Source organism: Pseudomonas putida S13.1.2, from assembly GCF_000498395.2.
Classification (GTDB): domain Bacteria; phylum Pseudomonadota; class Gammaproteobacteria; order Pseudomonadales; family Pseudomonadaceae; genus Aquipseudomonas; species Aquipseudomonas putida_Q.
On record NZ_CP010979.1, the window covers coordinates 3942906 to 3999222 of the forward strand.

General features: G+C 62.8%; 58 protein-coding genes (1 of these 58 running past the window's edge). 25 read left to right on the forward strand and 33 right to left on the reverse strand.

The genetic code is table 11. The features are described from left to right. Positions 1-327: the end of a valine--tRNA ligase gene (locus tag N805_RS17425; RefSeq protein ID WP_028614168.1), read on the forward strand. 2520 nt of this gene lie to the left of the window's left edge; only the last 327 of its 2847 coding nucleotides appear in the window; its start codon lies beyond the left edge, outside the window; its stop codon occupies positions 325-327. Between the two features lie 163 nt (positions 328-490). Then, positions 491-1441 carry a 23S rRNA (adenine(1618)-N(6))-methyltransferase RlmF gene (gene rlmF, locus N805_RS17430; protein WP_019471350.1) on the forward strand — a complete coding sequence of 317 codons (951 nt, stop codon included), beginning with the start codon at positions 491-493 and terminating at the stop codon, positions 1439-1441. 52 nt (positions 1442-1493) lie between these two features. On the opposite strand, the gene N805_RS17435 is transcribed toward rlmF, so the two are convergent. Then, positions 1494-1775 carry an HU family DNA-binding protein gene (locus N805_RS17435; protein WP_003255106.1) on the reverse strand — a complete coding sequence of 94 codons (282 nt, stop codon included), beginning with the start codon at positions 1773-1775 and terminating at the stop codon, positions 1494-1496. Positions 1776-2145: 370 nt separating this feature from the next. On the opposite strand from N805_RS17435, the gene yejK reads away from it, so the two are divergent. Further along, entirely contained in the window at positions 2146-3153 is a 1008-nt protein-coding gene (gene yejK / locus N805_RS17440; RefSeq protein ID WP_019471351.1) for a nucleoid-associated protein YejK, read from the forward strand. A gap of 79 nt (positions 3154-3232) precedes the next feature. Here the strand turns inward: yejK and N805_RS17445 are convergent, their stop codons facing one another. From N805_RS17445 to N805_RS17460, 4 genes are all read right to left on the reverse strand, one after another. Further along, positions 3233-3523 (reverse strand): GIY-YIG nuclease family protein, encoded by a 291-nt coding sequence (locus N805_RS17445; protein ID WP_019471352.1) that lies wholly within the window; start codon positions 3521-3523, stop codon positions 3233-3235. Then, entirely contained in the window at positions 3516-3992 is a 477-nt protein-coding gene (locus N805_RS17450; protein ID WP_019471353.1) for a nuclear transport factor 2 family protein, read from the reverse strand. The genes N805_RS17445 and N805_RS17450 overlap by 8 nt, the downstream gene beginning before the upstream one ends. A 66-nt stretch (positions 3993-4058) precedes the next feature. Continuing rightward, positions 4059-5339 carry a CynX/NimT family MFS transporter gene (locus N805_RS17455; protein WP_019471354.1) on the reverse strand — a complete coding sequence of 427 codons (1281 nt, stop codon included), beginning with the start codon at positions 5337-5339 and terminating at the stop codon, positions 4059-4061. 13 nt (positions 5340-5352) lie between these two features. After that, positions 5353-6003 (reverse strand): FadR/GntR family transcriptional regulator, encoded by a 651-nt coding sequence (locus N805_RS17460; protein WP_019471355.1) that lies wholly within the window; start codon positions 6001-6003, stop codon positions 5353-5355. A gap of 139 nt (positions 6004-6142) precedes the next feature. Here N805_RS17460 and N805_RS17465 point away from each other — a divergent pair, with 139 nt between their 5' ends. Beyond that, entirely contained in the window at positions 6143-7327 is a 1185-nt protein-coding gene (locus N805_RS17465; RefSeq protein WP_019471356.1) for an alkaline phosphatase family protein, read from the forward strand. Positions 7328-7479: 152 nt separating this feature from the next. On the opposite strand, the gene hisC is transcribed toward N805_RS17465, so the two are convergent. The 10 genes from hisC to N805_RS17515 all read right to left on the reverse strand — a co-directional run bounded on the left by hisC (position 7480) and on the right by N805_RS17515 (position 15402). Next, positions 7480-8526: a histidinol-phosphate transaminase gene (hisC, locus tag N805_RS17470; RefSeq protein ID WP_019471357.1), complete on the reverse strand. Its 1047-nt coding sequence runs from the start codon at positions 8524-8526 to the stop codon at positions 7480-7482. Between the two features lie 2 nt (positions 8527-8528). Then, complete coding sequence (gene hisD, locus N805_RS17475; protein ID WP_019471358.1) at positions 8529-9854, reverse strand: histidinol dehydrogenase; 1326 nt, start codon at positions 9852-9854, stop codon at positions 8529-8531. A 127-nt stretch (positions 9855-9981) separates the two neighbouring features. Continuing rightward, positions 9982-10617: an ATP phosphoribosyltransferase gene (gene hisG, locus N805_RS17480; RefSeq protein ID WP_019471359.1), complete on the reverse strand. Its 636-nt coding sequence runs from the start codon at positions 10615-10617 to the stop codon at positions 9982-9984. Between the two features lie 91 nt (positions 10618-10708). Beyond that, complete coding sequence (murA, locus tag N805_RS17485; protein ID WP_019471360.1) at positions 10709-11974, reverse strand: UDP-N-acetylglucosamine 1-carboxyvinyltransferase; 1266 nt, start codon at positions 11972-11974, stop codon at positions 10709-10711. A 23-nt stretch (positions 11975-11997) separates the two neighbouring features. Continuing rightward, on the reverse strand, positions 11998-12237 hold the full coding sequence (locus tag N805_RS17490) for a BolA family protein (protein WP_019471361.1): 240 nt from the start codon (positions 12235-12237) through the stop codon (positions 11998-12000). Between the two features lie 117 nt (positions 12238-12354). Then, positions 12355-12657 carry an STAS domain-containing protein gene (locus tag N805_RS17495; protein ID WP_019471362.1) on the reverse strand — a complete coding sequence of 101 codons (303 nt, stop codon included), beginning with the start codon at positions 12655-12657 and terminating at the stop codon, positions 12355-12357. Further along, positions 12654-13301 carry an MlaC/ttg2D family ABC transporter substrate-binding protein gene (locus N805_RS17500; protein ID WP_019471363.1) on the reverse strand — a complete coding sequence of 216 codons (648 nt, stop codon included), beginning with the start codon at positions 13299-13301 and terminating at the stop codon, positions 12654-12656. Before N805_RS17500 ends, N805_RS17495 begins: the two co-directional genes overlap by 4 nt. A 9-nt stretch (positions 13302-13310) precedes the next feature. Continuing rightward, positions 13311-13796 carry an outer membrane lipid asymmetry maintenance protein MlaD gene (gene mlaD, locus N805_RS17505; protein WP_010952152.1) on the reverse strand — a complete coding sequence of 162 codons (486 nt, stop codon included), beginning with the start codon at positions 13794-13796 and terminating at the stop codon, positions 13311-13313. Then, complete coding sequence (gene mlaE / locus N805_RS17510) at positions 13796-14593, reverse strand: lipid asymmetry maintenance ABC transporter permease subunit MlaE (protein ID WP_012270663.1); 798 nt, start codon at positions 14591-14593, stop codon at positions 13796-13798. The genes mlaD and mlaE overlap by 1 nt, the downstream gene beginning before the upstream one ends. Continuing rightward, positions 14593-15402 carry an ATP-binding cassette domain-containing protein gene (locus tag N805_RS17515; protein WP_019471364.1) on the reverse strand — a complete coding sequence of 270 codons (810 nt, stop codon included), beginning with the start codon at positions 15400-15402 and terminating at the stop codon, positions 14593-14595. Before N805_RS17515 ends, mlaE begins: the two co-directional genes overlap by 1 nt. A gap of 247 nt (positions 15403-15649) precedes the next feature. On the opposite strand from N805_RS17515, the gene N805_RS17520 reads away from it, so the two are divergent. The 10 genes from N805_RS17520 to N805_RS17565 all read left to right on the forward strand — a co-directional run bounded on the left by N805_RS17520 (position 15650) and on the right by N805_RS17565 (position 22662). Next, positions 15650-16624, forward strand: a complete 975-nt coding sequence (locus N805_RS17520; protein WP_019471365.1) for a KpsF/GutQ family sugar-phosphate isomerase — start codon at positions 15650-15652, stop codon at positions 16622-16624. Positions 16625-16635: 11 nt separating this feature from the next. Then, entirely contained in the window at positions 16636-17160 is a 525-nt protein-coding gene (locus N805_RS17525; protein ID WP_019471366.1) for a KdsC family phosphatase, read from the forward strand. Positions 17161-17168: 8 nt separating this feature from the next. Then, a complete protein-coding gene (gene lptC / locus N805_RS17530) occupies positions 17169-17741 on the forward strand; it encodes an LPS export ABC transporter periplasmic protein LptC (protein WP_019471367.1) in 573 nt (190 codons plus the stop codon). Next, positions 17728-18252 carry a lipopolysaccharide transport periplasmic protein LptA gene (gene lptA, locus N805_RS17535; protein WP_019471368.1) on the forward strand — a complete coding sequence of 175 codons (525 nt, stop codon included), beginning with the start codon at positions 17728-17730 and terminating at the stop codon, positions 18250-18252. Before lptC ends, lptA begins: the two co-directional genes overlap by 14 nt. Further along, entirely contained in the window at positions 18253-18978 is a 726-nt protein-coding gene (gene lptB, locus N805_RS17540; protein ID WP_003255132.1) for an LPS export ABC transporter ATP-binding protein, read from the forward strand. It begins immediately after the preceding gene. Between the two features lie 176 nt (positions 18979-19154). After that, positions 19155-20648 carry an RNA polymerase factor sigma-54 gene (locus N805_RS17545; RefSeq protein ID WP_024717623.1) on the forward strand — a complete coding sequence of 498 codons (1494 nt, stop codon included), beginning with the start codon at positions 19155-19157 and terminating at the stop codon, positions 20646-20648. 79 nt (positions 20649-20727) lie between these two features. Further along, a complete protein-coding gene (gene hpf / locus N805_RS17550) occupies positions 20728-21036 on the forward strand; it encodes a ribosome hibernation-promoting factor, HPF/YfiA family (protein WP_016485037.1) in 309 nt (102 codons plus the stop codon). A 12-nt stretch (positions 21037-21048) separates the two neighbouring features. After that, positions 21049-21513, forward strand: coding sequence for a PTS IIA-like nitrogen regulatory protein PtsN (gene ptsN, locus N805_RS17555; RefSeq protein ID WP_019471369.1), 465 nt, complete (start codon positions 21049-21051; stop codon positions 21511-21513). Between the two features lie 2 nt (positions 21514-21515). Beyond that, positions 21516-22370 carry an RNase adapter RapZ gene (gene rapZ / locus N805_RS17560; protein ID WP_019471370.1) on the forward strand — a complete coding sequence of 285 codons (855 nt, stop codon included), beginning with the start codon at positions 21516-21518 and terminating at the stop codon, positions 22368-22370. Positions 22371-22389: 19 nt separating this feature from the next. Then, a complete protein-coding gene (locus tag N805_RS17565; RefSeq protein ID WP_003255140.1) occupies positions 22390-22662 on the forward strand; it encodes an HPr family phosphocarrier protein in 273 nt (90 codons plus the stop codon). 158 nt (positions 22663-22820) lie between these two features. On the opposite strand, the gene N805_RS17570 is transcribed toward N805_RS17565, so the two are convergent. The 6 genes from N805_RS17570 to pmbA all read right to left on the reverse strand — a co-directional run bounded on the left by N805_RS17570 (position 22821) and on the right by pmbA (position 28185). Further along, positions 22821-23714 (reverse strand): ZIP family metal transporter, encoded by an 894-nt coding sequence (locus tag N805_RS17570; RefSeq protein WP_019471371.1) that lies wholly within the window; start codon positions 23712-23714, stop codon positions 22821-22823. Positions 23715-23725: 11 nt separating this feature from the next. Beyond that, on the reverse strand, positions 23726-24337 hold the full coding sequence (locus N805_RS17575; protein ID WP_019471372.1) for a superoxide dismutase: 612 nt from the start codon (positions 24335-24337) through the stop codon (positions 23726-23728). A 1-nt stretch (position 24338) separates the two neighbouring features. Then, positions 24339-24800 (reverse strand): DUF2753 family protein, encoded by a 462-nt coding sequence (locus N805_RS17580; protein WP_019471373.1) that lies wholly within the window; start codon positions 24798-24800, stop codon positions 24339-24341. A 27-nt stretch (positions 24801-24827) separates the two neighbouring features. Further along, the gene (locus N805_RS17585; RefSeq protein WP_026034444.1) at positions 24828-26204 is read right to left on the reverse strand and encodes a class II fumarate hydratase; all 1377 of its coding nucleotides are present in this window, start codon (positions 26202-26204) and stop codon (positions 24828-24830) included. Next, the gene (locus tag N805_RS17590; protein ID WP_019471375.1) at positions 26197-26598 is read right to left on the reverse strand and encodes a hypothetical protein; all 402 of its coding nucleotides are present in this window, start codon (positions 26596-26598) and stop codon (positions 26197-26199) included. The genes N805_RS17585 and N805_RS17590 overlap by 8 nt, the downstream gene beginning before the upstream one ends. Positions 26599-26838: 240 nt before the next feature. Further along, positions 26839-28185, reverse strand: a complete 1347-nt coding sequence (gene pmbA, locus N805_RS17595; RefSeq protein WP_019471376.1) for a metalloprotease PmbA — start codon at positions 28183-28185, stop codon at positions 26839-26841. A 109-nt stretch (positions 28186-28294) separates the two neighbouring features. Between pmbA and yjgA the strand changes: the two genes are divergently transcribed. After that, positions 28295-28816 (forward strand): ribosome biogenesis factor YjgA, encoded by a 522-nt coding sequence (gene yjgA / locus N805_RS17600; RefSeq protein WP_016485027.1) that lies wholly within the window; start codon positions 28295-28297, stop codon positions 28814-28816. A gap of 124 nt (positions 28817-28940) precedes the next feature. Here yjgA and tldD read toward each other — a convergent pair whose 3' ends face one another. From tldD to mreB, 8 genes are all read right to left on the reverse strand, one after another. Continuing rightward, positions 28941-30380, reverse strand: a complete 1440-nt coding sequence (tldD, locus tag N805_RS17605; protein ID WP_019473697.1) for a metalloprotease TldD — start codon at positions 30378-30380, stop codon at positions 28941-28943. A 2-nt stretch (positions 30381-30382) separates the two neighbouring features. Continuing rightward, positions 30383-31234 (reverse strand): carbon-nitrogen hydrolase family protein, encoded by an 852-nt coding sequence (locus N805_RS17610; RefSeq protein WP_019473696.1) that lies wholly within the window; start codon positions 31232-31234, stop codon positions 30383-30385. A gap of 8 nt (positions 31235-31242) precedes the next feature. Continuing rightward, positions 31243-35064, reverse strand: a complete 3822-nt coding sequence (locus tag N805_RS17615) for a YhdP family protein (protein ID WP_019473695.1) — start codon at positions 35062-35064, stop codon at positions 31243-31245. A gap of 82 nt (positions 35065-35146) precedes the next feature. After that, the gene (gene rng / locus N805_RS17620; protein WP_016485023.1) at positions 35147-36604 is read right to left on the reverse strand and encodes a ribonuclease G; all 1458 of its coding nucleotides are present in this window, start codon (positions 36602-36604) and stop codon (positions 35147-35149) included. Between the two features lie 54 nt (positions 36605-36658). Further along, positions 36659-37270 carry a Maf family protein gene (locus tag N805_RS17625; RefSeq protein ID WP_019473694.1) on the reverse strand — a complete coding sequence of 204 codons (612 nt, stop codon included), beginning with the start codon at positions 37268-37270 and terminating at the stop codon, positions 36659-36661. Between the two features lie 33 nt (positions 37271-37303). Beyond that, on the reverse strand, positions 37304-37792 hold the full coding sequence (gene mreD / locus N805_RS17630) for a rod shape-determining protein MreD (protein WP_019473693.1): 489 nt from the start codon (positions 37790-37792) through the stop codon (positions 37304-37306). Then, a complete protein-coding gene (gene mreC, locus N805_RS17635; RefSeq protein WP_019473692.1) occupies positions 37792-38775 on the reverse strand; it encodes a rod shape-determining protein MreC in 984 nt (327 codons plus the stop codon). The genes mreD and mreC overlap by 1 nt, the downstream gene beginning before the upstream one ends. Before the next feature lie 226 nt (positions 38776-39001). Further along, positions 39002-40039: a rod shape-determining protein MreB gene (gene mreB, locus N805_RS17640; protein WP_003255163.1), complete on the reverse strand. Its 1038-nt coding sequence runs from the start codon at positions 40037-40039 to the stop codon at positions 39002-39004. A 205-nt stretch (positions 40040-40244) separates the two neighbouring features. Here mreB and gatC point away from each other — a divergent pair, with 205 nt between their 5' ends. The 6 genes from gatC (at position 40245) to N805_RS17670 (ending at position 45467) form a co-directional block, all read left to right on the forward strand. Beyond that, the gene (gene gatC / locus N805_RS17645; protein ID WP_019473691.1) at positions 40245-40532 is read left to right on the forward strand and encodes an Asp-tRNA(Asn)/Glu-tRNA(Gln) amidotransferase subunit GatC; all 288 of its coding nucleotides are present in this window, start codon (positions 40245-40247) and stop codon (positions 40530-40532) included. Between the two features lie 15 nt (positions 40533-40547). Further along, positions 40548-41999 carry an Asp-tRNA(Asn)/Glu-tRNA(Gln) amidotransferase subunit GatA gene (gene gatA / locus N805_RS17650; protein ID WP_019473690.1) on the forward strand — a complete coding sequence of 484 codons (1452 nt, stop codon included), beginning with the start codon at positions 40548-40550 and terminating at the stop codon, positions 41997-41999. 11 nt (positions 42000-42010) lie between these two features. Beyond that, positions 42011-43456 carry an Asp-tRNA(Asn)/Glu-tRNA(Gln) amidotransferase subunit GatB gene (gatB, locus tag N805_RS17655; protein ID WP_019473689.1) on the forward strand — a complete coding sequence of 482 codons (1446 nt, stop codon included), beginning with the start codon at positions 42011-42013 and terminating at the stop codon, positions 43454-43456. Between the two features lie 150 nt (positions 43457-43606). Then, on the forward strand, positions 43607-43981 hold the full coding sequence (locus tag N805_RS17660; RefSeq protein ID WP_019473688.1) for a septal ring lytic transglycosylase RlpA family protein: 375 nt from the start codon (positions 43607-43609) through the stop codon (positions 43979-43981). 60 nt (positions 43982-44041) lie between these two features. Next, a complete protein-coding gene (locus tag N805_RS17665; RefSeq protein WP_019473687.1) occupies positions 44042-45085 on the forward strand; it encodes a calcium/sodium antiporter in 1044 nt (347 codons plus the stop codon). A 10-nt stretch (positions 45086-45095) separates the two neighbouring features. Beyond that, positions 45096-45467 carry a carboxymuconolactone decarboxylase family protein gene (locus N805_RS17670; protein WP_016713161.1) on the forward strand — a complete coding sequence of 124 codons (372 nt, stop codon included), beginning with the start codon at positions 45096-45098 and terminating at the stop codon, positions 45465-45467. A gap of 119 nt (positions 45468-45586) precedes the next feature. On the opposite strand, the gene N805_RS17675 is transcribed toward N805_RS17670, so the two are convergent. From N805_RS17675 to N805_RS17690, 4 genes are all read right to left on the reverse strand, one after another. Then, positions 45587-46945, reverse strand: a complete 1359-nt coding sequence (locus N805_RS17675; RefSeq protein WP_028614167.1) for an amino acid permease — start codon at positions 46943-46945, stop codon at positions 45587-45589. Positions 46946-46999: 54 nt separating this feature from the next. Continuing rightward, positions 47000-47941 carry an AEC family transporter gene (locus N805_RS17680; protein WP_019473925.1) on the reverse strand — a complete coding sequence of 314 codons (942 nt, stop codon included), beginning with the start codon at positions 47939-47941 and terminating at the stop codon, positions 47000-47002. Positions 47942-48155: 214 nt separating this feature from the next. Beyond that, on the reverse strand, positions 48156-48716 hold the full coding sequence (locus N805_RS17685; RefSeq protein WP_003255244.1) for a response regulator transcription factor: 561 nt from the start codon (positions 48714-48716) through the stop codon (positions 48156-48158). Beyond that, positions 48716-49972, reverse strand: coding sequence for an ATP-binding protein (locus N805_RS17690; RefSeq protein ID WP_028614166.1), 1257 nt, complete (start codon positions 49970-49972; stop codon positions 48716-48718). The genes N805_RS17685 and N805_RS17690 overlap by 1 nt, the downstream gene beginning before the upstream one ends. A 201-nt stretch (positions 49973-50173) precedes the next feature. Between N805_RS17690 and N805_RS17695 the strand changes: the two genes are divergently transcribed. From N805_RS17695 to N805_RS17710, 4 genes are all read left to right on the forward strand, one after another. Next, positions 50174-50890 (forward strand): SIMPL domain-containing protein, encoded by a 717-nt coding sequence (locus N805_RS17695; RefSeq protein WP_028614165.1) that lies wholly within the window; start codon positions 50174-50176, stop codon positions 50888-50890. A 402-nt stretch (positions 50891-51292) separates the two neighbouring features. After that, on the forward strand, positions 51293-52918 hold the full coding sequence (locus N805_RS17700; protein ID WP_028614164.1) for an ABC transporter substrate-binding protein: 1626 nt from the start codon (positions 51293-51295) through the stop codon (positions 52916-52918). 147 nt (positions 52919-53065) lie between these two features. After that, positions 53066-54658, forward strand: coding sequence for an ABC transporter substrate-binding protein (locus N805_RS17705; RefSeq protein WP_028614163.1), 1593 nt, complete (start codon positions 53066-53068; stop codon positions 54656-54658). Between the two features lie 226 nt (positions 54659-54884). Further along, on the forward strand, positions 54885-56264 hold the full coding sequence (locus N805_RS17710; RefSeq protein WP_019473976.1) for an OprD family porin: 1380 nt from the start codon (positions 54885-54887) through the stop codon (positions 56262-56264). The last annotated feature ends 53 nt before the right edge of the window (positions 56265-56317 follow it).

The following is a 56317-nucleotide window of genomic DNA, read 5'->3' on the forward strand; positions in this document are numbered from 1 at the left end:
CTGAAGAAGCTGGCCAAGGTCGAGTCGTTCACCGTCCTCGGCGATGCCGACGAAGCGCCGCTGTCGGCCACTGCCCTGGTCGGTGACCTGCAAGTGCTGGTGCCAATGGCCGGCCTGATCGACAAGGATGCCGAGCTGGCGCGCCTGAACAAGGAAATCCAGCGCCTGCAAGGCGAAGTGCAACGTGTTGGCGGCAAGCTGTCCAACGCCGCCTTCGTCGACAAGGCACCGCCTGCGGTGATCGAGAAGGAACGGGCCAAGCTGGCCGAGTCCGAACAGGCCCTGGCCAACTTCACCGAGCAGCATGCGCGGATTGCAGCGCTGTAACAATCTGATAGACCGCTGGGGCCGCTTTGCGGCCCTCTCGCGACACAAGGCCGCTCCTACAGGGACGGCGCCGGTTTGGAGGGCGCCGCTATCCTGTAGGAGCGGCCTTGTGTCGCGAAAGGGCTGCAAAGCAGCCCCACGGCCTGCAACACCGGATCCGACCATGACTGAAAAACCCACCCTGCACCCGCGCAACCGCCACCAGGGCCGTTACGACTTCCCCAGCCTGATCAAGGCCCACCCTGACCTGGCCCGCTTCACCATCACCAACCCCCATGGCAAACCCAGCATCGACTTCGCCAACCCCGAAGCCGTGCGGGTGTTCAACCGTGCCCTGCTCAAGGCCCAGTACGGCATCCAGCACTGGGACATTCCCGCCGACTACCTGTGCCCGCCCATTCCCGGCCGCGCCGACTACATCCACGTGGCCGCCGACTTGTTGGCCGACGACAATGCGGGTGAGATCCCCAAGGGCGCCCAGGTGCGTGCGCTGGACATCGGCGTTGGCGCCAACTGCATTTACCCGCTGTTGGGGTACAGCGACTACCGCTGGCGCTTCCTCGGTTCGGACATTGACCCGGTGGCCCTGGCCTCGGCCAAGGCCATCGTCCAGGCCAATGGCCTGGGCAAGGCCATCGCCCTGCGCCAGCAGGCCAACCGCACGCATATCCTCAGCGGGTTGCTGCAGGACGACGACCGCTTCGACCTGACCCTGTGCAACCCGCCCTTCCATGCCTCGCGCGAGGAAGCCACCCGAGGCAGCCAGCGCAAGTGGAAGAACCTTGGCAAGCAGGACCCCAAGCGCAAGTTGCCGGTGCTGAACTTCGGCGGCCAGAACAATGAACTGTGGTGTGAAGGCGGTGAAATCCGCTTTGTCACCCAACTGGTTGGCGAAAGCGTGCAATACGCCGAGCAGGTCTTGTGGTTCACCAGCCTGGTATCCAAGGCCAGCAACCTCCCAGGCATCGAGGCTGCGCTGCGCAAAGCAGGCGCGAAGGCGGTGCGCATCAATGAAATGGGCCAGGGCCAGAAGCAGAGCCGCATGGTCGCCTGGAGTTTCCAGGACCAGGCCGCGCGGCAGGCCTGGCATGCCCGGCGTAAAACCCAGGCATGAAAAAACCGCGCCTGGGCAAGCCAGGCGCGGTTTTTTGTCAACGCTTCAACAATTACTTGTTGATGGCGTCGGTCAGCACTTTGGCTGGAACGAACTTGACGACTTTCTTGGCAGCGATTTCGATGGCAGCGCCAGTCGAAGGGTTGCGGCCGGTACGGGCAGGACGCTCGGAGACTTTCAGCTTGCCGATGCCTGGCAGAGTGATTTCAGCGCCGTTTTCCAGCTGGTCGGCAACGATCTGGCCCAGTTGCTCCAGAGCGTTTTTAGCGGTGGCTTTTGGCGCGGCGATCGATTCGGCGATGTCGGCAATCAGTTGGTCTTTGGTCAATGCCATGGTGATGTTCCTTCCCTATCAAATTCGATGGTTATGCAGCGAACTACGACGTTATCGGGCCAGCCCCTTACAGTGGAGGGCCGCGCCAATCGCGTATGTAGATACGTAAATCGGCGTTTGGTTCGACACGACGACAGCACGCTGCCAGCACTGCGCCACACGAGGGGCGCAAGACCGCGCAAAACTACCACAGGAATGGATAAATATCCGCTGCGCACTTCGATTTAATGCAGGTTTTTCGGGGGTTTTAGCCTAAAACGCACAAAACTGAACAAAAAACGAACAACCGACATATCTGCCAACATACGGCCACTGCATCACCTTGTGTCTAGGGTAAACTTGACGCCTTTTGCAGCTCGCCGAGAATCCCATGCCAATCCGTCATTGCATCGTTCACCTGATCGACAAAAAGCCCGATGGCAGCCCCGCTGTATTGCATGCCCGCGACGCCGAGCTGGCGGCTTCCGACGCCATCGAAAACCTGCTGGCTGACCTCAACGACAGTTACAACGCCAAGCAGGGCAAGGCCTGGGGGTTCTTCCACGGTGAGTCGGGGGCCTATCCGCTGAGTGGCTGGCTGAAGCAGTACCTCGACGAGGAAAAGGACTTCACCGCCTTCAGCCGTGTGGCCGTGGAGCACCTGCAAAAGCTGATGGAAGAGTCCAACCTGTCCACCGGCGGCCACACCCTGTTTGCCCACTACCAGCAAGGCATGACCGAGTATCTGGCGATTGCCCTGCTGCACCACAGCGAAGGCGTGGCAGTGAACGCCGAGCTTGATGTGACGCCTTCGCGCCACCTCGACCTTGGCCAGCTGCACCTGGCAGCGCGCATCAACCTGTCGGAATGGAAGAACAACAAAAGCTCCAAGCAGTACATTTCGTTCATCAAGGGCAAGAACGGCAAAAAGGTCTCGGACTATTTCCGCGACTTCATCGGCTGCCAGGAAGGTGTCGACGGCCCAGGCGAAACCCGCACCCTGCTCAAGGCCTTCAGTGACTTCGTCGAGAGCGAAGACCTGCCGGAAGAGTCCGCCCGCGAAAAGACCCAGACCCTGGTCGAGTACGCTACCACCCAGACCAAGCTGGGCGAGCCGGTGACGCTGGAAGAGCTGTCCAGCCTGATCGACGAAGACCGGCCCAAGGCGTTCTACGACCATATCCGCAACAAGGATTACGGTCTGTCTCCGGAAATCCCGGCAGACAAACGCACCCTCAACCAGTTCCGCCGCTTCACCGGGCGTGCCGAGGGGCTGTCGATCAGCTTCGAGGCGCACTTGCTGGGCGACAAGGTGGAGTATGACGAGGCGGCAGGCACACTGATCATCAAGGGCCTGCCTACAACGCTGGTGGACCAGCTGAAGCGGCGCAAGGATTGAGGGGCCTTGGGGCTGCTTTGCAGCCCATCGCGACACAAGGCCGCTCCTACAAGAACCGCAATCGCCTGTAGGAGCGGCCTTAATGGGCAGCCGTGCGATAGGAAGCCACCAATGCCTCCTTGGCCGACTTGCGCAGCCGCTTCACCAACCGCTCCTGGCGCAAGGCCTCGCCTTTGTCGGGCCATTGCTCCACATACACCAACGCCTGCGCCGGGCTGGTCTTGAAATAGCGCGCGCCCTGCCCTTTCTGATGCGCGGCAAACCGACGCTGCGGGTCATCACTGATGCCACAGTACAACGAGCCGTTGGCAGCCCTTACCAGGTAGACATACCAGGGTTTGCCAACCACCGTTTCGACGACATCACTCACCCTGGGCCTGCTGGAATGCGCGCAACCCCTTGAATGCCTGCAAGCGCACCTTGTTCTGCACCAATGGCGACCAGCCCAGCAACATACCCGGCACACCCAGAGCCTGGCGCGACCAGCGCCACAGGTCGAAGGTGTCGTCATGCTGGCAGATCAACCCATCGCGAATGACAAACCGTGCCTGGATGTCGTTGACCACAACGCGGCCGGTCTGGCTGAACAGGTAGGTCGCCACCCAGTGCGCGCCGCCACTGCGCTCGTCGGCGCGCACACTGTCGAATGCCAGGGTGAAGTCTTTGGCGCGGGCGGTGAGCATGCGCCACATGTCCCCTGCATCCTTGCCGCGCAGGGTGCCGAAAACCGGGTCGCTGAAAACGATATCGTCGCTGTAGCAGGCCACCATAGCCTCGGCGTCCAGGCGCTGGAAGGCCTGGTAGAAACGGGTGATCAGGTCGCGGTTGGCGTCACTCATGGGGCAGGTCCGTCCTGGGCTGGAAAGCAGCACGATAATCTGCCCCGACGGCTTACGCCAGTAGACTCAGACCTTCTCGCTGGTCACCTGCACATGCAAAGCCCGCCCGGCACCCAGCCCGAACACGATGGCGCCAATACCCAGCACAGCAAAGATCCACCCCACTGCTGCCCAGCCCCCGGTCAGGTCATGCACCAGGCCCACCGCAAACGGCCCCATCGACGCCAGGGTGTAACCCACCCCCTGGGCCATGCTCGACAGGTTCGCCGCCACATGGGCATCTTTCGAGCGCAGCACGATCAAGGTCAGCGCCAGGGCAAAGGTGCCGCCCTGCCCCAGACCCAGTACCACAGCCCATGCCCACAGCCCGGACAACGGTGCATACAGGCAACCGAACAGGCCAGCCAGGGTAATCAGCATGACCAGCACGATCGCCAGCCGCTGGTCCTTGCCACGGGTGGCCAGCCAAGGCGCACTGAGCGAGCTGACCAGTTGCACGATCACCGACCCCGACAATACCAGGCCCGCCTCGGTCGGGCTCAGGCCGCGGCCGATGAGGATCGATGGCAACCAACCGAACACGATGTAAGCCAGCGACGACTGCAGGCCCATGTACAGGGTCACCTGCCAGGCCAACGGGTCACGCCACAGGCCACGCACGCGATAGGCCACCTTGTGCAGGCCATGCCCCTGCCGGGCCTGCGGCAGCCACACCAACATGGCCAGCAACGCCGGCAGCACCCAGAAGCCCAGCCCCACTGTCCAGCTACCCCCGAAATGCTGGGCCAAAGGCACAGTCGCCCCTGCCGCCATGGCAGCCCCCAGGCACAGCGCCATGGTGTACACGCCAGTCAACGTGCCCGCGTGCTGTGGAAAGTCGCGTTTGACGATGCCAGGCAACAGCACGCCGATGATGCCGATGCTGGCCCCCGCCATCAGGCTGCCGAGGAACACCCCGATAGCCCCAAAGGTGCTGCGTACCACGATGCCAAGCGCCAGGGTGAGGAGGATGCCTAGCACCACCCGCTCGCTGCCAAAGCGCCGCGCCAGCACCGGCGCCAAGGGTGCGAACAGGCCAAGGCAGAGCACGGGCAAGGTGGTCAGCAATCCAGCCTGCGAAGCATTCAGCCCCAGGCCCTCGGACACCTGCGCCAGCACCGGAGCCATGCTCGACAGCGCCGGGCGCAGGTTCAATGCAACCAGCACCAGGCCAAGCAACAATAGCCAGGGCCGCCGCAACACCATAGGCTGTTGCTGAACCTGCTCGTCGTCAGCTTCAGCGTCGATCAGCAGCTCATCAAGGTCCCGCTCGTTGCGCGGGGTGTTACGGGTAATGGATTCAGCCATGGCCTTCTCGGAGTCAGGATTCGATGAGGGTACGGCTCAGGCGCTTGGCCCGTTCCGCATCACGTTGTTCGATGGCGTCGAGGATTTGCCCATGCAGATCGAACGTGGCCTGGCAACGCGGCACGGTCGCCATGTTGTGCTGCAGGGCGGCAGCCACCACACCGGAAAAGTACCGGTACAGCTCGCTTAATGCCGGGTTGTGGGCGGCATCGACCAGCCGCTGGTGAAACACCAGGTCACACGCTACATAGGCATCGACATCCCCGTGGAAGTGCCCGGCACTGCCGACCAGGGCATCGCGCAGCGCTTGCAGGTCGGCATCGGTACGGCGCAACGCCGCCAGGCCGATGGCCTCGGCTTCCAGGATGTGGCGGGTTTCACGGGCCTGCTCCGGGCTGCAACGGGACATTGCCTGCACCGCCTGCAAGGGGTCTTGCGCCGTGCGCAGGTAACTGCCGTCGCCTTGGCGAACTTCCACGAGGCCACTGAAGGCCAGCACGCGCATGGCCTCACGCACGGTGTTGCGGCTGATGCCCAGTTGAAGGGCCAGCTCCGGCTCGGTCGGCAAACGCTGGCCGACTTGCCAATCGCCCATCACGATGCGCTCGCGCATGCGCTCCACGGCCAGCTCAACCAGAGAACGCTTGGTTAACTCGGCACTCATCTCACTCAACCAATCATCCGATGAATTCGCACAGCTTACGGGATACCGGGCAACCCCGCAAACCACCTGGTATTTCTGCCAGTTGTGAACAAAACCCTTTGTTGCAACGCTCGTGGCGTACTTTCAAGGATGTATTTACATGCGACTAGCGAGCCTGCTGTTACTGCTGTTTCTGGCCATGCTGCCAGGTTGCGATCCGGCCAAACACCCGAGCCGCCCCAAAGCCTTGTTCATCGGGCTCGACGGTGTGCAGTTGGAGCAATACCTGCAGTTGGGCGACGCCACCAACCTGAAACAACGGCTGTACTACGGCAAGGCGTACACGGGGGGGATCAGTGGCAAATCCAGCGAGCAACCCACCCTGAGCGGCCCCGGCTGGGCCACCTTGCTGACGGGCGTGTGGAGCAACAAGCATGGCGTTGACTCTGACGCCGACTCGCAACGCATAAACCCGGCGTTCCCCAGTCTGTTCAAGCGGCTACGCCAAGCCTTCCCCAATGCCTACCTCTCCAGCATCGTCAACTGGTCCCCCATCAACACGGCATTCTTGCTGGAGGACGCCCATGGCGCCGACGTACGCGAAAGTGGTTTGTCGGATGAACAAGTGATCGAGCGAACGCTGCATGTCCTGGGCAACACACCCGCAGACTTCACCTTTATTCAACTGGACGAACCTGACCAGATCGGCCATGACAAGGGTCACGGCGAGCACTATCAGCAGGCATTGCGCAATGCCGACAGCCAGATCGGGCGGTTATTGGACAAGGTAGATAAGCGACGTCGGATGTTCCCGCAGGAAGACTGGCTGGTAGTCGTCAGCACCGACCACGGTCGGGATTATTGGGGGAAAGGCCATGGCAGCGCTTCGGAGCAGGAAAAGAGCATCTTCATCGCCAGCAACAAGCCGTTGAATCAGGAGCTGACCACTCCGAGTATTCCTGCGGAAATGCCCGGGCCCAACAACCTGTACGGGCTACCCGCACAGACCTCGGTAGCGCCCACGGTGCTGCGCCACATGGGCCTCAAGCTGCAGCCGGAATGGCTACTGGACGGCACACCTTTACTGGGCAAGACCGGTGTACGCAAGGCTCGGGCCGATGAGAGCAAAAGCCGGCTGCGCTGGAACAGCAACGCCAATGGCTATCTGACGATTATCAAGAACGGGCATGTGGTTGCCCAGGTTACGGCTAGCGACGGGCAATGGACTGATCCACAGGGAATGGGGCAGCAGAACGATTACGTGCTGGTGTTTGATGGCACCCCGGCGGCGGTGCGCAACCGGCCGGAGGCCAAGGCTTTTGTGATCGAAGAGAGTAGCTATTAGATGCTGTGGGAGCGGGCTTGCGCAACGAATGGGAGCACGCGGTGCCTGGCACCGGCTTTGCCGGTGTTCGCGGGACAAGCCCGCTCCCACAGGGCCCTGCTAAATCAAAGAGTTAGCGGTTGCCCCGTGGCAGCGCAGGGCTACTAACCTTGTCAGTTCAACGCATCGAGCAGCGCCTGGTTCATCTCTGGCGTGCCGATGGTAATACGCAGGAACTGGGCAATGCGTGGCTGCTTGAAGTGGCGCACGATCACACCTTGCTCGCGCAGACGTGCAGCCAGCTCGCCGGCATCCTGCTGCGGGTGGCGAGCGAAGATGAAGTTGGCGGCCGAGGGCAGTACCTCGAAGCCCTTGGCCTCAAGCTGCCCGACCAACACTTCGCGGCTGTCGATCACCTTGCGGCAGGTTTCCTCGAAGTACTCGCGGTCTTCAAACGCTACCGCTGCGCCAACGATCGCTGCACGGTCCAGCGGATAGGAGTTGAAGCTGTTCTTGATCCGCTCCAGCGCCTCGATCAGGTCCGGGTGCCCGACCGCCAGACCAACGCGCAGGCCGGCCAGCGAGCGCGACTTCGACAGAGTCTGGGTCACCAGCAGATTGTCGTAGCGGTCCACCAGGCTGATGGCCGTCTCGCCACCGAAATCAATGTAGGCCTCATCGACCACCACCACCGAGTCACGGTTGGCCTGCAGCAACTGCTCCACCGCCTGCAGCGGCATCAGGCAGCCAGTGGGCGCGTTGGGGTTGGGGAAGATGATGCCGGCGTTGGGCTTGCTGTAGTCCTCGATGCGAATCTGGAACTGCTCATCCAGCGCCACCTGCTCGAAGGCAATACCGTACAGCCCGCAATAGACCGGGTAGAAGCTGTAGCTGATGTCCGGGAACAGCAACGGCGCATCGTGCTGGAACAGGCCATGGAAGATGTGCGCCAGCACCTCGTCCGAGCCGTTGCCGACAAACACTTGCGCCGGGGTCACGCCGTAGTACTCGGCAACCGCCTGCTTCAGCCGGTCGCCGTTCGGATCCGGGTACAGGCGCAGGTTGTCGTTCAGCTCGCCACGCATGGCCTCCAGCGCCTTGGGCGACGGGCCGTAGGGGTTTTCATTGGTGTTGAGCTTGACCAGACGGGCCAGCTTGGGTTGCTCGCCCGGCACGTAAGGCACCAGGTCCTTGACGAAGGGGCTCCAGAATCGACTCATGCTCAGTTCCCCTTCTCTTGGGTCAGGATACGGTATTCAGCACTGCGCGCGTGGGCGGTCAGCGACTCGCCACGGGCCAGGACCGAAGCGGTATGACCCAGCTCGGACGCGCCCTGCTCGGAGCAGAAGATGATCGACGAACGCTTCTGGAAGTCATACACCCCCAGCGGCGACGAGAAACGCGCGGTGCCGGAGGTAGGCAGCACGTGGTTGGGGCCGGCGCAGTAATCGCCCAGCGCTTCGCTGGTGTGGCGGCCCATGAAAATCGCGCCAGCATGGCGAATGTGCGGCAGCCAGGCTTGTGGGTCGGCCACCGACAGCTCCAGGTGTTCCGGGGCGATGCGGTTGGCCACTTCCATGGCCTGTTGCATGTCACGCACCTGGATCAGTGCACCACGGCCATTGATCGACTTCTCGATGATCTCGGCACGCTCCATGGTTGGCAGCAGCTTGCCGATGCTGGCGGCAACGCGGTCGAGGAACGCGGCATCAGGGCTGACCAGAATGGCCTGGGCGTCTTCGTCGTGCTCGGCCTGGGAGAACAGGTCCATGGCGATCCAGTCCGGGTCGGTCTGGCCGTCGCATACCACGAGGATTTCCGACGGCCCGGCGATCATGTCGATGCCTACCTGGCCGAACACGTGGCGTTTGGCGGTGGCCACGTAGATGTTGCCCGGGCCGACGATCTTGTCCACCTGCGGCACGCTTTCGGTGCCGTAGGCCAGCGCAGCGACAGCCTGGGCGCCCCCGACGGTGAACACGCGGTCCACACCGGCGATGCAGGCGGCAGCCAGCACCAGTTCGTTGACCTCACCACGCGGGGTTGGCACCACCATCACCACTTCGGCCACGCCGGCAACCTTGGCCGGAATGGCGTTCATCAGCACCGACGACGGGTACGACGCCTTCCCGCCCGGCACATACAGGCCAGCACGGTCCAGCGGGGTTACCTTCTGGCCCAGCACCGTGCCGTCGGCCTCGGTGTACTGCCAGGAGTCCTGCTTCTGCCGTTCGTGGTAGATGCGCACACGGTTGGCGGCCTTTTCCAGGGCTTCGCGCTGGGCCGGGGTAATGCGGGTCAGGGCCAGCTCAAGGCGCTCGCGACCAAGAATCAGGTCATCGATGCTGTTGGCAGCAACGCCGTCGAAACGCTGGGTGAACTCCACCAGTGCCGCATCGCCGCGCTCGCGCACGCCCTTGATAATGTCGAGCACGCGCTGGTTGACCGCGTCATCGGACACACTTTCCCAGCTCAGCAGATGATCCAGATGTCGGGCGAAATCCGGATCGGCAGCGTTGAGACGGGCAATTGCAGTGGACACGGTCATGGCGAGGGCCTCGATTATTAGCGAATGCTCAGGCGCCCTAGGCTACCAGTCCATCCGCGCGGGCACCCGAGAAAAGTGGCTATGACGCGGATAGACGGGCGCGACAGCGAAGGTCGCGCGCAGGGAGTCAGCCGCGGTGTCGCGATTCGACCGCTTCGCGCAGCGTGTCGATCAGGCTCTGGATACGGGCGTGCTGCATTTTCATGGAGGCCTTGTTGACCACCAGGCGCGAGCTGATCGTGGCGATCAGGTCCTGGGGCTCCAGGCCGTTGGCACGCAGGGTGTTGCCGGTGTCGACCACGTCGATGATCTTGTCGGCGAGGTTGATCAGCGGTGCCAGTTCCATCGAACCATACAGCTTGATGATGTCAACCTGACGGCCCTGTTCGGCATAGTAGCGCTTGGCTACGTTGACGAACTTGGTGGCCACGCGCAGGCGGCCTTTGGGCTCGGGCGCGCCGACCACACCGGCAGTCATCAGCTTGCACTGGGCAATCTGCAGGTCCAGGGGTTCGTACATACCCTGGCCGCCGTACTCCATCAGCACGTCCTTGCCGGCCACACCCAGGTCGGCGGCACCATGCTCGACATAGGTCGGCACGTCGGTGGCACGCACGATCAGCAGGCGCACATCGTCCTGCGTGGTGGGGATGATCAGTTTGCGGCTCTTGTCCGGGTTCTCGGTCGGCACGATACCGGCCTCGGCCAGCAACGGCAGGGTATCGTCGAGAATACGGCCTTTGGAAAGCGCGATGGTCAACATTGGAACGTCGGTCCTTAAGCGGCTGCTGCCGGCCAGGTCATCGACCTGGCCGCATTCAATTCGAAAGGTGCATCCTTGCACCTGCGGGCGGTTAGCCCGGTACGCGGCGGATTTTCGCGCCGAGCATCTGCAGTTTCTCTTCGATGCACTCGTAACCACGGTCGATGTGGTAGATGCGGTCGATCAGGGTATCGCCTTCGGCAACCAGCGCCGACAGCACCAGGCTGGCGGATGCACGCAGGTCGGTGGCCATCACTGGGGCGCCTTTGAGCGACTTCACGCCAGTGACGATGGCAGTGTTGCCTTCGACCTGGATCTGCGCGCCCATGCGGTGCATTTCGTAAACGTGCATGAAGCGGTTTTCGAAGATGGTCTCGATCACCGCGCCAGTGCCTTCGGCAATGGCGTTCAGGGAAATGAACTGCGCCTGCATGTCGGTCGGGAACGCCGGGTACGGGGCGGTACGCAGGTTGACGGCCTTTGGCCGCTTGCCATGCATGTCCAGCTCGATCCAGTCGTCGCCGGTGTTGATGTCGGCACCGGCTTCCTTGAGTTTTTCCAGCACGGCTTCAAGGATGGTCGGGTCGGTGTCCTTGACCTTGACGCGGCCACCGGTCACGGCAGCAGCAACCAGGTAGGTACCGGTCTCGATGCGGTCCGGCATCACGCGGTAGCTGGCCGAGTGCAGGCGCTCGACGCCATCGATGGTGATGGTGTCGGTACCGGCGCCCTGGACGTTGCCGCCCATGGCATTGATGAAGTTGGCCAGGTCGACCACTTCAGGTTCGCGCGCGGCGTTCTGCAACACGCTGCGCCCCTTGGCCAGGGCAGCGGCCATCATGATGTTCTCGGTACCGGTCACGCTGACGGTGTCGAAGAAGAAGTGCGCGCCGCGCAGGCCACCTTCAGGCGCCTTGGCCTTGATGTAGCCACCTTCCACTTCGATCTTCGCGCCCATGGCCTCGAGGCCACGGATGTGCAGGTCGACCGGGCGCGAACCGATGGCGCAACCGCCGGGCAGGGCCACTTCGGCTTCGCCGAAACGTGCGACCATCGGGCCCAGTACCAGGATCGAGGCGCGCATGGTCTTGACCAGCTCGTAAGGCGCGACCAGGGTCTTGATGGTGCGCGGGTCGATTTCCACCGACAGCTTTTCGTCGATCACAGGCTCGATGCCCATGCGGCCGAACAGCTCGATCATGGTGGTGATGTCGTGCAGGTGTGGCAGGTTGCCCACGGTGACCGGGCCATCGGCCAGCAGGGTCGCCGCCAGAATCGGCAGGGCTGCGTTCTTCGCGCCCGAAATGCGGATCTCGCCGTCAAGGCGAGCGCCGCCAGTAATAATCAGTTTGTCCATTGGAGTCTCGCCGCCAAGTTGGCTCAGGTGCGCTCAGCCCAGGCTGCGCTGCTGAAAAATTTCATGGTTACCGCATGGATGCTGCCATTGGCGATCCACGGGTTCAGGTGAGCATAGATCGCCTGCTGACGTTTGACCGGGCTCAGGCCAGCCAACTCGTCGCTGATCACGTTCAACTGGAAGTTGCAGCCTTCGCCTTCAACTTCGACCCGGGAACCGGGCAATTTCTCTTCAAGGAAGCTTTTAACTTCTAGGGCCTGCATGCTCAACCTCAATCGGCGCCCGATGCGCACGGGTCGGCCATCATACAAAAAAGCCCCTCGCCTGCGAAGCCCAACGAGGGCTTCGCTGACCGAGGGGCCATCATCCGTGCCGGGCCATCAGGTTGCCAGCACTTCATCAAGGTCATAGACCTCGGCAATTTCCCGCATGTCTTCGGGCATGCCACGCACTTCGCACGCCTTGCCGGTAGCCTGAGCATCGCGAATGTACGCCAGCAACAGCGACAGGCCGACGCTCGACGACTTTTCGACAGCCGAGCAATCCAGCACCAGGCGTGGCTCGCGCGAACCGTCGATCAGCGCCTTGCCTTGCTTGCGCAGGGCCGGGCCGCTGCGGTAGTCCAGCACCCCGGCCAGGCGCAGCACGCCCGGCTCGGCCATGCTCACAGCAGCATCACTCATTTGACGGTCTTCTCCGGAGAGCTGTCGGCTGCCTGCTTGGCCTTGGCCACTTCGCCGGCCCAGCCGTCGATGGTCTTGTCCAGGTTGTTGCCGTTGCGCTGCATGGCATCGGCGAACTGGTCACGGAACAGCTTGCCGATGTTGATACCGTTGACAATGACGTTACGTACCTTCCACTCGCCACCGATGTTTTCCAGGGTGTATTGCACCGGGTACACGGCACCGTTGTTGCCGGTGACCTTCATGCCGACGCTGGCGCGCTTGCCGTCATCGGCCTTGGCCGGGTCGACGACAATGCCCTGGTTGTTGTATTCGAGCAGCGCGTTGCCATAGAACTGCATCAGGCTGCGCTTGAAGTTTTCCTGGAAGCGCTGCATCTGCTCCGGGGTGGCCTTGCGCGAGTACTTGACGGTCATGATGCTGCGGGAAATACCGTCTGCGTCCACCACCGGCCCAAGAATGCGGTTCAGCGATTCATAGAAGGCGTTGGGGTTGGACTTGTACTGCTCCTTGTTGGCCTTGAGGTCGCCGAGCAGTTCATTGGTGGTGCCCTGGACCACATCGTGCGGTGTCTGCGCAGCCATGGTCAGCAAGGGGAAGGCCGCCAGCAGGACCAGCAAGCCACGTCGCAGGATCGAAATCATGGAAACTCCTTAATTAGCCGGTTGCGCTTCTTTCGGTTCCTTGCCAACAGAGTTGAGCAGGAACTTGCCAATCAGATCTTCCAGCACCAGTGCCGACTGGGTGTCGTGGATGGTCGCCCCGTCCTTGAGCACTTCGTCTTCACCGCCCACGCTGATGCCGATGTACTTCTCGCCAAGCAAACCGGCGGTCAGGATCGAGGCAGTGGAGTCGGTCGGCAGGTTGTCCACCGACTTGTCCAGCTGCAGCGTCACCCGACCGGTGTAGGAATCACGGTCCAGATCGATGGCGGTAACCTTGCCGATGGTCACACCGGCCATGGTCACTTTAGCTCTGACCGTCAAACCAGCGATATTGTCGAAGTAGGCATAAACTTTATAGGTATCGCTGCTCGGGCTGGCCGACAGCCCGCTGACACGCAGGGCCAGCAGCAGCAGCGCCAGGATCCCGGCCAGGAGGAACAGGCCGACACCGATTTCCAGGGTGCGGTTTTGCATCAGAAATCTCCAAACATCAAGGCGGTCAGAATAAAGTCCAGACCCAGCACTGCCAACGAGGCATAGACCACGGTCTTGGTGGTGGCACGGCTGATCCCCTCTGAGGTGGGCTCACAGTCGTACCCCTGGAATACGGCAATCCAGGTTGTGACGAAGGCAAACACCAGGCTCTTGACCAGCCCGTTGAGCACGTCGTCAGTGAAAGAAACACTGTTCTGCATGTTGGCCCAGAACGAGCCCTCGTAGACGCCCAGCCAGTCCACGGCCACCCACGAGCCGCCCCAGATACCGACCACGCTGAAGATCAGCGCCAGCAGCGGCAGCGAGATGAAGCCGGCCCACAGGCGCGGCGCGACGATGTACTTGAGCGGGTCGACGCCGATCATTTCCAGGCTCGACAGCTGCTCGGTGGACTTCATGTTGCCGATTTCGGCGGTCAGCGCGGAACCTGCACGGCCGGCGAACAGCAACGCCGTTACCACCGGGCCGAGCTCACGCAGCAGGGTCAGGGCAACCATCTGCCCCACCGCCTGCTCCGAACCGTACTTGGTCAGGATGCTGTAGCCCTGCAGCGCCAGCACCATGCCGATGAACACCCCGGACACGACAACGATCGCCAGCGACAGCACGCCTACCGAGTACAGCTGCTTGGTCAGCAGCTGGAAGCCACCGCCGATGCCGCCACGGCCGACCAGCGCATGGAACAGGAACAGGCAGGAGCGCCCCAGTACCGCCAGCACGTCGATTGCCGAACGCCCCAGCAGGCGGACACGTTCGAGTAAGGATTTTCTGCGCATCAACGCGCTCCCAGCAGGTCGGCGCGGTAGTCAGGCGCAGGAAAGTGGAAGGGTACCGGGCCGTCCGGGTCGCCCTTCATGAACTGGCGAATGCGAGGGTTGTCCGAGCCCATCAGCTCGTCGGGCGTCCCCTGGCCCAGCACCTGGCCGTCGCCTACCACGTAGATGTAGTCGGCGATGCTGGCGGTTTCCGCCAGGTCGTGGGAAACGACGATGCTGGTAATGCCCAAGGCATCGTTGAGCAGGCGAATCAGGCGCACCAGTACGCCCATGGCGATCGGGTCCTGGCCGACGAACGGTTCGTCGTACATGAGGATCTGTGGGTCCAGGGCAATTGCCCGGGCCAGCGCCACACGGCGCTTCATGCCACCGGACAACTCGTCCGGCATCAGGTCGATGGCACCACGCAGGCCCACGGCCTGCAACTTCATCAGCACGATGTCGCGGATCATTTCGTCCGACAGCTGGGTGTGCACGCGCAGCGGGAATGCGACGTTCTCGAACACGTCGAGGTCGGTGAACAGCGCGCCGCTCTGAAACAGCACGCCCATCTGTTTGCGGGCGTCGAACAGGTCGCTGCGCGACAGCGTCGGCAGGTTCTGGCCAGCAACCCATACCTCACCACCGGAGGGGCGCAGTTGCGCACCCATCAGGCGGAGCAACGTGGTCTTGCCGCAACCCGATGGTCCCATGATGCCGGTGACCTTGCCGCGCGGGATGCGAATGTCGACGTTGCTGAAAATGCTGCGCGAACCGCGTTTGAAGGTAAGCCCCTTCAACTCGACCGCGTAGGCGCTATCCACACTCATCTAGACTCCTTGCTAGTGCAGCCTCGTCCTAGTGGACGCCGGCCTCCATCAGGAAGGCACAAGCGCCCCCGGCAGGCCGAATCGCGGCGAACTATAGCACCGCTGACGGCGCCGCCCCAAGGCCGGACAAGCAGTCGTTCAGCCCTGTGACAGGCTTTGATGACATTGGCTACAGCAATCGAAGGGTGAGGGTTTTCGTCATTACGCGTATAATCGCGACCTTTTCATCATGCATTGATTACTCGACATGAGCCAATCCAGCGAGCTGATCCAATCCGCCCAACGCACTTTACGCCTGGAACTCGAGGCCGTAGAGGGCCTGCTGGCGCGCATCGACGACAGTTTCGTCAACGCCTGCGAACTGATCCTGGCCAGCAAGGGCCGGGTGGTCGTGGTCGGCATGGGCAAGTCCGGGCATATCGGCAACAAGATCGCCGCCACCCTGGCCAGCACCGGTACGCCGGCGTTTTTCGTGCACCCGGCTGAAGCCAGCCATGGCGACATGGGCATGATCACCCGCGATGATGTCATCCTTGCCCTTTCCAACTCCGGCAGCACAGCCGAAATCGTCACCCTGCTGCCACTGATCAAGCGCCTGGGCATCAAGCTGGTCAGCCTGACCGGCAACCCGGACTCGCCCCTGGCCCAGGCCGCCGAGGTCAACCTCGACGCCCGCGTCGAGCAAGAGGCCTGCCCGCTGAACCTCGCACCCACCTCCTCCACCACGGCATCGCTGGTGCTGGGCGACTGCCTGGCCATCGCCCTGCTCGAAGCCCGCGGTTTCACCGCCGAAGACTTTGCCTTCTCGCACCCGGGCGGTGCACTGGGCCGTCGCCTGTTGCTCAAGGTCGAAAACGTGATGCACAGCGGCGACGAGCTACCCCAGGTAGCCCGCGGCACCCTGCTCAAGGATGCGCTGTTTGAAATGTCCCGCAAAGGTTTGGGCATGACCGTGATCGTCGAAGCCGACGGCACGCTGGCCGGGATCTTCACCGACGGCGACCTGCGCCGCAGCCTGGACCGCAACATCGACGTACACACTACCCTGATCGATCAGGTCATGACCGTGCACGGCAAAACGGCCCGCGCCGAAATGCTCGCTGCCGAAGCCCTGAAGATCATGGAAGACCACAAGATCAACGCACTGGTGGTGGTGGACCGCGAGGACCGCCCGACCGGTGCCCTGAACATGCACGACCTGCTGCGCGCCGGTGTAATGTAAGGAGCGATGGAATGAACCAGGACCTCATGCAACGCGGCAAAGCCATCAAGCTGGCAGTGTTCGATGTGGACGGCGTGCTCACCGACGGGCGCCTGTACTTCCTCGAAGACGGCAGCGAGTTCAAGGCCTTCAACACCCTCGACGGCCAAGGCATCAAGATGCTCATGGCCTCGGGCGTGACCACCGCGATCATCAGCGGGCGCAAAACCCCTGTGGTCGAGCGCCGGGCGAAAAACCTCGGTATCCCGCACCTGTACCAGGGCCGCGAGGACAAATTGGTCGTGCTTGACGGCCTGCTCGCCGAACTGGGCCTAGGCTATGATCAAGTGGCCTACCTGGGCGATGACCTGCCCGACCTGCCGGTCATTCGCCAGGTAGCATTGGGCATGGCCGTGGCCAACGCCGCACCGTTTGTTCGCCAGCACGCCCATGGCGTGACCCAGGCACGCGGCGGCGAAGGCGCTGCCCGTGAATTTTGCGAACTGATCATGCAGGCCCAGGGCACCCTGGACGCTGCCAACGCCAATTACCTGTAAGGCTGCCCATGTTCAGCAAGAAAGCCCGCAATATTGCGCTGCTAGCAGTGATCGCCGCCCTGGTGGCTGCGGTCGGCTACTGGAATGTCAGCCCGGAAAGCTTCCTCGACAAGCCAGTGGCCCAGGTCGACGAAAGCGCCATCGACTACTATGCGATCAACGCCCACAGTGTGCAGTTCCTGCCTGATGGCAAGCTGCAGTACGAAATGACCGCCGACAAGGTCGAGCACCTCAAGGCCAGCGAAATCACGTTGTTGACGACGCCTGACCTGCACCTGTACCGCGGCACCGAATACCCGTGGCACGTGCAGAGCACCCGCGCCGAGGTCAACCCGGACGGCACCGAGGTCGAACTGATCGACAAGGTACGGATTGCCCGCACCGACGAAAAACAGCGTGAAACCATTATTACCAGCTCACGCATGACGGTGTTCCCGCAGAAGCAATATGCGCAGACCGAGCAAGCCGTTAGAATCGACGGCGCCGGTGGCACGACTACAGGCAAAGGAATGAAAGCGTATTTGAAAGAAAGCAGGATGGACCTGCTCTCTAACGTAAGAGGACAGTATGAGGCTCGTTAAAACCCTCCCCCTTTTGCTCAGCCTGAGCGCAGCACTGGGAAGCGCGAGCGCCTTCGCACTGCCAAATGACCGTGATCAGCCGATCCGCATCCAGGCCGACCAGGCCCACCTGGATGACAAGCAAGGCGTAGCCACCTACACCGGCGACGTGGTCATTACTCAGGGCTCGATGATGATCAAAGGCAACACCGTCACCATCACCCGCTCCGCTTCCGGCGACATCGATGTGGTGACTTCGGTGGGCAACCTGGCCTACTTCGAGCAGCAACAAAGCGCGGCCAAACCAGACAAGATGAAAGGCTGGGGCGTGACCATTCAGTACCAGGCACTGAAAGACCTGGTGATTCTCACTGACCGCGCCAAGGTCGAGAGCGAAGGCAACACCACCGAAGGCGAGAAGATCGTCTACAACACCCAGACCCAGGTGGCGACCGCCGGTCGTGGTGGCAACGTGACTACACCGCGTCAGCGTATCGACATGGTGATCCAGCCCAAGAAGAAGGCCGAGTAAATGGCAACCCTCAAAGCCCAGCACCTGGCCAAGAGCTACAAGGGGCGGCAGGTCGTACGTGATGTCAGCCTGTCGATCGACAGTGGCCAGATCGTCGGCCTGCTCGGCCCCAACGGCGCCGGCAAGACCACCTGCTTCTACATGATTGTCGGGCTGGTCCAGGCCGAGCAGGGGCGCGTGCTCATCGACAACCTCGATGTCAGTCACCAGCCCATGCACGGCCGCGCCCGTGCTGGTATCGGCTACCTGCCGCAGGAAGCCTCGATCTTCCGCAAGCTGTCGGTGGCCGACAACATCATGGCCATCCTCGAGACCCGCAAGGACCTCGACCGCGACGGCCGCCGCAAGGAACTGGAAAGCCTGCTGCAGGAGTTCCACATCAGCCACATTCGCGACAACCTCGGCATGAGCCTGTCCGGTGGTGAACGCCGCCGCGTCGAGATTGCCCGCGCCCTGGCGACCGCACCCAAGTTCATCCTGCTGGACGAACCATTCGCCGGTGTCGACCCGATCTCGGTCGGCGACATCAAGCAGATCATCCACCACCTCAAGGCCAAGGGTATCGGTGTGCTGATCACCGACCACAACGTGCGCGAGACCCTGGATATCTGCGAAACCGCCTATATCGTCAATGATGGCCGGCTGATCGCCGAAGGCGACGCCGAAACCATCCTGGCCAACGACCTGGTCAAAGAAGTTTACCTGGGTCACGAGTTCCGGCTCTGACCCCGGCATGCGCCTGGAGCACTGGCAAATAGCCGTGAAACCGCGGGTAAAGTTGTTACGGTGCTCTAGGCAAACGCTACAATTTAAGGCATAAAACTTGCTTGATCTGGCGCCCAGGCGCCCTCGTGTAGTGGATGGCGCGTGCGCGCCGGCGAACAAGGTACCAAGCCCCTGCCATGAAACCATCGCTCGTCCTAAAAATGGGCCAGCAACTGACGATGACACCTCAGTTGCAACAGGCCATCCGTCTGCTCCAGCTTTCCACCCTGGACCTCCAACAGGAAATCCAGGAAGCGCTGGAGTCGAACCCGATGCTCGAACGTCAGGAAGACGGCGAGGACTTCGACAACAGCGACCCGATGGCGGACAACGCCGAGAACAAGCCGGCAGCCGAAGCCCAGGACAACAGCTTCCAGGAAAGCACCGTCAGTGCCGACAACCTGGAAGACGGTGAGTGGGGCGAGCGCATCCCCAACGAGCTTCCGGTCGACACCGCCTGGGAAGACATCTACCAGACCAGCGCCAGCAGCCTGCCGAGCAACGATGACGACGAGTGGGACTTCACCACCCGCACATCGGCCGGCGAAAGCCTGCAAAGCCACCTGCTGTGGCAACTGAACCTGGCGCCGATGTCCGACACCGACCGCCTGATCGCCGTTACCCTCATCGACAGCATCAACGGCCAGGGCTACCTGGAAGACACCCTTGAGGAAATCTGCGCCGGTTTCGACCCGGAGCTGGATATCGAGCTGGACGAGGTCGAAGCGGTGCTGCACCGCATCCAGCAGTTCGAACCGGCCGGCGTCGGCGCCCGCAACCTGGGTGAATGCCTGCTGCTGCAACTGCGCCAGCTACCTGCCAATACCCCGTGGATGACCGAAGCCAAGCGCCTGGTCACCGATTTCATCGACCTGCTCGGCAGCCGTGACTACAGCCAGCTGATGCGGCGCATGAAAATCAAGGAAGACGAGCTGCGCCAGGTCATCGAGCTGGTACAAAGCCTCAACCCGCGCCCAGGTTCGCAGATCGAGTCCAGCGAGCCCGAGTACGTGGTGCCCGACGTCATCGTGCGCAAAGACAGCGACCGCTGGCTGGTGGAGCTGAACCAGGAAGCCATCCCGCGCCTGCGGGTCAACCCGCAATACGCAGGCTTTGTGCGCCGCGCCGACACCAGTGCCGACAACACCTTCATGCGCAACCAGTTGCAGGAAGCGCGCTGGTTCATCAAGAGCCTGCAAAGCCGCAACGAAACGCTGATGAAGGTTGCCACGCAGATCGTCGAGCACCAGCGCGGTTTCCTCGACCATGGTGACGAGGCGATGAAACCGCTGGTGCTGCACGACATCGCCGAAGCGGTGGGGATGCACGAGTCGACCATCTCTCGGGTTACCACGCAGAAATACATGCATACACCGCGTGGCATCTACGAACTGAAATACTTTTTCTCCAGCCACGTCAGCACCTCCGAAGGCGGAGAATGCTCGTCCACGGCGATCCGCGCGATCATCAAGAAACTTGTTGCAGCGGAAAATCAGAAAAAGCCATTGAGTGACAGCAAGATCGCTGGTTTACTGGAGGCACAAGGCATCCAGGTAGCCCGTCGCACCGTCGCCAAGTACCGCGAGTCCCTCGGCATCGCACCGTCGAGCGAGCGCAAGCGACTGATGTAGCCCCTGAGATGTGCCACAGCGTTTGTGGGGCAGGTGCAAGACCTGCCTCTTTATGCACGGGCAATAAAGGAGAAGCTGTATGCAAGTCAATATCAGTGGACAGCATGTAGAAGTCACCCAGCCACTGCGCGATTACGTGCTTGAAAAGCTCGCCCGCGTGGAAAGTCACTTCGACAAGATCACCAACGTGCAGGTCATCATGAAAGTCGAGAAGCTGCAGCAGAAGGTCGAAGCGACCCTGCAGATTCCTGGCGGTGAAGTGGTTGCCAATGCCGAAGACCAAGACATGTATGCAGCAATCGACGCCTTGGCCGACAAGCTCGACCGCCAACTGAAAAAACACAAGGAAAAACAGCAAAGCCTGCTGCAAGGTGCAGCTGCCCGCTGATCCCCCTCATCCATGATCCGACTTGAAACCATCCTGACCCCCGGCCGTTCCCTCGTGAACGTGCCGGGCGGCAGTAAGAAGCGCGCCCTTGAAAAGGTCGCCACCGTCATCGCCGAACAAGTGCCAGAGCTGGAGATGCAAGACGTCTTCGAAAAACTGGTCGCCCGGGAAAAACTCGGCTCGACCGGTTTCGGCAATGGCATCGCCATCCCCCACTGCCGGCTTGAAGGATGTTCCGCCCCGGTCAGCGCCCTGCTGCACCTCGAAGCCCCTATCGATTACGACGCCATCGATGGCGCGCCTGTGGACCTGCTGTTCGTCCTGCTGGTGCCTGAAGCTGCCACCGATGCGCATCTGGAACTGCTGCGCCAGATTGCCAGCATGCTCGATCGCAAGGAGGTTCGTGATCGCTTGCGTGCCGCCAGCAGTAACGAGGCCCTGTTCCAGGTTGTCCTGGACGTACAGAACGAGCACTGAACATGCGCCTGATCATTGTCAGCGGCCGGTCCGGCTCCGGCAAGAGCACCGCCCTCGATGTCCTGGAAGACAACGGTTTCTATTGCATTGACAACCTGCCCGCCGGGCTGCTGCCGGAGCTGGCGGAAGAGGCGCTGATCAACACCGAACTGCTGCAACCGAAGGTTGCCGTGTCGATTGACGCACGTAACCTCCCCAGCCACCTGACGCGCTTCCCCGAATTGCTCGAAGAAGCCCGCGCGCGCAACATCCAGTGCGATGTGCTGTTCCTGGATGCTGACGAAGACATGCTGCTCAAGCGCTTCTCGGAAACCCGCCGACGCCACCCACTGACCAATGCCAACCGCTCGCTGGCCGAGGCGATTCGCGTCGAGAGCGAGCTTTTGGGCCCGATCGCCGACCTGGCCGACCTGAAGATCGACACCACCAACCTGAACCTGTATCAGCTGCGTGATTCGATCAAGCTGCGCCTGCTTAACCAACCCGAGCCTGGCACTGCGTTCCTGATCGAGTCCTTCGGTTTCAAGCGCGGCATGCCGGTGGATGCGGACCTGGTGTTCGATGTGCGCTGCTTGCCCAACCCTTACTGGAAGGCCGAGCTGCGCGAGCACTCCGGCCTCGAACAGCCGGTAATCGACTACCTGGGCGCACAACCGGATGTCGAAGACATGTTCAACGACATTTCCAGCTACCTGCTCAAGTGGCTGCCCCGCTTCGCCGCCAGCAACCGCGCCTATGTCACCATTGCCATCGGCTGCACCGGCGGCCACCACCGCTCGGTGTACATCACCGAGCGCCTTGGCCAGTTGCTGCAGCAATCCCTGAAAAACGTCCAGGTCCGCCACCGCGACCTCTAGCCCAAGGATCCGCCCCACGATGCCCGCCCGCGAAATCACCATTATCAACAAGCTGGGCCTGCATGCCCGGGCGGCAGCCAAGTTCGTCGGCGTGGCGGGCCGCTTCCCCTGCCAGGTGCGCGTTGGCCGCGCGCCAGACAAGCTGGTGGATGGCAAGAGCATCATGGCGGTGATGATGCTGGCGGCCGGCAAAGGCACCCAGGTGCACCTGCATACCGAAGGCGAGCAGGACAACGACGCCATGGATGCGCTGGTCGAGCTGATCAACAACTTCTTCGACGAAGGCGAATAAAAGCCAGCACGATCCTTGTAGGAGCGGCCTTGCGTCGCGACAGGGCTGCAAAGCAGCCCCAGGATTTGAGCAACAAGGCACAAGTTGCCGGGGCCGCTTTGCGGCCCTATCGCGACACAAGGCCGCTCCCACAGGGAACGCGCAAACCTGATAATGAATCACGACATCGCTGTATCCATCACCATCATCAGGCAGAAGCCAATACATAGCCCCAGGCTGGCCAGACGATGATGGCCGTTGCTGCGCGATTCCGGGATGATCTCCTGGGTCACCACCAGCAGCATCGCCCCCGCCGCGCAGGCCAGACCCAGCGGCAGCAGCAGTTCGGCGACGTTTACCAGCCAGGCGCAAATCACTGCGGCCACCGGTTCGACCAAACCTGACGCTGCGCCGATCAGGAAGGCTTTGAAGCGCGCCATGCCCGCCCCGGCCAGCACCAGCGCAATCACCAGCCCCTCAGGCACGTCCTGCAACGCAATGCCCATGGCCAGGCTGTCGGCGTCGGCCATGCCACCACCGGCCGACACACCGATGGCCATGCCTTCGGGGATGTTGTGCGCAATGATGGCAATGACAAACAGCCAGATACGCGCAGCAATCACCGGCTGATTGCCGGTGCCGACCAGCGCTTCCGGGGAGGCGCCAGACACCTTGAGGTCAACCAGAAACAGGCACAGCGCACCGAACAACAAGCCAAAGCTGATCAGGCCACCCGCACCCCAAGGGCTGAAACCGATGGACTGGGCCGCGTCCAGGCCCGGAATGATCAGGGAAAACGCGGTGGCTGCCAGCATTACACCGGCGCCGAAGCCCAACAGCGTGTCGGCCAGCGCCACCGGCATGTTGCGAATGACCAGTACCGGTACCGCCCCCAGCGCCGTCCCCAGTGCGCACAATGCGCCGCCCTCCAGGGCGCGCAACATGCGTGGCTCCAGGTCCAGCCAGGCAAGGCCGCGCGCTACCAACAGCGCAGTGCCCGCCAGCAAAAGCAAAGTCCCAAGCGCCAGACGAAACAGGCGCACACTGCTGACAGACATCACTTCAGAGCGCATACCGGTCCGACTCACTTCAGGGCTTCAACGTAACGACGTTCCACTTCCGCCCAGTCAATGACGTTGTAGAAAGCACCGATGTATTCCGGACGACGGTTCTGGTACTTCAGGTAGTAGGCATGCTCCCACACGTCCAGGCCGAGGATCGGCGTATTGCCGTGCATCAGCGGGCTGTCCTGGTTACCGCTGCTTTCCACCACCAGGGTTTTCTGCGGGGTCACGCTGAGCCAGGCCCAGCCGCTGCCAAAGCGGGTCAGCGCTGCTTTGGTGAAGGCATCCTTGAAGGCATCGAAACCGCCCAGTTGCGCCGAGATGGCCTGCGCCAGCTGGCCCTGTGGCTCACCGCCGCCCTGGGGAGACATTACGGTCCAGAACAGGCTGTGGTTGGCGTGGCCGCCGCCATGGTTGGTGACCGCACCGCGCAGGTTTTCCGGCAGTTGCTTGACCGCACCGACCAGTTTTTCCACCGGCCACTCGGCCCACTCGGTGCCTTCGATGGCGGCATTGAGGCCGTTGACGTAGGTCTGATGGTGCTTGCTGTGGTGGATCTCCATGGTCTGGGCGTCGATGTGCGGCTCCAGCGCATCGTAGGCGTAAGGCAAAGCAGGCAAGGTATGGGGCATGTCAGTGAACTCCGTAAGCATGGGTTCCAGGCGCCACATCCGGCTGGGCAGCGAGTTCGCTGGCTCCGGCACTGTGGCGGTTGAGCAGGCGCTCGGTTCGCGGGTACTGGCCGTACTCGGCGATGAAATTCAGCAGTTCGGTGTAGGTTCGCCCACTGTGGCGCAGGGCAGCGTCACGCAGCTCCTGGGGCAAGCGCGCCTCCTGGCTGGCCTGCAGCAGCCGCTGGTGGGCGGCGCACAGGTAGTCGGCGCTCTCGTGCGGCTGATTCAGGCGCAGGTGCAGGTCGGCCAGGTTGTGGTGGGCGATGACGAACACGGCCACCGCTTCGTCGACGTCATGCCAGCGCTCGAACAGCACCTGGGCCAGCGCCAGGGCTTGCAGGTAGTGTTCCCGGGCGTCGACCAGCTCGCCTTGTTCGAACAGGCGGTTGGCGGTTTCCGTGGTGCGTTTCCAGTGCTGCATGGTTGTCTCCTAAGCGGTGACGCAGGGTCAGATACCGCCGGCGGTGAGTTTTTCCGGGTCCAGCAGCGCTTCAAGCTGGTCACGCGACAGGTCGGTGTGCTCCAGCGCCACATCGATGATCGGGCGCCCCTGCTTGTAGGCGGTCTTGGCGATTTCGGCGGCCTTGAGGTAACCGATGATCGGGTTCAGCGCAGTGACCAGGATCGGGTTGCGCGCCAGGGCTTCCTTGAGCTTGTCCTCGTTGACCTTGAAGCTGGCGATGGCCTTGTCGGCCAGCAAGCGGCTGACGTTGGCCATCAGTTCGATGCTCTCCAGCAGGTTGCGGGCGATCACCGGCAGCATCACGTTCAGCTCGAAGTTGCCGGACTGGCCAGCGACGGCGATGGTCGCGTCATTACCGATCACCTGGGCGGCAACCATGGCAGTGGCCTCCGGAATCACCGGGTTGACCTTGCCCGGCATGATCGAAGAGCCCGGCTGCAAGCCTTGCAGCTCGATTTCGCCCAGGCCGGCCAGTGGGCCGGAGTTCATCCAGCGCAAGTCGTTGGCGATCTTCATCAGTGCCACGGCGGTGGTCTTGAGCTGGCCAGACAGCGCCACGGCGGTGTCCTGCGAGCCGATCAGCGCGAACAGGTTCTGCCCGGGCGTGAACTCCACCTGGGTCAGGCCGCTGAGCTGTCGGGCGAAACCGGCAGCGAACTGTGGGTGGGCGTTGATGCCGGTACCCACGGCAGTGCCGCCTTGGGCCAGCGCCTGCAAGCTCGGCAGGGTCGCTTCGATGTGCCCCTTGGCAGCGTTGATCTGCGCCGCCCAGCCATCCAGCACCTGGCTCATGCGCACCGGCATGGCGTCCATCAAGTGGGTGCGGCCCGTTTTCACATACTGATGCACTTGCGCCGACTTGGTCTCGATCACCTGTACCAGGTGGCTCAGGGCCGGCAGCAACTGCTCGTGCAAGGCCAGTGCAGCACTGACATGAATGGTGGTGGGGATGATGTCGTTGCTGCTCTGGCCACAGTTGACGTGATCATTGGCATTGACAGCGTCCCCCAGCACGCGGCTGGCCAGGGTGGCAATCACCTCGTTGGCGTTCATGTTCGAACTGGTGCCGGAACCGGTTTGGAACACATCCACCGGGAAGTGCTGGATAAAGTCTTGCGCCAGCAGTTGCTCGACTGCCTTGACGATGGCCTGGCCCTGCGCCGCAGACAGTTGCTCCAGCTCGACGTTGGCCTTGGCGGCGGCAGCTTTGGCCAGCAACAAGGCACGAATGAACTGGGCCGGCATGCGCAGGCCACTGACCGGGAAGTTGTCGACCGCGCGCTGGGTCTGGGCACCGTACAGGGCCTGGGCCGGCACCTGCAGTTCACCCATGCTGTCACGCTCGATACGGGTATCACTCATCATCAAATCCTTGCATCAGTTCATCGGGAGAAATCGACGGCAGCAGACGGCAATTGGCCAACTGCAGGGCGTAGGGCTGCCAGCGCTGGTTCTGTTCGTGGCGGTCGAGGTTGCGCAGGTCCAGCAGCGGGCGCCAGGCCTGGTCCAGGCACAGGCAGCGCCAATGCCAGGGCAGCATGCGGTCGCAGGCGGTATCCAGCAGCAGGCGGAAAGAGGTCAGTGCCACCGTCCATGACGAGGTCTCGGTGCAGCACACCAGATAGCGGCCTTCGGCCAGGTAATGCTCGATCAGGCGCGGCTCGTCGGGCTCGAGCGCACAGCGGATGCGCCGGCTGAGCCAGCGCCAGTTTTCCAGGTAGGGCAATTCGCGGAGGACGGGTTTCATGAACATCATCGCCGGGTTACTGGATAATGATATTCATTATTAAGTGATAAACAGAATCACTTCAAGAAAAAGGTGATGAAAAAAACCCGGCGCAGGGGCCGGGTCTTCATTTTATCGGAGCAATAACTGGCGCCTGTACTGGCCTCTTCGCGGGTAAACCCGCTCCCACAGGAATTTCACCAAGCCTGAGCCCGGTGCAATCTCTGTGGGAGCGGGTTTACCCGCGAAGAGGCCGGTACAGGTTAACAATCAGCTACCAGCAACAGTCATCCGTTCGATCAGAACCGAGCCCGTATGGATGTTGCTGCGGGTTTCAAGATCGCTGCCAATCGCAACAATCTTCTGGAACATATCCTTCATATTGCCGGCAATGGTCACTTCCTGCACCGCATGCTGAATCTCGCCATTTTCGACCCAGAAGCCAGCCGCACCACGGGAGTAATCCCCCGTCACCATGTTCAGCCCATGCCCCATCAACTCGGTCACCAGCAGCCCGCGCCCCATACGGCGGATCAACGCGGCCTGATCTTCGACACCGTGAGTGACGAACAGGTTGTGCACGCCACCGGAGTTGGCCGTGCTAGGCAAGCCCAGCTTGCGCCCGGAATAGGTGCCCAGCAGGTACGACACCAGCTCGCCATTGTCGACGAACGGCTTGGCATAGGTAGCCAGGCCATCACCATCGAATGCTGCGCTGCCCAGTGCCCGTGGAATATGGGGGCGCTCGTCAAGGGTCAGCCAGGAGGGGAACAGGCGTTGCCCAATGGTCCCTTCAAGGAACGACGACTTGCGGTAAAGATTGCCGCCGGAAATGGCCGAGAGGAAGCTGCCAAACAGGCCACCGGCCAGTTCGGCGGAAAACAGCACCGGCACCTCGCAGGTCGGTACCGGACGCGCGCCCAAGCGGCTGGCTGCGCGCTGGGCAGCGCGCACGCCGATGCTGCGCGGGTCGGCCAGCAGGTTGCCCTGGCGGTTCACGTCGTACCAGTAGTCACGCTGCATCTGGCCATCGCCTTCAGCGATCATCACGCAGCTCAGGCTGTGCCGGGTCGAGGCGTAACTGCCGATGAAGCCATGGCTGTTGCCATACACGCGGCAGCCCTGGTGAGTATTGAGTGTGGTGCCATCGGCGTTGAGGATGCGCGGGTCTTCATCGAACGCCGCAGCCTCGCAGGCCAGGGCCATCTCGATGGCCTTTTCGGGCTCCATCGCCCAGTCATGGTACAGGTCCAGATCAGGGATTTCGCGGGCCATCAGCGCTGCGTCTGCCAGACCGGAGCATTCGTCCTCGGACGTATGCTTGGCAATGGCCAGGGCTGCGGCGACGGTCTCGCGGATCGCATCCGGGCCACTGGCCGAGGTGCTGGCCGAGCCTTTGCGCTGACCAACGTAAAGGGTGATACCAAAGCCCTGGTCGCGGTTGAACTCGACCGTTTCAACCTCGCGCTGGCGTACCGTGGTGGACAGGCCCTGCTCCAGCGACACCGCCACTTCGCAGGCACTGGCCCCCTGACGGCGCGCCTCGGCAATGATCGCCTCGACCTGCTCCTGCAATGCTGGCAGGTCCTTCGGACCTACGCTCTGGACTGCACTCATGGTTCTCTCCACTCAAATTCTGCGTACGGCTCGGGGTCATTCTACGACCGGGCCGGACAAGCGGCCCCCGACTGGTTATCATGGCGGCGATTTCTAGCGGACTGCCACCATGGTTGATTCAAACAACGACGCCTTCGACGGCGAAAAAAGCAAAACCCAGATCAAGCGCGAACTGCACGAGCTGGTCGAACTCGGCGAGCGCCTTACTACGCTCAAAGCCGATACCCTGGCCCGCCTGCCGTTGACCGACGAGCTGCGCAAGGCCCTGGCCGAGGCCAGCAAGCACACCGCTCACGGTGCCCGCAAACGCCACATGTCGTTTGTCGGCAAGCTGATGCGCGTACAGGACCTGGACGCCATCCACGCCTTGCTTGAGCAGATGGACAGCTCGACACGCCAGTACAACGAGCGCTTCCACGGCCTGGAGCGCTGGCGCGACCGGTTGATCGACGGCAACGACGAAGACCTTGAGCGCTTCGTCAACGAGTACCCCGACACCGACCGCCAACAGCTGCGCTCGCTGGTGCGCCATGCCCAGCACGAAAAAGCGCGGAACAAACCGCCTGCTGCTGCGCGCAAGGTGTTCAAGTACATCCGCGACCTCGACGAGCTGCAGCGCGGCTTGCGCTGACGGATCGCCCAGGGACCCTGTGGGAGCGGGCTTGCCCCGCGAACACCGGCAAAGCCGGTGCCAGCCACCACCGTGTGGCCTGCTTCGCGGGGCAAGCCCGCTCCCACAAGAGCCCCCGAGGCCATCACGCCCCGGTACCGCCCACGGTAATCGCATCCAGCTTCAAGGTAGGCTGCCCCACCCCGACCGGCACCGATTGCCCGTCCTTGCCGCACGTCCCTACCCCGCTGTCCAGCGCCAGGTCGTTACCGACCATCGACACCCGGCTCATCGCCTCCGGCCCGTTGCCGATCAGCGTCGCACCCTTCACCGGCGCGGTAATCTTGCCGTCTTCGATCAGGTAGGCCTCACTGGTCGAGAACACGAACTTGCCGCTGGTGATGTCCACCTGGCCACCGCCGAGGTTGGCGCAGTAGATACCTTTCTTCACCGACGCGATGATTTCCTGCGGGTCGCTATCGCCTGCGCGCATGTAGGTGTTGGTCATGCGCGGCATTGGCAGGTGCGCGTAGGATTCACGGCGGCCGTTGCCGGTCACTGCCATGCCCATCAGGCGGGCGTTGAACTTGTCCTGCATGTAGCCCTTGAGCACACCGTTCTCGATCAGCGTGGTGCATTCAGTCGGGGTGCCCTCGTCATCCACGCTCAGCGAGCCACGGCGGCCTTCGAGCGTGCCGTCGTCAACGATGGTGCACAGGCTCGATGCCACTTTCTCGCCAATACGGCCACTGAACGCCGAGCTGCCCTTGCGGTTGAAGTCACCTTCCAGGCCATGGCCTACCGCCTCGTGCAGCAACACGCCCGACCAGCCCGAGCCCAGTACCACCGGCAAGGTGCCGGCAGGTGCCGGGATCGCCTCCAGGTTTACCAGCGCCTGGCGCAATGCTTCGCGGGCATAGCCCATCACCCGTTCCTCGGTGAAGAAGCGGTAGTCGGTACGCCCGCCACCGCCCTGCCCGCCGCGCTCGCGACGGCCGTTATGCTCGACGATGACGCTGACGTTGAAGCGCACCAGCGGGCGCACGTCGGCGGCCAGGCTGCCATCGGCCGCAGCAATCAGGATGCGCTCCCAGACCCCGGCCATGCTTACGCTGACCTGCTGGATGCGTGGGTCCAGGGCGCGGGTGGCGGCGTCGACACGCTTGAGCAGCTCAACCTTTTCGGCACGGCTCAGTACATCCAGCGGGTTGTCTGCGGCATACAGGGCGGTCACTTCCTGGCTGCGGAAGGCCTGGACCGTGCCGTTCTGCCCGGCACGGGAAATGGAACGGGCGGCGCGCGCTGCCGAGGTCAGCGCCTCGAGGTTGATCGCATTGCTGTAGGCGAAGCCGGTCTTTTCACCGGACTGGGCACGTACGCCCACGCCCTGGTCCAGGTTGAAGCTGCCCTCTTTGACGATGCCGTCTTCCAGCGCCCAGGTTTCCGAGATCTGACCCTGGAAATACAGGTCGGCGGCGTCGATGCCGGGGCCGGCCAACTCACCCAGCACGCTCTGCAGGCTGTCCAGGGTCAAGCCGCCTGGGGCCAGGAGCTGCTCGCTGACGGTGGATAACATCTGGCTCATAGTCACTCCGAGGTGTGCGCAGGCCGCAACGCGCCCTGCGAGAAAAAGCGCCGGTGCGTTACCACCGGCATGCGCGCCCGGATGGACGCTTGTTCATCAATGTTGCGCTCGGCAAGCAGTACCGCTTCGCCTTGCGCCTGTTCTGCGACGATGCGCCCCCAAGGGTCGACGATCGCCGCATGGCCATGGGTTTCCCGTGGGCCCGGGTGGGTGCCGCCCTGCGCCGCAGCCAGCAGGTAACACTGGGTTTCGATCGCGCGGGCGCGTACCAGCACCTCCCAATGCGCCGCACCTGTCACAGCAGTAAAGGCCGCTGGCGCAGTGATCAGCTCCGCGCCGGCAGCGCGCAGCGCGCTGTACAGCTCAGGGAAGCGCAAGTCGTAGCACACGCTCAGCCCCAGCCGCCCAACCGGGGTGTCAGCCACCACCACCTGGGTGCCATGGGCGTAGTCGTCCGACTCACGGTACCGGCCGCGGTTGTCGGCAACGTCCACGTCGAACAGGTGCAGCTTGTCATAACGTGCCGCCACCTCGCCGTGCTCGTCGATCAGCAGCGAGCAGGCGTGGGCCTTGGCCTCGGGCTGGCCGACCGGCGGCAAGGGCAAAGTACCGGCCACAATCCATAACTTGAGGTCGCGGGCGGTGCGTTTCAACCATGGCAGGATCGGCCCTTCGCCCATTGCTTCGGCGCGGCCGATGGCAGCGGCGTCCTTGCGGCCCATGGCGGCGAAGTTTTCCGGCAGCACCGCCAGCCTGGCGCCCCCAAATGCGGCCTGCTCCAACAGGGCACCGGCACGCTGCAGGTTGGCCAGTACATCATCCTGGCTGACCATCTGGATTACCGCTGCCTTCATGGGTACTCCTAGCGGGATTTCTCGAAAGGTTTCACAAATGTGATTCTAGGCTCTTTCCACGGCCCTTCGACACGGTAGTGCACGCTGGCAAACCGCGACACGCGGTCACCGATCAAGCGGTCGACCAGGAACAGCGCACCGCCTACGGCCGGCGCGCCGATAATCAGTGCCGCCAGCGGCAGGTTGTTGGTCACCGGCAGGCTCACCTGCAGGTTGGCATCGACCCGGTCGCGCACCATGTCCAGCGTGCCCTCCAGCTCGAAGTTGCTCGACGGGCCAGTCACGCTGATCGGCTCGCGGGTCACATAGACACCGTCACTGGCCACCAGCAGACCTTTGACCCGGTCATAGGCCAGGCCCTTTTCGAACAGGTCGGAGAAGTCCAGGCGCAGGCGCCGGCCAATGGCGTTGAAGTTGAGCAGGCCGAACACGCGCAGTGCCTGTGCACTGCCTTCGACTTCGACGAACTGGCCGGTGCGCAGTGCCGCGTCCATGCTGCCAGAGAAGCGCTTCAAGCCCACCGCAGCAGGCGAACCCGGCCAGCGGCCGTCCACATCCAGGCGGAAGTCGCGGCTGGTCACGGTCGGGGCGAAGCCCCAGGCCTTGAGCACATCCGCCAGATTCTTGCCGTCCAGGCGCCCTTTGTACCAACTGCTGGTGCTGCCTTGCGCGCCCTCCCAGCCGCCACCGCCGTCGATGCGCAGCCCTTTGAAGTCGAGGTCGATATCGCTGGCGGCTACGCCACGCGCTGTCGGTCGCAATTTGATCGCCGCGCTGCCGAACAGGTCGTCGCCGCGGTAAAGCTTGTCGATGCTCAAGTCCAGCGCCGGCACCTTGCGCGGGTCGAACGAGGCCAACGGGTCCGGGCCCTCTTCGGCCTGAGCCTGGGCAGGGTCGGCAGCGGGCAGGCGCAGGGTCTGCATCCGCACGACCATTGGCGCGCCCTTGGCATCCGGCACGCGGGCGTTGCCAATCACTTCCTTGCTGTCCAGGCGCAGGTCCCAGGCCGGGCCGCCACGGGCCATACGCACCACGGCCTGGTTCAGGTCCATGCCGAAGGCTTTCAGCTGGCCGATGCTCAGGTCGACACTTTGCAGGTTCTGTCGCGCGCTGCCACCTGGGTCGTCACCGGCAAGGCGGGCCGCCTGTTCCTGCCAAGGCGCCAGGTCCAGCGACTCCAGGCGCCCGCGTACCCGCAAACCCTGGCCAGCTGGCAGTTGGGCCTCACCCGAGCCCAGCAGCAGTTCACCACGCCCCTGCATGAGCTTGTCGGCTGGTGCGGCATAGGCAAAGCGTGCAAGGTCGGTGTAAGCGGCATCGAACCGCCGCTCCTGACCTTGCAGGTTCATGCTGAAACGGCTGTCGCGGGTGTCTGGCGCAGCTTTGCCGAAGGGCGCCGGCAGGTCGATGGCCAAGCCCTTCAGGTTCGAGTTGACGCTCAGCCGGTTGTCCCGGCTACCCAGGCTGAGTTGCAACTGGTAAGGCAGGTCACCGGACGCTGGCAAGGCCTGTTTGAACTGCAGCCAGTCAGTCAGTGCCTTGAGCGATACCTGGCCATTGGCGTCGATGCGCGTCTGCATCTGCCCCGGCTGGCCTTCGGCAGTAATTTGCGCCGTCACCGGCTTGCCGAACGCCTGCAGGCTGATGCCCTTGCCACTAAGGCCCTTGTCAAAATCGAAGCTGAAGTCACCTTTCAGGCGGCTCAACTCCAGGCTCGGTGGGGCAACTTTCAAGCGCGCATCGCGGGTGGCGAAGTCCACCTGTACTTTCGGCCGTTCGCCGTGGGCCAGCGGGATGTCCAGCTTGAGCTTGCCCTTCAACGGCCCTTCTCCCTCCCAGCCGGCGAAGATCTCGCCCGTGCCGATCGGCGCTTCCTTGAGTATTTTCAGGCCATCGCCCAGGCTCCCGTCGAAGTCGCCATCCAGGTACAGGCGGCTGTGCTGGTCACCCTCGACATGCGGGATATCGACGCTGACATCGCTCACCTTAGTGTCGAGCAACACACCACGCTGAGCCTTGATGCGCACACCGCTGTCCTCGATGAACACATCGCCATCGACGTGCTGCACCTGCGGCCAGCCAGGCTGGAAGTCCAGGGCGGCGTCCCGCACCTTGAAAAACAGGCTGATGCTGCGAGCCTCTGGCGCGGCGCCATGGTTCAGCGAGCCCTGGTACTGGAAGTAGCCCTCATCCACCGTGCCTTTGACGATGGCACTGCGCAGCCATTCGTCGAGGGCCGGGCTGAGCACCTCGGGCAGGTACTTGGCGGTGTAGCGGCCATCGCCCTCGGTCAGGCCGACACGCAGGTCCATGTAGTCCTCGCGGCCTTCTTCGAACAACAGGCGAATCAGGAAGTCACCAGCAATCTTGCCCTCCTCGCCCAGCACCTTGAGGTAAGGCGCAACCAGGGTGAAGCCTTCCTTGTCCAGCGCCCAGGTCAGGCGCGCATTGGCTTTCTGGTAGTGCCAGGGTTTGGCGAAGATCGGGTAGAGGTGCAGCATGAATGCATCGGTATCCAGGCGCAGTTCACCATGGCCCAGGTCGCCGCTGATGCGGCCGCTGACGTTACCGGCAGCCGGGGCACCGTGGTAGGCATCGAAACCGACATTCTCCAGGTTGGCGTCGAACTGCAGGCGCTGGTCTCCCTCGGCCTTGGGCCGGGCCTCCAGCCGTACATTGCGCAACGCGCCGGTTACCTTCAGGCCATCGACCACGGCCATGACATTGTCAGGCAGCGGTGCCAGGGCATCGATCAGCGGGGTCAGGGGCGTAAGGTGCAGCCGGTCGGCCTGCAGCTTCCAGCTTTCATCGGCAGCGCTCTCGCCTGGGCGCTGCTGCAACTGCAGGTGCGACTCCCAACGGGTCTTGCCGATGTCCATGGCCAGGGAGTCGACCACTACATCAAAGCCTTGAGCCCGGCGCTGGAACCAGGCGCCCAAGGCCAGATTGTTCAGTGTCGCGGCCTTGCGCCCGGCATAGCCGCCCTGCAGCTCGGGTGCGTTGAGCCGCACCACTGCCTGCTGCAATTGCCCCTCGCGCCAGCCGACCCAGAACTCGCCGCCCGCTCGCAGCGCGTCGGCATGCCACTGGCCCAGCAGGCGTGGGGGCAACCAGCGCGCCCAGTCACTTTGCGGCAGGCTCAGGTAGGCATCTACCTGGGCATCTCGCCAGGCCTTGGCCGACGCACGGCTACGCAGGTTCAGCGCCAGGGGCTGGCCATCGGGCAGGGTCGCATTCAGGTCCACAATCTGGCGCGAAGCGCCTGCCTGCAGGCCGGCGCTCACATACGTCAGGGTGAGCGGGTCACGCTGCCACGGGTGCAAGGTGACCTGGCTGTCGAACACATCGATGCGGCCCAGCTGGCGCAGGCGCTGCAGCAGTTCGGCGGGGTCCAGTGGCGCATCGTCCTTCTTCGGCAGGCCTTCGAGGTGCCAGGCACCCTGCTCGTTCTCGCGCAGGATCAGTTGCAGGCCGCCCAGTTGTATTCGCGCCAGGCGCACTTCGCGGGCACTGAGGCTGGCCCAGACATCGGGAACTACCTTGACGTCGTCCAGGCGCAGCGCGGTCGCACCTTCACCCAGCTGCAGGTCACGCACCCGCAGCACCGGTGCCAGCCCGCTCCAGCGCCCTTCAAGGGCACCGACATGCACCGGCAGGCCCAACGCCTGTTCAGCTTTGCGCTCCACATCAGCACGGTACTCGGCCACCAGCGGCACCAACTCGCGGCCGAGGCTGACATACAGCGCCACCAATACCGCCAGCAGGGCGCAAAAGCCCAGCCCCCAGCGGGTCAAGGCGACAAGAACGCGAGTCAGACGTCCCATGGCCATGGCCCTCCAAGTCGTTTATCCATGATGGCCGGTAGTGGCGGTTTTGCCAGCCCAGCCATCCAGTGGCACGTTCGAGAAAACCTCAGAGCAGCACCACGTCGTATTGTTCCTGCGAATACATCGACTCGACCTGGAAGCGAATGGTTCGACCGATAAAGGCCTCAAGTTCTGCCACGTTGCCGGACTCCTCATCCAGCAGGCGGTCGACCACTTTCTGGTTGGCCAGCACCCGGTAGCCCTCGGCCTGATAGGCACGGGCCTCGCGCAAAATCTCGCGGAAAATTTCGTAACAGATGGTCTCGGGGGTTTTCAGCTTGCCGCGGCCCTGGCAGGCCAGGCACGGCTCGCACAGCACCTGCTCCAGGCTTTCACGGGTGCGCTTGCGGGTCATCTGCACCAGGCCCAGTTCGGTGATGCCGATGATGTTGGTCTTTGCGTGGTCCCTTTCCAGTTGCTTTTCCAGTGTACGCAGCACCTGGCGCTGGTGTTCTTCATCTTCCATGTCGATGAAGTCGATGATGATGATGCCGCCGATATTGCGCAGGCGCAGTTGCCGGGCGATGGCGGTGGCAGCCTCCAGGTTGGTCTTGAAGATGGTCTCTTCAAGGTTGCGATGGCCGACGAATGCACCGGTGTTCACGTCAATGGTGGTCATCGCCTCGGCCGGGTCGACCACCAGGTAGCCGCCGGACTTGAGCGGTACCTTGCGCTCCAGGGCGCGCTGGATTTCGTCTTCGACACCATACAGGTCAAAGATGGGCCGCTCGCCAGGGTAGTGTTCGAGGCGGTCGGCGATTTCCGGCATCAGTTCGCCAACGAACTGCGTGGTCTTCTGGAAGGTTTCACGCGAGTCGATGCGGATCTTCTCGATCTTCGGGTTGACCAGGTCACGCAGGGTACGCAGGGCCAGGCCCAGGTCCTCGTAGATGACCATGGGTGCGCCGCAGGTCTTGATCTGGGAGCCAATCTGCTCCCACAGGCGGCGCAGGTAACGGATGTCCTGCAAGATCTCTTCGGCACGTGCGCCTTCGGCCGCAGTGCGCAGGATGAAGCCGCCGGCATCCTTGATGTTCTCGCTTTCCATGCAGTTGCTGACCACCTGCTTGAGGCGGTCACGCTCGGCTTCGTCTTCGATCTTCAGCGAAATGCCCACATGGCTGCTGCGTGGCATGTATACCAGGTAGCGCGAAGGGATCGACAGCTGGGTGGTCAGGCGCGCACCTTTGGTGCCGATCGGGTCCTTGGTCACCTGCACCACAAGGGCCTGGCCTTCATGCACCAGTGCAGTGATGGTCTCGACTGCCGAGCCTTCACGCTGGGAGATTTCCGACGCATGGATGAACGCAGCACGCTCCAGGCCGATGTCGACGAAGGCCGCCTGCATGCCCGGCAGCACACGCACCACCTTGCCCTTGTAGATATTGCCGACGATGCCACGGCGCTGGGTGCGCTCGACGTGCACTTCCTGCAGTACCCCGTTTTCCACCACCGCCACGCGTGACTCCATCGGGGTGATGTTGATCAGGATCTCTTCACTCATGGCCGGCTCTCGTCAAAGGTCTTTTGTAATGATGGATGGCGTATGCCGTGCTGGCTACCGCGGGTTTGTTACCTCTGGCGTATGCACGGGCGATTGCCAACAGGCGATACCAAACGTGCCAAGCAACTCGGCCGTCTCACTGAGGGGCAGGCCTACCACGGCCGAATAACTGCCAGAAAGGCCGGTGACGAACACTGCGCCCAGGCCCTGGATAGCGTAGCCACCAGCCTTGTCCACAGGCTCGCCGCTGGCCCAGTAGCGTTGCGCTTCATCGGCGCTGATGGCCCGGAACCGCACCTTGCTGGTGACGCACAGGCTTTGCATAAGCAGGCCATTGCCGAGGGCAACCGCAGTCAACACCTGGTGCTCGCGGCCCGACAGGTCGGCCAGCATGGCCAAGGCATCCTCGCGGTTTTCCGGCTTGCCGAGAATACGCCCGTCGAGCACCACGGCAGTGTCTGCCCCCAGCACTACAGCCGGGCCCTCGACACTGGCCAGACCGGCGACGGCCTTGGCCCGGGCCAGGCGTTCAACGTAGGCCAGGGCGCTTTCGTCGGGCAGCGGGGATTCATCGATGGGTGCACTGACGACGGTGAAGGGCACACCGATCTGGGTCAGCAATTCACGACGGCGGGGCGAGCCAGAGGCCAGGTATAGCGGGTTCATGCAGACATCTCCCTGTCAGTTGCGGCGTCGCCGTCAGTTGATATGCAAGCGTCGGCGCAGGTCGCGCAGGGCGAAACTGATCCATGGCCAGAGCAAGGCACTGATGACCGCCGACCAGACCAGCGCCAGGGTAGGCAGGCGGTTGCCGGTCAGCGCGCTGAGCCATAGCTGGATAAGCTGGGCGATGCCGAATATGACCAGAATCACCAGGCTCTGCTGCCACATGGGGAACATGCGCAGGCGCTGCTGCAGGGACAACACCAGGAAGGTGATGAGGGTGAGGATCAGTGCGTTCTGCCCCAGCAGGGTACCGTACAGCACGTCCTCGGCCAGGCCCAGCACGAATGCCGTGGTCATGCCAACCTTGCTCGGCACCGCCAGGGTCCAGAACGACACCAGCAAAGCCAGCCACATGGGCCGGAACACTTCCATGAACTGCGGCATGGGCGAGACGCTGAGCAGCAGGCCGATGGCGAAAGTCAGCCAGATGACCCAGCCGTTGTTGCGGCGTGAAGCAGCCATCATTGTCTCCGGGTGTGAGCGGGTGCGGCAGGCGTGGCAGGGGTAGCTGCCGGGGCTGCAGGCTGGGCGGCCGGCGCTGCGGGTGTGGCGGGCGCCACAGGCGTATTGCTGGCAGGTGTACCCTGCTCGCCCGTGCTCACCGGTTGGCCGGGGACCGAGGTGCCCTTGCGGTCAGCCTCTTCCTGGGCGATGGCGGCGTCGGTAGCACGCTGCTCCGGGGTACGCCGGTCACTGAATACCAGCAGCATGTAACGGCTGCGGTTGAGCGCGGCGGTGGGGATGGCACGCACGATGGCAAACGGCTGCCCCGAATCGTGGATCACCTCGTTGACCGTTGCCACCGGGTAGCCGGCCGGGAACCGTTGGCCCATGCCGGAACTGACCAACAGGTCGCCTTCCTTCACGTCGGCAGTATCGGCCACATGGCGCAGTTCAAGGCGCTCCGGGTTGCCGGTGCCGCTGGCGATGGCACGCAGGCCGTTGCGGTTGACCTGCACCGGGATGCTATGGGTGGTATCGGTCAGCAACAGCACCCGCGAGGTGTAGGGCATCAGTTCGACTACCTGGCCCATCAGGCCGCGGGCATCGAGCACCGGCTGGCCCAGGAACACACCGTCACGCTCGCCCTTGTTGATCAGGATGCGGTGGGTGAACGGGTTGGGGTCGACACCGATCAGCTCGGCCACTTCGACTTTTTCGTTGACCAGCGCCGAAGAGTTCAGCAATTCGCGCAGGCGCACGTTCTGCTCGGTCAGGGCCGCCAGCTTCTGCAGGCGCCCCTGCAACAGCAGGGCCTCGGTCTTGAGCTTTTCGTTTTCGGCGATCAGTTCGGTGCGGCTGCCGAACTGGCCGGCCACGCCTTGCCACGCACGTTGCGGCAGGTCGGTGATCCAGTACGACTCCATCAGCACCAGGCCCATCTGGCTGCGCACGGGTTTGAGCACGTCAAAGCGCGCGTCGACAACCATCAACGCGACCGACATCACCACCAGAACGAGCAGGCGAACGCCCAGCGAAGGGCCCTTGGAGAAAAGCGGTTTAATGGGCCGTTCCTCGTGGACGACTCAGGAGGTCATTGGACATGGGACAACGCACCAGCCTGGTTGCGGGTTGACGGATACGGCGCCCTGAACGGGCACCCGCCCAGCACATACAGGTAGCACTGTGCGTACTACCTGTAAACCGGGCGCTCGTGAACAGCGAGTGGGATCACTCGCTGGAGAGCAGGTCCATCGCGTGCTTGTCCATCATCTCCAGGGCGCGACCGCCGCCACGGGCGACACAGGTCAGCGGGTCCTCGGCGACGATCACCGGCAGGCCGGTTTCCTGGGCCAGCAGCTTGTCGAGGTCACGCAGCAGCGCGCCACCACCGGTCAGCACCAGGCCACGCTCGGCGATGTCCGAAGCCAGCTCGGGCGGCGATTGCTCCAAGGCGCTCTTCACGGCCTGGACGATGGTCGCCAGCGATTCCTGCAGCGCTTCGAGCACTTCGTTGGAGTTCAGGGTGAAGGCACGCGGTACCCCTTCGGCCAGGTTGCGGCCACGCACATCGACTTCGCGCACTTCGCCGCCTGGGTAAGCGGTACCGATTTCCTGCTTGATGCGCTCGGCGGTGGACTCGCCGATCAGGCTGCCGTAGTTGCGGCGCACGTAGGTAACGATGGCTTCGTCGAAGCGGTCGCCGCCAACGCGGACGGACTCGGCATAAACCACGCCGTTCAAGGAGATCAGTGCGATTTCAGTGGTACCACCACCGATATCGACGACCATCGAACCGCGGGCCTCTTCAACCGGCAAGCCAGCACCGATGGCAGCAGCCATTGGCTCTTCGATCAGGAACACTTCACGGGCACCGGCACCCAGGGCCGACTCGCGAATGGCGCGGCGCTCTACCTGGGTCGACTTGCACGGTACGCAGATCAGCACGCGCGGGCTTGGCTGCAGGAAGCTGTTCTCGTGGACCTTGTTGATAAAATATTGCAACATTTTTTCGCAAACGCTGAAGTCGGCGATGACGCCGTCCTTCATCGGACGAATGGCAGCAATGTTGCCAGGCGTACGGCCCAGCATGCGTTTGGCTTCGGTACCGACGGCGACGACGCTTTTCTGATTGCCATGGGTACGGATGGCAACAACCGAGGGCTCATTCAGGACGATACCGCGCTCACGCACGTAAATAAGGGTGTTGGCAGTACCCAGGTCGATGGAAAGATCGCTGGAAAACATGCCACGCAGTTTCTTGAACATGGGAAAGTGACCCTGGGGAAAGCGTGGGTAAAAAAGTGCGGCAAACTCTAACAATGGCAGGGATTTTGGGCAAGGAGCCAATATGTTAAATTGGCTGTTTTTCCGAGCACGCCAGCCGATGATCGCGGCCGTTGGACCGCCAGAAAGCTGACATGTTCCTCACTGCGGACCCAAATTCCGTTCTTTGTTTCCCTTGGAGATCCCCATGGCGCTTGAACGCTGCGACGTGGAAAAGATCGCCCATCTGGCCCGTCTGGGGCTAAATGATGGCGAACTGCCACGTATTACCGAAGCCCTGAACAGCATCCTCGGGCTGGTCGACCAGATGCAAGCGGTCGACACCACTGGCATCGAGCCCCTGGCCCACCCGCTGGAGGCCAGCCAGCGCCTGCGCCCCGACCAGGTCACAGAAAGCAACCAGCGCGACGTCTACCAGGCTATCGCGCCGTCGACCGAAAGCGGTCTGTACCTGGTTCCCAAAGTCATCGAGTAAGGGATAGAGCCTGCCATGCATCAATTGACCCTGGCCGAGATCGCCCGCGGACTCGCCGACAAGTCGTTTTCCTCCGAAGAGCTGACCGGCGCCCTGTTGGCGCGCATCAAGCAACTCGACCCGCAAATCAACAGCTTCATCAGCGTCACCGAAGACCTGGCCCTGGGCCAGGCGCGTGCCGCCGACGCCCGTCGCGCCGCAGGCGAAACCGGCGCGCTGCTGGGTGCACCCATCGCCCACAAGGACCTGTTCTGCACCAACGGCGTACGCACCAGTTGCGGCTCGAAGATGCTCGACAACTTCAAGGCACCGTACGACGCCACCGTGGTCGCCAAGCTGGCTGAAGCCGGCATGGTCACCCTGGGCAAGACCAACATGGACGAGTTCGCCATGGGTTCGGCCAACGAATCCAGCCACTACGGCGCGGTGAAAAACCCCTGGAACCTCGAACACGTTCCAGGCGGTTCGTCGGGCGGTTCGGCCGCTGCCGTGGCGGCGCGCCTGCTGCCGGCCACCACTGGCACCGACACTGGCGGTTCGATCCGCCAGCCGGCGGCACTGACCAACCTGACCGGTCTCAAGCCGACGTACGGTCGCGTGTCGCGCTGGGGCATGATCGCCTACGCCTCCAGCCTCGACCAGGGCGGCCCACTGGCCCGCACTGCCGAGGACTGCGCCCTGCTGCTGCAAGGCATGGCCGGTTTCGACGCCAAGGACTCCACCAGCATCGAAGAGCCGGTGCCGGACTACAGCGCCAACCTGAACGCTTCGCTGCAGGGCCTGCGCATCGGCCTGCCGAAAGAGTACTTCGGTGCCGGCCTCGACCCACGTATCGCCGACCTGGTCCAGGCCAGCGTCAAAGAGCTGGAAAAGCTCGGCGCGGTGGTCAAGGAAATCAGCTTGCCGAACATGCAGCACGCCATCCCGGCCTACTACGTTATCGCCCCGGCGGAAGCCTCTTCCAACCTGTCGCGCTTCGACGGCGTGCGCTTCGGCTACCGCTGCGAAGAGCCAAAAGACCTCACCGACCTGTACAAGCGTTCCCGTGGCGAAGGCTTCGGCACCGAAGTGCAGCGCCGCATCATGGTCGGCACCTACGCCTTGTCGGCCGGCTACTACGACGCCTACTACGTGAAGGCGCAGCAGATCCGCCGCCTGATCAAGAACGACTTCATGGCTGCCTTCAACGATGTCGACCTGATCCTCGGCCCGACCACGCCTAACCCGGCCTGGAAGCTTGGCGCCAAGAGCAGCGACCCGGTCGCTGCCTACCTGGAAGACGTCTACACCATCACCGCCAACCTGGCGGGCCTGCCGGGCCTGTCGATGCCGGCCGGCTTCGTCGACGGCCTGCCGGTCGGCGTACAGCTGCTGGCGCCGTACTTCCAGGAAGGCCGCCTGCTCAACGTCGCGCACCGCTACCAGCAAGTGACCGACTGGCACACCCGCGCCCCCAACGGCTTCTGAGGAGTTCACACATGCAATGGGAAGTTGTGATCGGGCTTGAAATCCACACTCAGCTCGCCACCCAGTCGAAGATCTTCTCCGGCAGCGCCACCACTTTCGGCTCAGAGCCGAACACCCAGGCCAGCCTGGTTGACCTGGGCATGCCCGGCGTATTGCCGGTGCTGAACCAGGAAGCCGTGCGCATGGCGTGCATGTTCGGCCTGGCCATCGATGCCGAAATCGGCAAGCGCAACGTATTCGCGCGCAAGAACTACTTCTACCCGGACCTGCCCAAGGGTTACCAGATCAGCCAGATGGACCTGCCGATCGTCGGCAAGGGCCACCTGGATATCGCCCTGGAAGACGGCACCATCAAGCGCATCGGGGTAACCCGCGCGCACCTGGAAGAAGACGCCGGCAAAAGCCTGCACGAAGACTTCAGCGGCTCCACCGGCATCGACCTCAACCGTGCCGGCACCCCGCTGCTGGAAATCGTCTCCGAGCCTGACATGCGCAGTGCCAAGGAAGCCGTGGCCTACGTCAAGGCAATCCACGCGCTGGTGCGCTACCTGGGCATCTGCGACGGCAACATGGCCGAAGGCTCGCTGCGCTGCGACTGCAACGTGTCGATCCGCCCTAAAGGCCAGGCCGAGTTCGGCACCCGCTGCGAGATCAAGAACGTCAACTCGTTCCGCTTCATCGAGCGCGCGATCAACAGCGAAATCCAGCGCCAGATCGACCTGATCGAAGACGGCGGCAAGGTGGTGCAGGAAACCCGCCTGTATGACCCGAACAAAGATGAAACCCGCTCCATGCGCAGCAAGGAGGAAGCCAACGACTACCGTTACTTCCCCGACCCAGACCTGCTGCCGGTGGTGATCGAGGACAGCTTCCTCGAAACCATTCGCGCCGGCCTGCCGGAGCTGCCGCCGCAGAAGGTCGAACGCTTCCAGAGCCAGTACGGCCTGTCGGCCTACGACGCCAACGTGCTGGCTTCCAGCCGCGAACAGGCAGACTACTTCGAGGAAGTGGTAAAAATCGGTGGCGACGCCAAGCTGGCCGCCAACTGGGTCATGGTCGAGCTGGGCAGCCTGCTTAACAAGCTGGGCATCGAGATAGACCAGGCACCGGTCAGCGCCGCGCACCTGGGTGGCATGCTGCTGCGCATCCGCGACAACACCATCAGCGGCAAGATCGCCAAGACCGTGTTCGAGGCCATGGCCGCCGGTGAAGGCGATGCCGACAGCATCATCGAAAGCAAAGGCCTGAAGCAGGTTACCGACACCGGTGCGATCGACAAGATGCTCGACGAAATGCTGGCAGCCAATGCCGAACAGGTCGAACAGTACCGCGCAGCCGACGAGGCCAAGCGTGGCAAGATGTTCGGCTTCTTTGTCGGCCAGGCGATGAAAGCTTCCAAAGGCAAGGCCAACCCGGGGCAGGTGAACCAATTGCTCAAGGCCAAGCTCGAAGGCTGAGCTGAAAAAGCGGCGAGGGCCTTGCCCTCGTTCGCCGGCAAGCCAGCTCCCACAGGTACAGCGCCGCTCTTGAGGGCGATGAGGTACCTGTGGGAGCTGGCTTGCCGGCGATGGGCCGCGCAGCGGCCCCAATAGCACCGGAGCAAGAACTTGCTAAAAAAATCCCTCGGCACGCTAGCCCTCTTCTCTTTCCTGGCCGGCTGCGCCAGCCATGACATCGACCCGCGCGGTTACGACCAGACGGGCACCGCTTCCTATTACGGCTCGCGCCACCACGGCAAACGCACCGCCAGCGGCGAACCGTTCAACCAGCACGGCCTTACCGCCGCCCATCGCAGCCTGCCGTTCGGCACCCGCGTACGGGTCACCAACACGGCCAACCAGCGCAGTGTGGTGGTGCGCATCAACGACCGTGGCCCGCACACCCGCGGCCGCCTGATCGACCTGTCTCGCGCCGCAGCAGAAAAAATCGGCATGCTCCGTAGCGGAACAGCGCGCGTGCGAGTACAAGGGCTTAGCGACTGACGCGACAGGAGTCCGACCATTTTCGACCTGGCCACCCTTCCCACCTTCAGCCTGCTGCAATTGGGCATTGCCCTGCTGCTGCTGGTCGGCGGCGCCGAATTGCTGGTGCGCGCAGCGCTGCGCCTGGCACTACGCCTTCATGTTCGCCCGTTGATTATCGGCCTGAGCCTGGTGGCCTTCGGCAGTACCGCGCCACAACTCACCGTCAGCCTGCAGGCCGCCTACCAGGGCGCGCCGGATGTGGCGGTCGGCAGCGTGGTCGGCAGCAACATCTTCAACGTACTGGTCATTCTCGGCCTGGCCGCGCTGATCATCCCCTTGCGCGTGTCGCGCCAGCTGGTGCGCCTGGACATTCCGCTTATGATCGTCGCCAGTGGCCTGGTCTATGCCCTGTGCGCCAACGGTTACCTGGGCCGGTTTGAAGGGGGGCTGCTGCTGCTTGGCCTGGTCGGCTACCTGGTAATGCTCTGGCACCAGTCGCGCCACTACGCACGCACCTACCCCGCGCCGGACACCGCCAAATCCAGCGCCAGGCGCTTCTGGTCAGGCACGCTGCTGCTGGTGTTGGCCGGCCTTGTCTTGCTGAGCCTGGCGGGGCACCTGCTGCTGGAGGCCGCCGTGGAGGTTGCCACCGACCTGGGGCTGTCCGAGCGCATCATCGGCCTTACCGTCGTCGCCATCTGCACATCCCTGCCAGAGCTCGCCGCTGCATTGATCGCGGCCCTGCGCGGTGAACGGGAAATTGCCGTGGGCACGGTCATCGGCAGCAACCTGTTCAACCTGCTGGCCGTGCTGGGCCTGACCGCGCTGATCACCCCTGAGCCGCTGTCGATCTCGCCCAACGCCCTGGCCTTCGACCTCCCGGTAATGCTCGGTGTCGCCGCACTAAGCCTGCCGGTGTTCTATTCCGGTTACCGCATCACCCGCGCCGAAGGCCTGGTGTTCCTTTGCCTGTACCTGGCCTACGGCCTGCATGTGGCGGCGTTCACCATGGGCATGCCACTGGCCGGGCGCCTGGAGCGGTTGATGCTGTTCTATGTACTGCCTGTGCTCGCCGTGGTGCTGCTGTATACCACTGTCCGCGCCTGGCGCCGCCAACACTAAGGAGAACAACATGGCTGATAGCAACAAGACCGGCGAGCAGATTCGCCGCCAGGTAATGGGCGATGCATTCGTCGACCGCGCGCTGGGCAATGCCACCGACTTTACGCAGCCGCTGCAGGACTTCGTCAATGAACATGCCTGGGGCAGTGTCTGGGCCCGTGAGGGGCTGCCGTTGAAAACCCGCAGCCTGATTACCCTGGCCACGTTGACGGCACTCAAGTGCCCGCAAGAGCTCAAGGGGCACGTACGCGGGGCGTTGAATAACGGCTGTACGGTAGAAGAGATTCGCGAGGCACTGCTGCATTGTGCAGTGTATGCGGGGGTGCCGGCGGCGATTGATGCTTTCCGTGCGGCACAGGAAGTGATCGACAGTTACCAATAGGTCGCCTGCTTCGGCCCTTTCGCGGGTAAACCCGCTCCCACAGGTCCGACGCAGGTTTTAAAAGCTGCGCCGGACCTGTGGGAGCGGGTTTACCCGCGAAGAGGCCGAGCCTGCCTGACTTACTTGGCCTGGCGCGCCTTCTTCAGCTTGAAGGCCACCCACAGCACGGCAATCCATGCCGGGATCAGCATCACCGAGATGCGAATCGGCGGAGTCAGGTACATCACCACCAGAATCAGCACGATGAATGCCAGGCACAGGTAGTTGGTCAGCGGGTGCCCCAGGCTCTTGTAGAACGGGGTAATCCCGGCCGCCAGCTTGGCCTTGCGGAACTTCAGGTGGGTAATGCTGATGCTCGCCCAGTTGATCACCAGCGCCGAAACCGCCAGGGCCATCAGCAAGCCAAAGGCCTCGCCCGGCATCAGGTAGTTGATCACCACGCACAGCCCGGTCGCGAAGGCCGACACGCCCAGCGCAGTCAGCGGCACGCCGCTGCGGCTGACTTTCAGCAGCTGGCGCGGTGCGTCACCCTGGCTGGCCAGGCCAAACAGCATGCGGCTGTTGGCGTACACGCAGCTGTTGTAAACCGACAGCGCAGCCGTCAGCACCACGATATTGAGAATGGTCGCCACCAGGTCGCTGTCCAGCTCGTGGAAAATCATCACGAACGGGCTGCCGCCCTGCACCACCTTCTGCCACGGGTACAGTGACAGCAGCACTGCCAGGGCACCGATGTAGAAGATCAGGATGCGGTAAACCACCTGATTGGTGGCCTTGGGGATGCTCTGGCGCGGGTTGTCGGCCTCGGCAGCGGTGATACCCACCAGCTCCAGGCCACCGAACGAGAACATGATCACCGCCAGTGCCATCACCAGGCCGCTGACACCGTTAGGGAAGAAGCCGCCGTACTGCCACAGGTTGGCCACGCTGGCATCCGGGCCACCATGGCCACTGCTCAGCAACCAGGCGCCGAAGCCGATCATGCTGACGATGGCCACGACCTTGATCAGGGCGAACCAGAATTCCATTTCGCCGTAGACCTTCACCTGGGTCAGGTTGATCAGGTTGATCACCACGAAAAAGATCGCCGCGGTGGCCCAGGTGGGGAAGTCCGGCCACCAGTACTGCACGTAGATACCCACTGCTGTCAGCTCGGCCATGCCTACCAGCACATACACCACCCAGTAGTTCCAGCCCGACACGAAGCCTGCGAACTCGCTCCAGTACTGGTGGGCAAAGTGGCTGAAGCTACCGGCCACCGGCTCTTCCACCACCATTTCACCCAACTGGCGCATGATCAGGAAGGCCATCAGGCCAGCGATGGCATACCCCAGCAATACGGAAGGGCCGGCCAGCTGAATGGTCTGGGCGATACCCAGAAACAAACCGGTACCAATAGCACCGCCCAGTGCGATCAGCTGGATATGGCGATTCTTCAGCCCGCGCTGTAACTGCTCGGGCGTGCTCTGGTCTTGCATGAAGTGTCCTTTAGTTCAGTGAGGCTGTTTTTTGTGTTGTTTGCAGTCAAGGATCTAGATCCATCCGCCCCACTGCAAGATGAAAATGCCGATATTGGTGGTGATTGCCGCCATTAACGTGGTGATCACGATGATCGATGCAGCCAGCTCATGGTTGCCGTTGGCCGCCCGTGCCATGACGTAACTGGCTGCTGCGGTCGGGCTGCCGATGTACAGGAACAGGATGCCCAGTTCGGCACCGCGAAAGCCGCACAGCCACGCGCCGAGGGTGCCAACCAACGGTAGCCAGACCATCTTCACCAGGCTGGCGTCGATGGCCAGCCGGCCGCTGTCGCGCAAGGCCGCCAGCGACAGGGTGCCGCCAATGCACATCAACGCCAGCGGCAGGGTCATCTGCGCCAGGTAATCACCTGAAGTCAGCAGCCAGTTGGGTAGCGGCACCTGGCCGTAAGCCATGGGTGTCGCGACCAGCACGCTGATGATCAGCGGGTTGCTGAAGATGCTCTTGCAGATGCTCCACGGGTCGGACTTCAGGTCCGGGCTGTACACCGCCAGCACTACGGCCGACAGCGAGTTGTACATGAGGATGACCAACCCGGCGAGCACCGCCCCCAGGGAAATACCGTAGTCGCCGTACAAGCTGGCAGCCAGGGCCAGGCCGATGACGCCGTTGTTGCCGCGGAACGCGCCCTGGGTATAGATGCCCCGGTCCGCCAGCGGGCTGCGCCAGATGGCCATACCCCAGGCGACGGCGAAGCCAACCAGGGTGGCGGCGATGAAGTAGAGGATGACGCCGGGTTTTACCGCTGCAGCCAGGTCGGCGTGATAGATACCGAGGAACAGCAGCGCCGGCATGCAGACGTTGAACACCAACTGCGAGGCGACGCGGTTGAAATTGTCGTCGATCAGGTGAATGCGTTTGAGCAGCACGCCCATGAACAGCATGGCGAAGACAGGTGCCGTGATGTTCAGCGTCTGGATAAGAAGGGCGAGCATGCGCAAGCGATCCTGGAGAGGTTGCCGTTAGGTGGCTAATGATACGCCAACGGCCGTTAGTTGCGGGGATCAGGTGCGGTAAAGAGACGTTTCCGACTGTGCCGGCCCTATCGCCGGCAAGCCAGCTCCCACAGGTATTGCATACATACCGGAACCTGCGGGGCCCCTGTGGGAGCTGGCTTGCCGGCGATGAGGCCGGTACAGGCAAAAGGGATCAGCGCCGGACCGGGCGCTTCTGCAGCTTGCGTTGCAAGGTCCGCCGGTGCATGCCCAGCGCCCGTGCGGTGGCCGAAATGTTGCCCTCGTGCTCGTTCAACACGCGCTGGATGTGTTCCCACTGCAGGCGGTCGACCGACATCGGGTTTTCCGGCACCAGGGTATCCAGGTCGGTGTGTTCGGACAGCAACGCGGCCAGCACGTCGTCGGCGTCAGCCGGCTTGCACAGGTAATTGCAGGCACCGCGCTTGACCGCTTCCACAGCGGTGGCAATGCTCGAGTAACCGGTCAGGATCACCACGCGCATTTCCGGGTCCAGCTCCAGCAGCTTGGGCAGCAGCACAAGGCCGGAGTCACCGTCCATCTTCAGGTCCAGCGTGGCGTAGTCCGGCAGGTCCTGCTGCGCCAGGATCAAGCCTTCTTCGGCAGAACTGGCGGTGCTCACGCGGAAACCGCGACGGCTCATGGCCCGGGCCATGACCCGGGTGAAGGTGGCATCGTCATCCACCAACAGCAGGTGCGGCAGCTCTTCGCTTTCGACCTGGTTTTCTTCGCTCATCATTCATCTCCTCGCTTGCCATAGGGCAGGCGCAATTCGGTCAGGGTGCCACCCTGTTCATGACTATAGAGTTTCACCGAACCGCCCGCACGGGTCACGCTGGCCTTGCTCAAGAACAGGCCCAGGCCGAAGCCTTTGCCCTTGGTGGTAATGAAGGGTTTGCCGATGGCTTCGGCGATGGCCGGCGGTACGCCAGGGCCACGGTCGCGGATACTGATGACAATGTCCTGGGCGTCCCAGTCCAGGCGCACTTCCAGGTCATCGGGGCAGGCATCGGCAGCATTGTTCAACAGGTTCAGCAGCGCTTGGGTCAGGTCGGGTGGTGGCGTCAGGCGCGGCACTTTGCCATCGCGCAGCCGCTGGAAGCGGTAGCTCGCTTCCGGGCGCATCAGGTGCCAACGGTTCAGCGCCTCGTCCAGCCAGGCGGTCACATCCTGTTCCACGATCGCCAGCCGGCGGTTGGCTTCGGCGGCGCGCACCAGCTGCTGCAAGGTCTCTTTGCACAACTTTACCTGGTCCTGAAGAATCTGCAGGTCTTCCTGCAGCAACGGGTCGGTGTGGTCCTGGCGCATTTCATTGATCAGCACGCTCATGGTCGCCAGCGGCGTGCCCAGCTCATGGGCGGCACCGGCGGCCTGGGTGGCCACGGCCAGCAGTTGCTCGTCGCGCAGGCTTTCTTCACGCCGTTCGGAGCGCAGCTGCTCCTGGCGGCGCAGCTCTTCGGCCATGCGTGCGGCAAAGAAGGTAATCACCGCCGCAGCCAGGGCAATGCTCAGCCACATGCCGTAGACCTGCATCTTGTCCCGCGCCATGGGCAGGCCTTCAAGCGGGTAGAACTGCACCAGCAGCAGGCTGTAGGCGGTCAGGGCGATACCCGAAAGAATCAGCGAATACAGCCACGGCAAGGTCACCGCGGCAATCGCCAGCGGTACCAGGTAATACGACACGAACGGGTTGGTCGAGCCACCGGAGTAATACAGCAAGGCACTGTGGATCAGCAGGTCACAGGCCAGCTGCAGGGCGTACTCCATTTCGGTGACCGGCAGCGACAGGCGCAAGCGCAGCGCCGTGAAGGCACACAGCAGCGAGGACAACGCCAAGGTGCCGGCCAGCGACAGCCACGGCAACGGCAGCAGTTCGGTCCAGTAGGCAACGCCTACGGAGCCGGCCTGGGCAGCCAGGACCAGGACCCGAATGACGGTCAGGCGCCAAAGGTTCTGGCGGGTAGCGGACAACGGTTGTACGGCGGCGAGCATGAGCTCTCCTGATGAGTGCTCCAGAAAATCGGCTGGAGTATACCGAAGCCGGGCGCCTCGCTGCAGCGATGCGGCAAAGCGCCACACTTTGTCACAGGTTCATGATGGCACTTTTGAACCCACTACACTGTTGCCGGTCTGATGGGCCATGCGTGGAATGGATGGCCAAACCCCACGCCTTTTATTGCCAAGGAGTACCACATGCAAATCCCACGTCGCGGCGCCGCCCTGATCCTGTCCTGCGGCTTGCTCGCCAGCCTGCCGGCGCTGGCTGCCGATGAGCCACGTTACAACCAGGTATCGCTGCGCGCTGAAGTGAGCAAGGAAGTGGCGCGCGACCTGATGGTCGTGACCCTGTACAGCGAAGCGCAGAACAGCGACCCGGGCAAGCTCGCCAAGCAGATCACCGAAACCATGAACAAGGCCGTGCAGCAGTCGCGCCAGGTCAAGGACGTGAAGATCAGCCAAGGCAGCCGCAACAGCTACCCGGTGTATGACAGCAAGGGCCAGAAGATCACCGGCTGGCGCGAGCGCGCCGAGCTGCGCCTGGAAAGCGACAACTTCCCGGCCTTGTCCCAGCTTACCGCCGACTTGCTGCAAGAGCTGAAAATGGGCGGCATGGACTTCTCCATCGCCCCGGCCACGCGCAAGGCCAGCGAGGATGCACTGCTCAAGGATGCGGTGGATGCCTTCAAGGCGCGCGCGCAACTGGCCACCGAAGCGCTGGGCGGCAAGGGCTACAAAGTGGTCAGCCTGAACCTCAACAGCAGCGGTTACCCGCGCCCGTACCTGCGCAGCGCGCCGATGGCGATGAAAGCCATGGGGGCAGATGAAGCAGCGCCGGCGCCGGATATCGAGGCAGGCACCAGTGAAGTGAGCATGAATGCCGATGGCCTGATCGAAGTGCAGATGCCCTAAATAGTTCACGAATCACCTGTGGGAGCGGGCGAGCCCGCGAAGAAGCCACCGCAATGGATGGCACGGGCTTCGCCCCTGTTCGCGGCGGTTCGACGCCTCGACATGCCCGCTGCCACAGGGACCGCGCCGAATTCAGCGTTTTCGGACGATTCCTACGCACCACCAAGGTGCGCCCTACGCCTACCCCCGCCTAGAAACATCTCGCAAAATGCCATCATTTTGCCCGCGCAAACGTTTGACTTCGTCGAAAGTTATACCGATGCGACATCCATGTACGGCCGTACCACTTTTCCGGCGCCAACTATCCTTCTACCTGTTGCATTGGGAACAGCCCCTGCATAAGTATCTTCAGGTCGGCTCACGAGGCCACCTCATCCAAAAAATGACAACAATGAGGCCACCATGCTCAAACACGCAGTCATTCCGTTCCTGCTTGGCGCAGGCTTGCTCACCGGCGCACCGTCGGCCCTTGCCGCGTCCAACCTGGTGTTCTGCTCCGAAGGCAGCCCGGCCGGTTTCGACCCGGGGCAGTACACCACCGGGACCGACTTCGACGCCTCGGCAGAGACCGTGTTCAACCGCCTGACCCAGTTCGAACGGGGCGGCACTGCGGTCATCCCGGGCCTGGCGACCAAATGGGAAGTGTCCGACGACGGCAAGACCTACACCTTCCACCTGCGCGAAGGGGTCAAGTTCCATACCACCGACTACTTCAAGCCCAGCCGCCCCTTCAACGCCGACGACGTGCTGTTCACCTTCAACCGCATGCTCGACAAGGACAACCCGTTCCGCAAGGCCTACCCCACCGAGTTCCCGTACTTCACCGACATGGGCATGGACAAGAACATCGCCAAGGTGGACAAGCTCGACGAGCACACGGTGCAATTCACCCTCAACGAGGTCGACGCCGCGTTCATCCAGAACCTGGCCATGAGCTTTGCTTCCATCCAGTCCGCCGAATACGCCGACCAATTGCTCAAGAACGGCAAGGCCGCCGATATCAACCAGAAGCCGATCGGCACGGGCCCGTTCGTGTTCAGCAAGTACCAGAAGGACGCGCAGATCCGCTTCAAGGGCAACAAGGACTACTGGCAACCCGATGACATGAAGATCGACAACCTGATCTTCGCCATCACCACCGATGCCTCGGTGCGCATGCAAAAGCTGAAGAAAAACGAGTGCCAGGTCACCCTGTTCCCGCGCCCGGCCGATATCGAGCCGCTAAAGGCCGACAAGAACCTGCAAATGCCTCAGCAAGCCGGCTTCAACCTCGGCTACATCGCCTACAACGTGATGGACAAGATCAAGGGCAGCAACGAGCCCAACCCCATGGCCCAGTTGAAAGTGCGCCAGGCGCTGGACATGGCCGTGGACAAGAAGAAGATCATCGAGTCGGTCTACCAGGGTGCCGGCCAGTTGGCAGTCAATGGCATGCCGCCAACGCAATGGTCCTATGACAACAGCATCAAGGACGCCGCTTTCGACCCCGAGAAAGCCAAGCAACTGCTGAAGGAAGCCGGCATCAAGGAAGGCACCGAGATCACCCTGTGGGCCATGCCCGTGCAACGCCCGTACAACCCCAATGCCAAGCTGATGGCCGAAATGCTCCAGTCCGACTGGGCCAAGATCGGCATCAAGGCGAAGATCGTCAGCTATGAATGGGGCGAGTACATCAAACGCTCCAAGGGCGGCGAACAGGGCGCCATGCTGATTGGCTGGAGCGGCGACAATGGTGACCCGGACAACTGGCTGGGCACCCTCTACGGCTGCGATGCCGTCGACGGCAACAACTTCTCCAAGTGGTGCTACAAGCCTTATGACGACCTGATCAAGCAGGCCAAGGCCACCTCCGACCAGGCCAAGCGCACCGAGCTGTACCAAAAGGCGCAGCACATCCTCAAGGAGCAGGTGCCGATCACCCCGATCGCCCACTCCACCGTGTACCAGCCCATGAGCGCCAAGGTGAAGGACTTCAAGATCAGCCCATTCGCGCTGAACGCCTTCTACGGCGTCAGCGTGGAAAAGTAGCCTGACCGTGGCACCCGCCGAACGGTGGGTGCCCTTCCATCCTTGCCACCCTTTCCTGTCGTCCTGCGGCTATCCGCTGCGGGGTCGGCGAACTGTTGCCGCCATTCGCACCCCGAGGCGGCGCAAACAGATGAAAAAGGACTTGTCATGCGCCACACCACCCGCCTGTCCACCCTCCTGGCCCTGGGCTTGATCAGCCAGTCCCCGGCCCTGCTGGCCAACAACCTGGTGTTCTGCTCCGAAGGCAGCCCCGCCGGTTTCGACACCGCCCAGTACACCAGCGCCACCGACAACGACGCCGCCGAACCGGTCTACAACCGCCTGGTCGAGTTCGAGCGCGGCGGTACTGCCGTGCACCCTGCCCTGGCGACCCGCTGGGAGGTGTCCGACGATGGCTTGCACTACACCTTCCACCTGCGTAAAGGGGTGAAGTTCCACAGCAACAAGGCGTTCAAACCTGGCCGTGACTTCAATGCCGACGACGTGCTATTCACCTTCAACCGCATGCTCGACAAGGGCCACCCGTTCCGGCAGGCCTACCCCACCGAGTTCCCGTACTTCGTCAGCATGGGCCTGGACAAGAACATCGCCCGCGTCGAGAAAATCGACCCACTCACCGTGGCATTCACCCTGAACACGGTCGATGCCGCGTTCATCCAGAACCTGGCCATGAGCTTCGCTTCCATCCTCTCCGCCGAATACGCCGGGCAACTGATGGCGAGTTCAAGGCCGAGCGACATCAACCAGCAGCCCATCGGCACCGGGCCGTTCGTGTTCCAGCGTTACCAGAAGGATTCGCAGATCCGCTACAAGGGCAACAAGGATTACTGGGCACCGGATGAAGTGAAGATCGACAACCTGGTGTTCTCGATCAACATCGACCCCTCGGTACGCATCCAGAAGCTGCGCCGCAACGAATGCCAGGTCACCCTGCACCCACGCCCCGCCGACCTGCCGGCGCTCAAGGCCGACCGTTCGCTGCAGGTACTGCAGCAACCGGGCTTCAACCTCGGCTACATCGCCTACAACACCCAGCACCCACCCTTCGACCGGCTGGAGGTGCGCCAGGCGATGGATATGGCGGTGAACAAGAAAGCCATCCTGCAGGCGGTGTATCAGGACTCCGGCCAACTGGCGGTCAACGCCATGCCTCCGACCCAGTGGTCCTATGACGAAAGCCTCAAGGACGCACCTTACGACCCGGAAAAGGCCAAACAGTTGCTCCAGCAGGCCGGCGTCAAACCTGGCACCGAAGTCACCCTGTGGGCCATGCCGGTGCAACGCCCGTACAACCCCAACGCCAAGCTGATGGCCGAAATGCTCCAGGCCGACTGGAACAAACTTGGTTTCAAGGTGCGCATCGTCAGTTACGAATGGGGCGAGTACCTCAAGCGCATGAAAAGCGGCGAGCATGACATCGCCCTGATTGGCTGGACCGGCGACAACGGCGACCCGGACAACTGGCTGGGCACCCTCTACAGCTGCGATGCCATCGGCAGCAACAACTACTCGCTGTGGTGCGACCCGCAGTACGACAGCCTGGTCAAGCAGGCCAAGCAGGTCACCGACCAAGGCCAGCGCAGCGCCCTGTACCGGCAGGCCCAGCAGCGGCTCAAGCAGCAGGTGCCGATTACCCCGGTGGCCCATTCCACCGTGAACCAGCCGCTCAGCGTCAAGGTTTCCGGGTTCAAGGTCAGCCCGTTTGGGCGCAATGATTTCTCCGGTGTGAGTGTTGACTGACTTTTAGCCTTCAAGGGCCTCTTCGCGGGTAAACCCGCTCCCACAAGGATACCCATCAGCCGGGGCCTGCACAGGTCCCTGTGGGAGCGGGTTTACCCGCGAAAAGGCCGGTACAGGTAGCACGACTCCCCGATTCAGCCCGGCGACCCCGGGCAACTCTGGCAACACCGCAGCAAAAACCCGGCTCACAAGGCCGGCAATAACTAAAAAAATGGGAGCTTCAACCTTGAGAGTATTCACCCTGACCGCACTGGCCTTATCCATCAGTGCCTTTTCCACCGTGGCCCAGGCCGATCCGCAAAGCCAGGCCTTCATCCCGCTCACCCTCAAAGCCAGCAGCGAGCAGGCGCAAGCCAGCGGCTTCATCGACGGCCAGAGCCTGTCCGGCACCACCCGCAACTGGTACGCCCGCGAACGCGCTACACGCGCACCGCTGTGGCGCTACTACAAGGGCGACGGCACCCGCCACCCTACCCACACCCGGGAAAACTGGGTCCAGGGCAGCATCCTCAACTACAGCTCTGGCTTCACCGAAGGCACCGTGGGCTTGGCCGTCGAGGCCGCGGGCTACAACGCCATCGCCCTGCAGCAGAGCCGCGAAGCCATTGCCGGCCCCAACAACCGCACCCTCACCCACAGCGACGGCGACCCCGTTGGCCAGTGGAGCAAACTGGGCCTGGGCAACCTCAAGGCGCGCGTGTCCAACACCACCCTTACCCTCGGCCGCCAGTCGGTGGACACGCCTATGCTCGCCTACATAGGCAACCGCGCCTTGCCATCGAGCTTTCAGGGCGCGTTTCTGCACAGCGCCGAGTTCGACAACCTGAGCTTCGACCTGGGTACCTTCGACCGCGTCTCGCCACGCACCGAACAGAGCCTGAGCAAGTTCCGCAGCGAGTACGGCGCCACCGGCGTGGAAACCGACCGCGCCAGCACTGCCGGCATCAATTACCAGCCGTTCAAAAGCCTGAGCACCAGCCTGTACGCCACCCAGGTCGACGACTTCTGGAACCAGTACTACTTCGGCGCCAACCACGTGCTCGGCGACAGCGCAGTGCTCAGCCTGAGCACCGGCCTGAACTACTACAAGACCGTGGATGCCGGCAGCCAGAAAATGGGCAAGATCGACAACGACACCTACAGCCTGTCGCTCGACCTGACCCACCAGGCCCATACCCTCGGTGCCTCCTGGCAGCAGGTGAACGGCAACGAGTACTTCGACTACCTGCACGAAACCAACGGCATCTACCTGGCCAACTCGCTGCTGTCGGACTTCAACGGCCCCAACGAAAAATCGCTGAAGATCTCCTACGTACTGAACATGGCGCCCTACGGCGTGCCGGGCCTGAAGTTCAACCTGTACAACGCCCGTGGCTGGGGCATCGACGGCACCCACTATCGCGGCACTGCCTATGACGTGAATGGCCTGAACGGCGAAACCCACTACGAGTGGGGCATCGGCACCAGCTACGCGGTGCAGAGCGGGCCGCTGAAAGACACCAGCATCCGCGCCACCTATACCGCGCATCGGGCCAGCAAGGCACAGGCCGATGGCAGCCTGGATGAGTTCCGCGTGGTTACCACCATTCCATTCAACATTCTCTGACCGCTGGCGCCACGGCCCACTTCGTAGCGGGCCGTGGCGGCTACGCTGGAATC

Coding starts and splice junctions, on each gene's coding strand:
- mlaE (WP_012270663.1), bottom strand. CDS start 14,593: ATGCGCAGAAAATCCTTACTCGAACGTGTCCGCCTGCTGGGGCGTTCG.
- N805_RS17670 (WP_016713161.1), top strand. CDS start 45,096: ATGGCTGATAGCAACAAGACCGGCGAGCAGATTCGCCGCCAGGTAATG.
- N805_RS17525 (WP_019471366.1), top strand. CDS start 16,636: ATGAACCAGGACCTCATGCAACGCGGCAAAGCCATCAAGCTGGCAGTG.
- yjgA (WP_016485027.1), top strand. CDS start 28,295: ATGGTTGATTCAAACAACGACGCCTTCGACGGCGAAAAAAGCAAAACC.
- N805_RS17705 (WP_028614163.1), top strand. CDS start 53,066: ATGCGCCACACCACCCGCCTGTCCACCCTCCTGGCCCTGGGCTTGATC.
- mreB (WP_003255163.1), bottom strand. CDS start 40,039: ATGTTCAAGAAACTGCGTGGCATGTTTTCCAGCGATCTTTCCATCGAC.
- N805_RS17570 (WP_019471371.1), bottom strand. CDS start 23,714: ATGCGCTCTGAAGTGATGTCTGTCAGCAGTGTGCGCCTGTTTCGTCTG.
- N805_RS17565 (WP_003255140.1), top strand. CDS start 22,390: ATGCCCGCCCGCGAAATCACCATTATCAACAAGCTGGGCCTGCATGCC.
- N805_RS17590 (WP_019471375.1), bottom strand. CDS start 26,598: ATGATGTTCATGAAACCCGTCCTCCGCGAATTGCCCTACCTGGAAAAC.
- N805_RS17580 (WP_019471373.1), bottom strand. CDS start 24,800: ATGCAGCACTGGAAACGCACCACGGAAACCGCCAACCGCCTGTTCGAA.
- N805_RS17675 (WP_028614167.1), bottom strand. CDS start 46,945: ATGCAAGACCAGAGCACGCCCGAGCAGTTACAGCGCGGGCTGAAGAAT.
- N805_RS17585 (WP_026034444.1), bottom strand. CDS start 26,204: ATGAGTGATACCCGTATCGAGCGTGACAGCATGGGTGAACTGCAGGTG.
- lptB (WP_003255132.1), top strand. CDS start 18,253: ATGGCAACCCTCAAAGCCCAGCACCTGGCCAAGAGCTACAAGGGGCGG.
- N805_RS17460 (WP_019471355.1), bottom strand. CDS start 6,003: ATGAGTGCCGAGTTAACCAAGCGTTCTCTGGTTGAGCTGGCCGTGGAG.
- N805_RS17435 (WP_003255106.1), bottom strand. CDS start 1,775: ATGGCATTGACCAAAGACCAACTGATTGCCGACATCGCCGAATCGATC.
- mreD (WP_019473693.1), bottom strand. CDS start 37,792: ATGGCTGCTTCACGCCGCAACAACGGCTGGGTCATCTGGCTGACTTTC.
- N805_RS17455 (WP_019471354.1), bottom strand. CDS start 5,339: ATGGCTGAATCCATTACCCGTAACACCCCGCGCAACGAGCGGGACCTT.
- N805_RS17610 (WP_019473696.1), bottom strand. CDS start 31,234: ATGAAGGCAGCGGTAATCCAGATGGTCAGCCAGGATGATGTACTGGCC.
- mlaD (WP_010952152.1), bottom strand. CDS start 13,796: ATGCAAAACCGCACCCTGGAAATCGGTGTCGGCCTGTTCCTCCTGGCC.
- N805_RS17680 (WP_019473925.1), bottom strand. CDS start 47,941: ATGCTCGCCCTTCTTATCCAGACGCTGAACATCACGGCACCTGTCTTC.
- pmbA (WP_019471376.1), bottom strand. CDS start 28,185: ATGAGTGCAGTCCAGAGCGTAGGTCCGAAGGACCTGCCAGCATTGCAG.
- N805_RS17700 (WP_028614164.1), top strand. CDS start 51,293: ATGCTCAAACACGCAGTCATTCCGTTCCTGCTTGGCGCAGGCTTGCTC.
- N805_RS17515 (WP_019471364.1), bottom strand. CDS start 15,402: ATGAGTGTGGATAGCGCCTACGCGGTCGAGTTGAAGGGGCTTACCTTC.
- N805_RS17465 (WP_019471356.1), top strand. CDS start 6,143: ATGCGACTAGCGAGCCTGCTGTTACTGCTGTTTCTGGCCATGCTGCCA.
- gatA (WP_019473690.1), top strand. CDS start 40,548: ATGCATCAATTGACCCTGGCCGAGATCGCCCGCGGACTCGCCGACAAG.
- hisG (WP_019471359.1), bottom strand. CDS start 10,617: ATGTTGACCATCGCGCTTTCCAAAGGCCGTATTCTCGACGATACCCTG.
- N805_RS17495 (WP_019471362.1), bottom strand. CDS start 12,657: ATGAGTGATGCTGCTGTGAGCATGGCCGAGCCGGGCGTGCTGCGCCTG.
- hisD (WP_019471358.1), bottom strand. CDS start 9,854: ATGACCGTGTCCACTGCAATTGCCCGTCTCAACGCTGCCGATCCGGAT.
- murA (WP_019471360.1), bottom strand. CDS start 11,974: ATGGACAAACTGATTATTACTGGCGGCGCTCGCCTTGACGGCGAGATC.
- gatB (WP_019473689.1), top strand. CDS start 42,011: ATGCAATGGGAAGTTGTGATCGGGCTTGAAATCCACACTCAGCTCGCC.
- N805_RS17490 (WP_019471361.1), bottom strand. CDS start 12,237: ATGCAGGCCCTAGAAGTTAAAAGCTTCCTTGAAGAGAAATTGCCCGGT.
- N805_RS17545 (WP_024717623.1), top strand. CDS start 19,155: ATGAAACCATCGCTCGTCCTAAAAATGGGCCAGCAACTGACGATGACA.
- N805_RS17615 (WP_019473695.1), bottom strand. CDS start 35,064: ATGGCCATGGGACGTCTGACTCGCGTTCTTGTCGCCTTGACCCGCTGG.
- rapZ (WP_019471370.1), top strand. CDS start 21,516: ATGCGCCTGATCATTGTCAGCGGCCGGTCCGGCTCCGGCAAGAGCACC.
- ptsN (WP_019471369.1), top strand. CDS start 21,049: ATGATCCGACTTGAAACCATCCTGACCCCCGGCCGTTCCCTCGTGAAC.
- N805_RS17695 (WP_028614165.1), top strand. CDS start 50,174: ATGCAAATCCCACGTCGCGGCGCCGCCCTGATCCTGTCCTGCGGCTTG.
- lptA (WP_019471368.1), top strand. CDS start 17,728: ATGAGGCTCGTTAAAACCCTCCCCCTTTTGCTCAGCCTGAGCGCAGCA.
- N805_RS17685 (WP_003255244.1), bottom strand. CDS start 48,716: ATGAGCGAAGAAAACCAGGTCGAAAGCGAAGAGCTGCCGCACCTGCTG.
- N805_RS17575 (WP_019471372.1), bottom strand. CDS start 24,337: ATGCCCCATACCTTGCCTGCTTTGCCTTACGCCTACGATGCGCTGGAG.
- gatC (WP_019473691.1), top strand. CDS start 40,245: ATGGCGCTTGAACGCTGCGACGTGGAAAAGATCGCCCATCTGGCCCGT.
- hpf (WP_016485037.1), top strand. CDS start 20,728: ATGCAAGTCAATATCAGTGGACAGCATGTAGAAGTCACCCAGCCACTG.
- mreC (WP_019473692.1), bottom strand. CDS start 38,775: ATGTCGGTCGCGTTGATGGTTGTCGACGCGCGCTTTGACGTGCTCAAA.
- yejK (WP_019471351.1), top strand. CDS start 2,146: ATGCCAATCCGTCATTGCATCGTTCACCTGATCGACAAAAAGCCCGAT.
- N805_RS17450 (WP_019471353.1), bottom strand. CDS start 3,992: ATGAGTGACGCCAACCGCGACCTGATCACCCGTTTCTACCAGGCCTTC.
- N805_RS17500 (WP_019471363.1), bottom strand. CDS start 13,301: ATGATTTCGATCCTGCGACGTGGCTTGCTGGTCCTGCTGGCGGCCTTC.
- N805_RS17625 (WP_019473694.1), bottom strand. CDS start 37,270: ATGAACCCGCTATACCTGGCCTCTGGCTCGCCCCGCCGTCGTGAATTG.
- N805_RS17520 (WP_019471365.1), top strand. CDS start 15,650: ATGAGCCAATCCAGCGAGCTGATCCAATCCGCCCAACGCACTTTACGC.
- rlmF (WP_019471350.1), top strand. CDS start 491: ATGACTGAAAAACCCACCCTGCACCCGCGCAACCGCCACCAGGGCCGT.
- hisC (WP_019471357.1), bottom strand. CDS start 8,526: ATGAGTCGATTCTGGAGCCCCTTCGTCAAGGACCTGGTGCCTTACGTG.
- N805_RS17690 (WP_028614166.1), bottom strand. CDS start 49,972: ATGCTCGCCGCCGTACAACCGTTGTCCGCTACCCGCCAGAACCTTTGG.
- rng (WP_016485023.1), bottom strand. CDS start 36,604: ATGAGTGAAGAGATCCTGATCAACATCACCCCGATGGAGTCACGCGTG.
- lptC (WP_019471367.1), top strand. CDS start 17,169: ATGTTCAGCAAGAAAGCCCGCAATATTGCGCTGCTAGCAGTGATCGCC.
- tldD (WP_019473697.1), bottom strand. CDS start 30,380: ATGAGCCAGATGTTATCCACCGTCAGCGAGCAGCTCCTGGCCCCAGGC.